The sequence below is a fragment of the Aeromonas enterica genome, assembly GCF_054052465.1.
In genome coordinates, this window is the sequence record NZ_JBSTYL010000007.1 from 57672 (window position 1) to 112552 (window position 54881).

The 54881-nt window shown below is 61.7% G+C and carries 54 protein-coding genes, 4 tRNA genes and 1 riboswitch (2 of these 59 cut by a window edge); of the genes, 24 read left to right on the plus strand and 34 right to left on the minus strand.

Annotated features, from left to right (window positions below; translation table 11 throughout):
* Window positions 1-1072, minus strand: partial view of a putative bifunctional diguanylate cyclase/phosphodiesterase gene (locus ACW5XD_RS09780; RefSeq protein ID WP_456494737.1) — the 5' portion only. The gene continues 902 nt to the left of window position 1, outside the view; the window shows 1072 of its 1974 coding nt (coding positions 1-1072); its start codon is at window positions 1070-1072; the stop codon falls past the left edge of the window.
* 171 nt (window positions 1073-1243) lie between these two features.
* Here ACW5XD_RS09780 and ACW5XD_RS09785 point away from each other — a divergent pair, with 171 nt between their 5' ends.
* Window positions 1244-1738, plus strand: a complete 495-nt coding sequence (locus tag ACW5XD_RS09785; protein ID WP_264305078.1) for a hypothetical protein — start codon at window positions 1244-1246, stop codon at window positions 1736-1738.
* Between the two features lie 197 nt (window positions 1739-1935).
* Here ACW5XD_RS09785 and ACW5XD_RS09790 read toward each other — a convergent pair whose 3' ends face one another.
* From ACW5XD_RS09790 to rsgA, 5 genes are read right to left on the minus strand one after another with little or no spacing between them, the layout of a single operon-like run.
* A complete protein-coding gene (locus ACW5XD_RS09790; protein ID WP_456494738.1) occupies window positions 1936-2334 on the minus strand; it encodes a hypothetical protein in 399 nt (132 codons plus the stop codon).
* Between the two features lie 2 nt (window positions 2335-2336).
* A complete protein-coding gene (locus tag ACW5XD_RS09795) occupies window positions 2337-2600 on the minus strand; it encodes a DUF2960 domain-containing protein (RefSeq protein ID WP_043556263.1) in 264 nt (87 codons plus the stop codon).
* Between the two features lie 4 nt (window positions 2601-2604).
* Complete coding sequence (locus tag ACW5XD_RS09800) at window positions 2605-2856, minus strand: VF530 family protein (protein ID WP_456494739.1); 252 nt, start codon at window positions 2854-2856, stop codon at window positions 2605-2607.
* Window positions 2853-3725 (minus strand): archaetidylserine decarboxylase, encoded by an 873-nt coding sequence (asd, locus tag ACW5XD_RS09805; RefSeq protein ID WP_456494740.1) that lies wholly within the window; start codon window positions 3723-3725, stop codon window positions 2853-2855. Before asd ends, ACW5XD_RS09800 begins: the two co-directional genes overlap by 4 nt.
* A 30-nt stretch (window positions 3726-3755) precedes the next feature.
* Window positions 3756-4790 (minus strand): small ribosomal subunit biogenesis GTPase RsgA, encoded by a 1035-nt coding sequence (gene rsgA / locus ACW5XD_RS09810; protein WP_456494741.1) that lies wholly within the window; start codon window positions 4788-4790, stop codon window positions 3756-3758.
* A gap of 91 nt (window positions 4791-4881) precedes the next feature.
* Here rsgA and orn point away from each other — a divergent pair, with 91 nt between their 5' ends.
* The 5 genes from orn (at window position 4882) to ACW5XD_RS09835 (ending at window position 6016) form a co-directional block, all read left to right on the plus strand.
* Complete coding sequence (gene orn / locus ACW5XD_RS09815; protein WP_456494742.1) at window positions 4882-5427, plus strand: oligoribonuclease; 546 nt, start codon at window positions 4882-4884, stop codon at window positions 5425-5427.
* A 189-nt stretch (window positions 5428-5616) separates the two neighbouring features.
* Window positions 5617-5692: transfer RNA gene (locus tag ACW5XD_RS09820), tRNA-Gly, on the plus strand.
* A 36-nt stretch (window positions 5693-5728) separates the two neighbouring features.
* Window positions 5729-5804, plus strand: a tRNA-Gly gene (locus tag ACW5XD_RS09825).
* Between the two features lie 35 nt (window positions 5805-5839).
* A tRNA-Gly gene (locus ACW5XD_RS09830) sits at window positions 5840-5915 on the plus strand.
* Between the two features lie 25 nt (window positions 5916-5940).
* Window positions 5941-6016, plus strand: a tRNA-Gly gene (locus ACW5XD_RS09835).
* 447 nt (window positions 6017-6463) lie between these two features.
* Here the strand turns inward: ACW5XD_RS09835 and ACW5XD_RS09840 are convergent.
* From ACW5XD_RS09840 to ettA, 4 genes are all read right to left on the minus strand, one after another.
* Window positions 6464-6673: a cold-shock protein gene (locus ACW5XD_RS09840; protein ID WP_005327092.1), complete on the minus strand. Its 210-nt coding sequence runs from the start codon at window positions 6671-6673 to the stop codon at window positions 6464-6466.
* Between the two features lie 461 nt (window positions 6674-7134).
* On the minus strand, window positions 7135-8478 hold the full coding sequence (locus ACW5XD_RS09845; RefSeq protein ID WP_456494743.1) for an NCS2 family permease: 1344 nt from the start codon (window positions 8476-8478) through the stop codon (window positions 7135-7137).
* Between the two features lie 271 nt (window positions 8479-8749).
* The gene (locus tag ACW5XD_RS09850; protein ID WP_456494744.1) at window positions 8750-9085 is read right to left on the minus strand and encodes a hypothetical protein; all 336 of its coding nucleotides are present in this window, start codon (window positions 9083-9085) and stop codon (window positions 8750-8752) included.
* 94 nt (window positions 9086-9179) lie between these two features.
* Window positions 9180-10847 carry an energy-dependent translational throttle protein EttA gene (gene ettA / locus ACW5XD_RS09855; RefSeq protein ID WP_098980637.1) on the minus strand — a complete coding sequence of 556 codons (1668 nt, stop codon included), beginning with the start codon at window positions 10845-10847 and terminating at the stop codon, window positions 9180-9182.
* A gap of 242 nt (window positions 10848-11089) precedes the next feature.
* On the opposite strand from ettA, the gene ACW5XD_RS09860 reads away from it, so the two are divergent.
* Together ACW5XD_RS09860 and ACW5XD_RS09865 are read left to right on the plus strand one after the other, a co-directional pair.
* Entirely contained in the window at window positions 11090-11665 is a 576-nt protein-coding gene (locus ACW5XD_RS09860) for a Crp/Fnr family transcriptional regulator (protein ID WP_456494745.1), read from the plus strand.
* Between the two features lie 57 nt (window positions 11666-11722).
* Entirely contained in the window at window positions 11723-12229 is a 507-nt protein-coding gene (locus tag ACW5XD_RS09865; protein WP_456494746.1) for a YgjV family protein, read from the plus strand.
* Between the two features lie 128 nt (window positions 12230-12357).
* Here the strand turns inward: ACW5XD_RS09865 and ACW5XD_RS09870 are convergent, their stop codons facing one another.
* The 3 genes from ACW5XD_RS09870 to ACW5XD_RS09880 all read right to left on the minus strand — a co-directional run bounded on the left by ACW5XD_RS09870 (window position 12358) and on the right by ACW5XD_RS09880 (window position 14655).
* Complete coding sequence (locus ACW5XD_RS09870; protein WP_456494747.1) at window positions 12358-13212, minus strand: transglycosylase SLT domain-containing protein; 855 nt, start codon at window positions 13210-13212, stop codon at window positions 12358-12360.
* A 152-nt stretch (window positions 13213-13364) separates the two neighbouring features.
* On the minus strand, window positions 13365-13553 hold the full coding sequence (locus ACW5XD_RS09875) for a hypothetical protein (protein ID WP_456494748.1): 189 nt from the start codon (window positions 13551-13553) through the stop codon (window positions 13365-13367).
* A gap of 163 nt (window positions 13554-13716) precedes the next feature.
* Window positions 13717-14655: a LysR family transcriptional regulator gene (locus tag ACW5XD_RS09880; protein ID WP_456494749.1), complete on the minus strand. Its 939-nt coding sequence runs from the start codon at window positions 14653-14655 to the stop codon at window positions 13717-13719.
* Between the two features lie 330 nt (window positions 14656-14985).
* Between ACW5XD_RS09880 and xapA the strand changes: the two genes are divergently transcribed.
* The 4 genes from xapA (at window position 14986) to ACW5XD_RS09900 (ending at window position 18934) form a co-directional block, all read left to right on the plus strand.
* Window positions 14986-15813 (plus strand): xanthosine phosphorylase, encoded by an 828-nt coding sequence (gene xapA / locus ACW5XD_RS09885; protein ID WP_456494750.1) that lies wholly within the window; start codon window positions 14986-14988, stop codon window positions 15811-15813.
* Between the two features lie 24 nt (window positions 15814-15837).
* Window positions 15838-17097 carry a NupC/NupG family nucleoside CNT transporter gene (locus ACW5XD_RS09890; RefSeq protein WP_456494751.1) on the plus strand — a complete coding sequence of 420 codons (1260 nt, stop codon included), beginning with the start codon at window positions 15838-15840 and terminating at the stop codon, window positions 17095-17097.
* Window positions 17098-17168: 71 nt separating this feature from the next.
* Window positions 17169-17960, plus strand: a complete 792-nt coding sequence (gene deoC / locus ACW5XD_RS09895; protein WP_456494752.1) for a deoxyribose-phosphate aldolase — start codon at window positions 17169-17171, stop codon at window positions 17958-17960.
* 59 nt (window positions 17961-18019) lie between these two features.
* Window positions 18020-18934, plus strand: coding sequence for a DMT family transporter (locus tag ACW5XD_RS09900; protein ID WP_456494753.1), 915 nt, complete (start codon window positions 18020-18022; stop codon window positions 18932-18934).
* A 6-nt stretch (window positions 18935-18940) separates the two neighbouring features.
* On the opposite strand, the gene ACW5XD_RS09905 is transcribed toward ACW5XD_RS09900, so the two are convergent.
* A complete protein-coding gene (locus tag ACW5XD_RS09905; RefSeq protein WP_456494754.1) occupies window positions 18941-19954 on the minus strand; it encodes an NAD-dependent epimerase in 1014 nt (337 codons plus the stop codon).
* A 332-nt stretch (window positions 19955-20286) separates the two neighbouring features.
* Here ACW5XD_RS09905 and ACW5XD_RS09910 point away from each other — a divergent pair, with 332 nt between their 5' ends.
* Complete coding sequence (locus tag ACW5XD_RS09910) at window positions 20287-20913, plus strand: YitT family protein (RefSeq protein WP_005311722.1); 627 nt, start codon at window positions 20287-20289, stop codon at window positions 20911-20913.
* Between the two features lie 72 nt (window positions 20914-20985).
* On the opposite strand, the gene ACW5XD_RS09915 is transcribed toward ACW5XD_RS09910, so the two are convergent.
* From ACW5XD_RS09915 to ACW5XD_RS09925, 3 genes are read right to left on the minus strand one after another with little or no spacing between them, the layout of a single operon-like run.
* Window positions 20986-21774 (minus strand): heme ABC transporter ATP-binding protein, encoded by a 789-nt coding sequence (locus tag ACW5XD_RS09915; RefSeq protein WP_456494755.1) that lies wholly within the window; start codon window positions 21772-21774, stop codon window positions 20986-20988.
* A 13-nt stretch (window positions 21775-21787) separates the two neighbouring features.
* The gene (locus ACW5XD_RS09920; RefSeq protein ID WP_456494756.1) at window positions 21788-22819 is read right to left on the minus strand and encodes a FecCD family ABC transporter permease; all 1032 of its coding nucleotides are present in this window, start codon (window positions 22817-22819) and stop codon (window positions 21788-21790) included.
* Window positions 22816-23655 carry a heme/hemin ABC transporter substrate-binding protein gene (locus ACW5XD_RS09925; protein ID WP_456494757.1) on the minus strand — a complete coding sequence of 280 codons (840 nt, stop codon included), beginning with the start codon at window positions 23653-23655 and terminating at the stop codon, window positions 22816-22818. Before ACW5XD_RS09925 ends, ACW5XD_RS09920 begins: the two co-directional genes overlap by 4 nt.
* 168 nt (window positions 23656-23823) lie before the next feature.
* Here ACW5XD_RS09925 and hutX point away from each other — a divergent pair, with 168 nt between their 5' ends.
* Both hutX and hutZ read left to right on the plus strand, forming a co-directional pair.
* Window positions 23824-24336: a heme utilization cystosolic carrier protein HutX gene (hutX, locus tag ACW5XD_RS09930; RefSeq protein WP_456494758.1), complete on the plus strand. Its 513-nt coding sequence runs from the start codon at window positions 23824-23826 to the stop codon at window positions 24334-24336.
* A complete protein-coding gene (gene hutZ / locus ACW5XD_RS09935; protein WP_456494759.1) occupies window positions 24333-24890 on the plus strand; it encodes a heme utilization protein HutZ in 558 nt (185 codons plus the stop codon). The genes hutX and hutZ overlap by 4 nt, the downstream gene beginning before the upstream one ends.
* A 70-nt stretch (window positions 24891-24960) precedes the next feature.
* On the opposite strand, the gene ACW5XD_RS09940 is transcribed toward hutZ, so the two are convergent.
* From ACW5XD_RS09940 to ACW5XD_RS09950, 3 genes are read right to left on the minus strand one after another with little or no spacing between them, the layout of a single operon-like run.
* Window positions 24961-25365 carry a hypothetical protein gene (locus tag ACW5XD_RS09940; protein WP_456494760.1) on the minus strand — a complete coding sequence of 135 codons (405 nt, stop codon included), beginning with the start codon at window positions 25363-25365 and terminating at the stop codon, window positions 24961-24963.
* A 39-nt stretch (window positions 25366-25404) separates the two neighbouring features.
* Window positions 25405-25956 (minus strand): cysteine hydrolase family protein, encoded by a 552-nt coding sequence (locus tag ACW5XD_RS09945; RefSeq protein ID WP_456494761.1) that lies wholly within the window; start codon window positions 25954-25956, stop codon window positions 25405-25407.
* 20 nt (window positions 25957-25976) lie between these two features.
* On the minus strand, window positions 25977-26960 hold the full coding sequence (locus ACW5XD_RS09950) for a ChaN family lipoprotein (RefSeq protein WP_456494762.1): 984 nt from the start codon (window positions 26958-26960) through the stop codon (window positions 25977-25979).
* A gap of 187 nt (window positions 26961-27147) precedes the next feature.
* Between ACW5XD_RS09950 and ACW5XD_RS09955 the strand changes: the two genes are divergently transcribed.
* Complete coding sequence (locus ACW5XD_RS09955; RefSeq protein WP_456494763.1) at window positions 27148-29241, plus strand: TonB-dependent hemoglobin/transferrin/lactoferrin family receptor; 2094 nt, start codon at window positions 27148-27150, stop codon at window positions 29239-29241.
* A 279-nt stretch (window positions 29242-29520) separates the two neighbouring features.
* Window positions 29521-30660, plus strand: coding sequence for a 3-phenylpropionate MFS transporter (locus ACW5XD_RS09960; protein ID WP_456494764.1), 1140 nt, complete (start codon window positions 29521-29523; stop codon window positions 30658-30660).
* An 83-nt stretch (window positions 30661-30743) separates the two neighbouring features.
* On the opposite strand, the gene ACW5XD_RS09965 is transcribed toward ACW5XD_RS09960, so the two are convergent.
* Window positions 30744-30953 (minus strand): helix-turn-helix domain-containing protein, encoded by a 210-nt coding sequence (locus tag ACW5XD_RS09965; RefSeq protein ID WP_011704909.1) that lies wholly within the window; start codon window positions 30951-30953, stop codon window positions 30744-30746.
* A 7-nt stretch (window positions 30954-30960) separates the two neighbouring features.
* Window positions 30961-31533 (minus strand): DUF2975 domain-containing protein, encoded by a 573-nt coding sequence (locus tag ACW5XD_RS09970; protein WP_456494765.1) that lies wholly within the window; start codon window positions 31531-31533, stop codon window positions 30961-30963.
* A gap of 219 nt (window positions 31534-31752) precedes the next feature.
* Here ACW5XD_RS09970 and ACW5XD_RS09975 point away from each other — a divergent pair, with 219 nt between their 5' ends.
* The 3 genes from ACW5XD_RS09975 to ACW5XD_RS09985 all read left to right on the plus strand — a co-directional run bounded on the left by ACW5XD_RS09975 (window position 31753) and on the right by ACW5XD_RS09985 (window position 40226).
* Window positions 31753-35253 carry a hybrid sensor histidine kinase/response regulator gene (locus ACW5XD_RS09975; RefSeq protein ID WP_456494766.1) on the plus strand — a complete coding sequence of 1167 codons (3501 nt, stop codon included), beginning with the start codon at window positions 31753-31755 and terminating at the stop codon, window positions 35251-35253.
* A 174-nt stretch (window positions 35254-35427) separates the two neighbouring features.
* Window positions 35428-35515, plus strand: a riboswitch (cyclic di-GMP riboswitch).
* Between the two features lie 111 nt (window positions 35516-35626).
* Window positions 35627-38239, plus strand: coding sequence for a glycosyl hydrolase family 18 protein (locus ACW5XD_RS09980; protein ID WP_456494767.1), 2613 nt, complete (start codon window positions 35627-35629; stop codon window positions 38237-38239).
* Between the two features lie 70 nt (window positions 38240-38309).
* Window positions 38310-40226: a glycoside hydrolase family 19 protein gene (locus ACW5XD_RS09985; protein ID WP_456494768.1), complete on the plus strand. Its 1917-nt coding sequence runs from the start codon at window positions 38310-38312 to the stop codon at window positions 40224-40226.
* Window positions 40227-40287: 61 nt separating this feature from the next.
* Here ACW5XD_RS09985 and ACW5XD_RS09990 read toward each other — a convergent pair whose 3' ends face one another.
* Window positions 40288-41088, minus strand: coding sequence for a putative RNA methyltransferase (locus ACW5XD_RS09990; RefSeq protein WP_456494769.1), 801 nt, complete (start codon window positions 41086-41088; stop codon window positions 40288-40290).
* 122 nt (window positions 41089-41210) lie between these two features.
* Window positions 41211-41849, minus strand: a complete 639-nt coding sequence (gene crp / locus ACW5XD_RS09995; RefSeq protein ID WP_042870085.1) for a cAMP-activated global transcriptional regulator CRP — start codon at window positions 41847-41849, stop codon at window positions 41211-41213.
* A 309-nt stretch (window positions 41850-42158) separates the two neighbouring features.
* Between crp and ACW5XD_RS10000 the strand changes: the two genes are divergently transcribed.
* The gene (locus tag ACW5XD_RS10000) at window positions 42159-42563 is read left to right on the plus strand and encodes an OsmC family protein (RefSeq protein ID WP_005311765.1); all 405 of its coding nucleotides are present in this window, start codon (window positions 42159-42161) and stop codon (window positions 42561-42563) included.
* A gap of 49 nt (window positions 42564-42612) precedes the next feature.
* The gene (locus ACW5XD_RS10005; protein ID WP_456494770.1) at window positions 42613-42909 is read left to right on the plus strand and encodes an MliC family protein; all 297 of its coding nucleotides are present in this window, start codon (window positions 42613-42615) and stop codon (window positions 42907-42909) included.
* A gap of 67 nt (window positions 42910-42976) precedes the next feature.
* Here the strand turns inward: ACW5XD_RS10005 and ACW5XD_RS10010 are convergent, their stop codons facing one another.
* The 9 genes from ACW5XD_RS10010 to arnB all read right to left on the minus strand — a co-directional run bounded on the left by ACW5XD_RS10010 (window position 42977) and on the right by arnB (window position 52107).
* Window positions 42977-43510, minus strand: a complete 534-nt coding sequence (locus ACW5XD_RS10010) for a DUF4136 domain-containing protein (RefSeq protein ID WP_456494771.1) — start codon at window positions 43508-43510, stop codon at window positions 42977-42979.
* A 15-nt stretch (window positions 43511-43525) separates the two neighbouring features.
* Window positions 43526-44395: a phosphoribulokinase gene (locus ACW5XD_RS10015; protein WP_456494772.1), complete on the minus strand. Its 870-nt coding sequence runs from the start codon at window positions 44393-44395 to the stop codon at window positions 43526-43528.
* Window positions 44396-44611: 216 nt separating this feature from the next.
* Complete coding sequence (gene arnF, locus ACW5XD_RS10020; RefSeq protein ID WP_456494854.1) at window positions 44612-45052, minus strand: 4-amino-4-deoxy-L-arabinose-phosphoundecaprenol flippase subunit ArnF; 441 nt, start codon at window positions 45050-45052, stop codon at window positions 44612-44614.
* The gene (locus ACW5XD_RS10025; RefSeq protein WP_456494773.1) at window positions 44995-45339 is read right to left on the minus strand and encodes an EamA family transporter; all 345 of its coding nucleotides are present in this window, start codon (window positions 45337-45339) and stop codon (window positions 44995-44997) included. The genes arnF and ACW5XD_RS10025 overlap by 58 nt, the downstream gene beginning before the upstream one ends.
* The gene (arnT, locus tag ACW5XD_RS10030) at window positions 45339-46982 is read right to left on the minus strand and encodes a lipid IV(A) 4-amino-4-deoxy-L-arabinosyltransferase (protein WP_456494774.1); all 1644 of its coding nucleotides are present in this window, start codon (window positions 46980-46982) and stop codon (window positions 45339-45341) included. Before arnT ends, ACW5XD_RS10025 begins: the two co-directional genes overlap by 1 nt.
* Window positions 46983-47103: 121 nt before the next feature.
* On the minus strand, window positions 47104-48003 hold the full coding sequence (gene arnD, locus ACW5XD_RS10035; RefSeq protein WP_456494775.1) for a 4-deoxy-4-formamido-L-arabinose-phosphoundecaprenol deformylase: 900 nt from the start codon (window positions 48001-48003) through the stop codon (window positions 47104-47106).
* Entirely contained in the window at window positions 47996-49987 is a 1992-nt protein-coding gene (arnA, locus tag ACW5XD_RS10040) for a bifunctional UDP-4-amino-4-deoxy-L-arabinose formyltransferase/UDP-glucuronic acid oxidase ArnA (RefSeq protein WP_456494776.1), read from the minus strand. The genes arnD and arnA overlap by 8 nt, the downstream gene beginning before the upstream one ends.
* On the minus strand, window positions 49987-50964 hold the full coding sequence (arnC, locus tag ACW5XD_RS10045; RefSeq protein ID WP_456494777.1) for an undecaprenyl-phosphate 4-deoxy-4-formamido-L-arabinose transferase: 978 nt from the start codon (window positions 50962-50964) through the stop codon (window positions 49987-49989). The genes arnA and arnC overlap by 1 nt, the downstream gene beginning before the upstream one ends.
* Before the next feature lie 6 nt (window positions 50965-50970).
* Window positions 50971-52107 (minus strand): UDP-4-amino-4-deoxy-L-arabinose aminotransferase, encoded by a 1137-nt coding sequence (arnB, locus tag ACW5XD_RS10050; protein WP_456494778.1) that lies wholly within the window; start codon window positions 52105-52107, stop codon window positions 50971-50973.
* A 220-nt stretch (window positions 52108-52327) separates the two neighbouring features.
* On the opposite strand from arnB, the gene ACW5XD_RS10055 reads away from it, so the two are divergent.
* A complete protein-coding gene (locus ACW5XD_RS10055; RefSeq protein ID WP_456494779.1) occupies window positions 52328-53674 on the plus strand; it encodes a UDP-glucose dehydrogenase family protein in 1347 nt (448 codons plus the stop codon).
* Between the two features lie 464 nt (window positions 53675-54138).
* Here the strand turns inward: ACW5XD_RS10055 and ACW5XD_RS10060 are convergent, their stop codons facing one another.
* Complete coding sequence (locus ACW5XD_RS10060) at window positions 54139-54381, minus strand: YheU family protein (protein ID WP_456494780.1); 243 nt, start codon at window positions 54379-54381, stop codon at window positions 54139-54141.
* An 89-nt stretch (window positions 54382-54470) separates the two neighbouring features.
* On the opposite strand from ACW5XD_RS10060, the gene ACW5XD_RS10065 reads away from it, so the two are divergent.
* On the plus strand, window positions 54471-54881 hold the 5' end (the start) of the coding sequence (locus ACW5XD_RS10065) for a membrane-associated sensor domain-containing protein (protein ID WP_456494781.1). It continues 744 nt past the right edge of the window; 411 of the gene's 1155 nt are visible here — the first part of the coding sequence; the start codon lies at window positions 54471-54473; its stop codon lies off the right edge, out of view.

The window sequence follows — 54881 nt, forward strand, 5'->3', positions numbered from 1 at the left end:
GGAACACCGGGATCTGGATCCTGTGCTCCTCGACCTGGTAGGGTACCATCAGCTCCCCTTGCAGGCGGCGGCTCCAGTCAGCGAGCGGCTCGGTCAGCTCGGGCAGCAACATGGCAAAATCGTCGGCCGCGACCCGGCACACCAGCGACTGGGGCGGGGCCAGCTGTTGCAGGCGGCGGGCCACCTGACTCAGCAGGCGATCGGCCACCCGGATGCCGAAGCGGTCGTTGATCTCGCGAAAGTGTTGCAGATCGACCAGCAGCAGGCTGGCCTTGCGGGTGCCGAGATGGCGGCTGGTCTGCAGAAAATGGGATAGCTTGAGCAGGCCGGTCAGGCTGTCGTAGTGCTGCTCCTGCTGCAGCTGGGCCTGGGTGGTGCGCAGCCCTGTGATGTCACGGCTCAAGGTGAGAATGCCGAGGGAGTTGCCCTCGTCGTCCGGCACATCGACCCGGGTGACCTCCAGGTGGCGGCCCTGGCCGCTGGCATCCACCAGACAGTATTCACCGCGCCCCATCGGCAGCTCGGTGGAGAGGCGGTGAGCGACCCGCTGGCCGAGCGCCTCGCTCGCCACCATGCCCATGAAGTCGAGAAAGGCCTGATTGCAGTCGATGAGCAGGCCCTGATGGTCCTCCAGCCGGATCGGGTCCGGAATGGCGTCCAGCAAACGGCGTTGCAGCAGTTGTTGCTGGCGAAAGGTCTGCTCCAGCTCCTTGCGCTGACCTATTTCGTTGACCATGCCAAACAGGGCCACCGGTTTGCCCTGCGTGTCGTAGAGCGGGATCTTGTGGATCTCCATCCAGCTGGTGGCATCGCCACTGTGGCAGTGCAACTGCTGATAGAGCAAGGGTTTGCCCTCCGCCAGCAGGCGTAGATCCTCTTCCCGAAAGATGTCACCCCATGGCATCTCTGCATCCGTCTTGCCGATGAGCGCTGTCGGTTGCGGCAGGCCAGCCTGCTCGGTGAACGCCCGGTTGGCAAACAGGTAGCGCCCGTCCGTATCTCGGCAGAAGATATTCATGGGTAACTGATCGATGATCTGCTGCAGCAGGGGCAGGGTGAGCAAGGAGTTCACGCAGACACTCACGGGGGAAATTTCGAGCAAATCTATGATAGCAGGCTGGTTTTGTAAAGCTCGGGTTAATGCTGATGCATTTCTGTCGATCCCTGCTGACAGCCTGTGTCGCTGACGCCATAATAGCCGCCGGTTGGCCGATGGCCGGATAATATGGATGAGAGAAGCAGCATGAAAAAGATAATGGGGGTAGCCCTGGCCCTGTTGATGGCCGGTTGTGCCAGTGACAACAATGGCGGCGAGCAGTATCGCTATAATCCGCCGGTTGCCAAGGCGACCAACAACACCCAGGAGATGCAGATCCCGGTGGATCTGGTGTGGGCCCGCGCCGAGAAGTGGTTTGGCGATCACGGCCTCAACATCGAGAACAGCCAGCGCGGCTCAGGCCTGATGACCGCCAACGTCGAGAACTCGGCCGATGGCCTGGAGTGGCTGGATTGCGGCACCATGGGTTCCAAAGTGGCGCTGGGCAACCCCAATCTGCAGATCAACCTGATCATCACCCAGAGCGGCAACAACAGCGTGGCGACCGTCAACGTCAAGGGCAACACCCAGCTCTACTTCGTCGAATCCTCCGGCGAGCGGGTGCTGGCACCCTCCATTACCCCGGTCTGCGTCTCTCGCGGCAGCCTGGAACAGAGCCTGTTCTCTACTCTGGGCAACTGATCCGCCTCTGTCAGCCGCCCGCTTGTCTGGCGGCTCACACCAAACACCCCGTTGTCTGCAACGGGGTGTTTGTTTTTGTGGCCGCGTGCCGCAAGGCGGGGAATGCAGTCATCCACTTATCCTGGCTGCCACTTGCGGCCAGCCATAAAAAAACGCCCCGGCAGGAACTGGGGCGTTGTGATGACATGGGCTGGCAATCAGAGGGCGCTGTCGCCGTGAAACAGTGCCTGCTCGCCGGATTTGAGCAGATAACCCTTCCAGGGGAAGAGCTGATAGGGGCCGCCCTGCCAGGACCAGTTGCCTTCGTCCCCTTGCCGGATCAGGCGGGTCTGTTCACCGCTTGGCAGGGTCAGTTCGGCCTGACTCTGGTCTGCGTTGAACAGCACGAAGGCGCTGCCGGTTTCGTTCACATCGAGGGATTGCAGCCGCACCGCCTGTTCGAACAGGCGTACGCACTGGTTGGTCAACGCAGACCATTGATAACCGGCGCTGGCACGACAGCCGTGGATATCCTGATCATTGCCGACCATGTGCTGGGTCGGGGTACTGCAGGCCGCCAGCAGCAGGGAGGAGGCCATCAGAGTCAGAGTGCGCATGCTTACTCCTGTTTGTCTTCGAGATTGTCCCGTTCGATGACGATGTTGGAGAAACCCAGCTCCTTGAAGTAGTTCTCCTGGTAATCCTTCACGCTCTTCTTGTCGCGGCGGCAGACCTGCGCCAGCTGGGCCTCCATGGCGTGGAAGCTGGCGAGATCCAGCCCTTCGGCGGCGGCAATGGCGTCGTAGATGCTGCGGAACTTGTCGTTCGCGTAGCCGAGCTCTTTGGTCTGCTTCTTGTAGGTGTAGGTAATCTTGAACGCCATGGCGTTATTCCTTTGATTTGGCTTGCTTGCGCTGGACATAGAGATAGAGGCTTTCGACCTTCTCCCGGGCCCAGGGAGTCTTGCGCAAGAACTTCAGACTGGACTTGATGCTGGGAGCGTCGGTGAAGCAGCGGATGTTGATCTGCTGTCCCAGCTCTTCCCAGCCATAGTGCTCGACCAGGGCGGTGACGATCGCCTCCAGGGTCAGCCCGTGCAGCGGGTTCTTTGGTTGCGAGGCGCCTGGTTGGTCACTCATGCCTTGGCCGCCAAGGTGGCAAAGGGTTGACCCATGCGGGTGGTGACGCCGTTGGCCAGATGCGGCTCGAAGCCGGCCAGCATGCCAGGTCCGAACAGGCAGACCACGGTACTGCCGAGCTTGAACAGGCCCATCTCTGCCCCTTTTTGCAATGTGATGGCCTCATCGCCGCTGTAATCCCAGCGCATCACCTCTTTCTGCTTGGTCGGCGCTATATTGCCGGCCCAGATGGTCTCGATACTCGCGACGATAGTGGCGCCAACCAGCACCAGCGCCATGGGACCATGGGGGGTGCGGAAGGTGGCGACCACCCGCTCGTTGCGGGCGAACAGGTTCGGCACCTTCTCGGCGGTGAGCGGGTTGACGGAGAAGAGATCCCCCGGCACGAACACCATGCTTTCCAGCACGCCGTCCAGCGGCATGTGGATGCGGTGGTAATCCTTGGGTGCCAGGTAGATGGTGGCAAAGTCGCCATCCTTGAACGGCGCCACCAGATCCTCATAGCCACCCAGCAGTTCACGGGCGCTGTAGTCGTGGCCCTTGGCCTGGATGATGCGACCCTGATGGATGGGGCCGAGCTGGCTGACGGTGCCGTCCACCGGCAGGGCCAGAGTCATGGCATCCTCTACCAGCGGACGTATCCCCGGCTTGAGCTCACGGGTGAAGAACTGGTTGAAGCTCTTGTAGTGGGCCGGACTCTCGTGCAGCGCCTCGCTCATGTCGACGCCGTACTGCTTGATAAACGCCTCTATCACCCTGGTGGTGAGGTTGCCGGCTTCGGCAGCCGCCAGCTTGCCCACCAGACGGGAGAGGGCGTGTTTGGGCAGACAGTATTGACCGGCAATTTTCAGGTTGTCAGTGATGCTCATGATCTTCATCGAAATAATAAGTTGAATGGGTCACAGTCGGGCCTGTTGCCGACCGTGGCGGGCTTCCTGCATGGTTTCCAGGATGCGGTGATAGTTGTGGAAGCGATCGGCGCTGATGTCGCCACGGTCGACCGCCGCACGCAGGGCGCAGCCGGGATCGTCCTTGTGGGTGCAGTCGCGGAATCGGCAACCACCCAGATAGTCGCGGAACTCGATGAAGCACCAGGTGATGCGATCGGCTTCCAGATGCCAGAGGGCGAACTCGCGGATCCCGGGGGAGTCGATGAGATCGCCACCGCTCGGGAAGTGATAGAGCCGCGCCGTGGTAGTGGTGTGCGTACCTAGCCCCGAGTTTTCGGAGATCTCGCCGGTCAGCACATCCAGCCCCGGCATCAGGGCGTTGGTGAGCGACGATTTGCCCACTCCGGACTGGCCGACGAAGATGCTGATCTTGCCTTCGAACTGGGCCTTGAGTTCATCCAGTCCTTCGCCGCTCTCGCAACTGACCAGGATCACCTGGTAGCCCAGCTTGCGATAGGGGTCGAGCTGGCTATCGATGCGGGCACGGGCCGCGGCATCGAGCATGTCGACCTTGTTCAGCACGATGAGCGGCTGGATCTCCACATCCTCGGCGGCCACCAGATAGCGGTCGACGATATTGGTGGAGAACTCGGGCATCACCGCCGAGACGATGATGATCTGGTCTATGTTGGCGGCGATGGGTTTGACCCCGTCGTAGAAGTCCGGCCGGGTCAGCACCGAGTGGCGCGGGTGTACCGCCTCTATGACCCCTGCGGTCGCGGCATTGAGGCCGGGACGCCAGACCACCTTGTCGCCGCACACCAGGCTGCTGATGCTGCTGCGACGCAGGTTGCTGCGGTGGATGGTGCCATCGATGGCTTCCACGTCCGCATGCTGACCGAAGCGGCTTATCACCACCCCTTCGATGGCCGGGCCAAACAGGGTGTCATCCACGACAGTCGTGTGATCTTTTTGCAGCCGCCGCTCGCGGTTGGCCTGGACGCGCCTTTGTTGACCCAGATTGAGTTTTGCTTTCTTTGCCACTCGATTCGCCAGTTTATGAACAGATCCAAAGCCAGTATGATACATGCAAATTGGCAAAATTCCGCCATTCCTCCCAATAGAGAGAGCAATCATGACAGTCAGCGCGCAGAACCTGGTATGGATCGACATGGAGATGACGGGTCTGGACCCCGAAGAGAACGTGGTACTGGAGATCGCTACCATCGTCACCGACAAGGATCTGAACGTGCTGGCCGAAGGGCCTGTCATCGCCATCCACCAGAGCGATGAAGAACTGGCCAAGATGGACGAGTGGAACGTCAACACCCATACCAAGAGCGGGCTGGTGGCCCGGGTCAAGGCGAGTCAGCACGATGAAGCCCGTGCCGTTGCCGAGACGCTCGCGTTTATCCGCCAGTGGGTGCCGGAGCGCACCAGCCCGCTGTGCGGCAACAGCATAGGCCAGGATCGCCGCTTCATGGTCAAGCACATGGGCGAGCTGGAAGCCTTCTTCCATTACCGCAACGTCGACGTCAGCACCATCAAGGAGCTGGTACGTCGCTGGCAGCCCGAACTGCTGGATCAGTTCAGCAAGAGTGGCTCCCATCAGGCGCTGGACGACATCCGCGAATCCATCGCCGAGCTGCGCTTCTATCGCAGCCATGTCTTCAAGATCTGAGTGCCAGGCAAGGGGTTGCCATCAATTGGTTACTAAAATCGACAGTTCGGCCAGCTTTTGAGCGAACGCGCGCAACCAGACGAAAAAGCCCTTGCAATTGGAAAGACTGCTCTTATAATTCGGCTCCCGTGCAGTAGCGCAAGCAACCAAATGCTGCACGATTAGTTTTGATGCCATTTTATGGTGTGTGCGGGAATAGCTCAGTTGGTAGAGCACGACCTTGCCAAGGTCGGGGTCGCGAGTTCGAGTCTCGTTTCCCGCTCCAAATTGTGATGATGAAACTGGTTCAATCCAGCCCGATGCGGGAATAGCTCAGTTGGTAGAGCACGACCTTGCCAAGGTCGGGGTCGCGAGTTCGAGTCTCGTTTCCCGCTCCAATCATCCTCACCAGCGCAAAACGACCATTTATGTTGCGGGAATAGCTCAGTTGGTAGAGCACGACCTTGCCAAGGTCGGGGTCGCGAGTTCGAGTCTCGTTTCCCGCTCCAAAAAATTTGAAAGTGACATTCTGTTGCGGGAATAGCTCAGTTGGTAGAGCACGACCTTGCCAAGGTCGGGGTCGCGAGTTCGAGTCTCGTTTCCCGCTCCAATCTCTCTCCTCGAAGTACACCAATCCAATATTTCAACACACTCACTGCCATATCCAGTTGGTAGAGCATGATCCGCGCCTTGCCAAGGTTGGGGTCGCGAGTTCGAGTCTTGTTTCCCGCTCCAATCCTTCTTGTCTCATCAGTTTTTTTCCTGTCACCCGTATCGGGCTGCGATGCATTCGCATATCCGCTGTTTGGCGCGTTTCTCTTGGTCTGCACGGTCCGTGGTCTGCTCCCATATCATCATGCTCCCTACTCACCTGTGAGCGGCATCTGCCGTCATGCGCCGGTGATATCAGCCGTGTGGATTAGCAGCAAAGGAGAGGCGAAACAAGGCGGTCAGACCGGGCAGGAGAGACTTGATAACCGGTGGCGTTGTGGGGCAGGGAATGGCAGGCAAAAAAATAGGAGGAGCACGTCTCCTCCTACAGGCTCACTGGCGTGGCTTAGAGCAGGGTAACGTTCTCAGCCTGAGGGCCTTTTTTGCCCTGGGTCACAGTGAACTGGACTTTTTGACCTTCAGCCAGGGTTTTGAAGCCTGTGCTCTGGATGGAGGAGAAGTGAACGAAAACGTCCGGTCCCTGGGATTGCTCGATAAAGCCAAAACCCTTGGTTTCATTGAACCATTTTACTTGGCCGGTGCGAATGTCAGACATGTGGTAAGTCCTATCTATAACAAAATGAAACTAAGCCTTGTTGGGCAGCATTTGCCTAGAAATCAGGGGTTGAAGCATGACTGACCACGTCAATTTGTCCCAGTAGCATGTAGAACAATCCCTGTCTAAAGCACAAACGATTGTACGTGAGCGCGATCCCTTGTCAATTTGGCGCTTTTCATTTTTTGAGCAAGCTAAAAATATTGTGAAGTCAGCGGCTTATTTCACTGCGTCGGGTTAAAAATATGATGCTCCCATTATGTGGTACGTAAGGGGGCCACTGCGCCTTATGCAAGCAATGTTGAAGCTGGGTGTTTTTGTTGCGGAAGACGATACAGACGCAGAGTGACCAAAGCATCAATGGCTTTGGCATTTCAAGATGTGCTTTCAACACATGGTGGGGACTGCGCCATAAAAAAATGCCCGTCGATGACGGGCATTTTTGTGTGCGAAAGTGAGGCTTAGTGGCTGTCGACCCAGACGAACTTGAGCACGAACAACAGGGCGACCACCAGCACGCAGGGGTTGATCTCGCGCCAGCGGCCTGTGCCTGCCTTCATCACGCAGTAAGAGATAAAGCCGACGGCGATCCCCTCGGTGATGGAGAAGCTGAATGGCATCATGACGGCTGTCATGAAGGCCGGTACCGCTTCGGTCAAGTCTTCCCACTTCACCCGGGTCAGCTCGGAGCACATCAGCACACCCACGTAGATGAGGGCACCGGCGGCGGCATAGGCCGGTACCATGGCGGCGACGGGGGAGAAGAAGATGGCCAGCAGGAACAGGATGCCCGCAATGATGGCGGTCAGGCCGGTGCGGCCGCCGACGGCGACGCCAGAGCTGCTCTCGATGAAGGCGGTAACAGAGGAGGTGCCCATGAAGGCGCCGCCGACCGAGCTGACGCTATCCACCAGCAGTGCCTGCTTCATGCGCGGAAAGTGGCCGCGATCATCGGCCAGCTTGGCGCGGTTGGTGACACCGATCAGGGTGCCGGAAGAGTCGAACAGGTTGACCAGCATGAAGGAGAAGATGATCCCCGCCAGGCTGATGTCGAGCGACCCCATCAGATCCAGCTGGCCGAATACCGGCGCTATGCTCGGCGGCATGGAGACGAAGCCCTTGAAGGTGACGTCGCCAAACAGCCAGCCCAGGGTGGTGGTGACCACGATGGCGATCAGCACGGCGGAGTGGACGCCGCGAGCGGAGAAGATGCAGATAAGGAAGAAGCCGAGCAGCCCCAGCAGGCAGGGCAGGGAGGTGAGGTTGCCCACGGTCACCATGGTCGCTGGGCTCGCCACTACTATGCCGGCGTTGTGCAGGCCGAGCAGGGCGATCAACAGGCCGATACCGGCGGTGATGCCGACCCGCAGGGTGAGTGGTATGTTGGCGATCAGCCAGTAGCGCACCCGCAGCAGGGTCAGGATCAACAGACCCAGCGCGCCCCAGAAGATGGTGCCCATGCCGACCTGCCAGGAGTAGCCCATGCCTGCCACCACCACGAAGGCGAAGAAGGCGTTCAGCCCCATGGCGGGGGCCAGGGCGATGGGCAGATTGGCCAGCAGGCCCATCAGGATGCTGCCGATACCGGCGATGAGGCAGGTGGTGACGAACACGGCCTGAGTGTCCATGCCGGCAGCGGAGAGGATCTGCGGGTTGACGAACACGATATAGACCATGGTCAGGAAGGTGGTGATCCCGGCGATGACCTCGGTGCGGGCGGTAGTGCCATGGCCTTGCAGGGCAAACAGGCGCTCAAGCAATCCTTGCCCGGCGGCCTGATTGGCGGCTTGGTGTTGTTGGTTCATGTTGGATTCCAATAGGTGACGTGAAATAAGCAGCAGGGGAACGGGCCATCCCATCCATGCGGGGTAAATAGCCCTGTTTCTGGTGGTTAAACAACCAGACTCATCCTGATACCGTGACAGCGCGCACATTTTTACACAGGCGACGCCGTTTACAAACCCTGGATCTGCGAAGCAGATCAATGAATAGAGCAAAAATTCAAACGTTTGCTTTTTGAGCGATAAAAAAGGTCCTCGATAGAGAACCTTTAGGGTGAAACCTTGAGGATACTGCTCAGAGGGTCTTGAAGTAACGCTCCACCAGCTGGGCCAGCACGGAATCGAGTCTCTCCTGCACCTCTCCCAGCTCTCGCCCGACACGGCGCAGAAACAGGCTGGCCTGCTCCTCGGTCAGTTTGCGTCCCTCGATGAAAAACTCCTGCTCCGGCAACTGCTTGTCGTAGCGCGGGATCAGCACCCAGCTCACCAGGTCAGGATCGATGACAGAGAAAATCTTGGCAGCGGCGACACAGAAGGTCTCGATATGCTCCTTGCCATCCGGCCCGAGGCAGCCGGGTTCTACCCGGATCTGGATGGTGAGTTTCTTCTCTGTGGGGGGCTGGGTCGTCATCTTGCTACATCCATGCATAAGGCATCCGTCTTGGATTGTAAGCCAAAAGGCAAGAGAAAGGGGAGCCTGGGCTCCCCTTGTGACGCTGTCACCCTTATTTGGTGATGCGCTTGTACTTGGCGCGGTGAGGCTGGACTGCCTCGGCGCCGTAGGTCTTCTTCTTCCACTCTTCGTATTCGGTAAAGTTGCCTTCGAAGAAGGCAATATTGCCCTCGTCCTGATAATCCAGGATGTGAGTGGCGATACGGTCGAGGAACCAGCGATCGTGGGAGATGACCATGGCACAGCCCGGGAACTCCAGCAGGGCGTTCTCGAGGGCGCGCAGGGTTTCGATATCCAGATCGTTGGTCGGTTCATCCAGCAGCAGCACGTTGCCGCCGGTCTGCAGCAGCTTGGCCAGATGCAGGCGACCACGTTCACCACCGGACAGTTCACCGACCCGCTTCTGCTGATCGGCGCCCTTGAAGTTGAAGCGGCCGATGTAGGCGCGGCTCGGGAACTCGTAGGTGCCGATGCGCAGTATATCCTGGCCGTCGGCGACCTCTTCGAACACCGTCTTCTTGTCATTCATGCTGTCGCGGAACTGATCCACCGAGGCCAGCACCACGGTATCGCCCAGGGTGATGGTGCCGGAATCCGGCTGCTCCTGACCCGACATCATGCGGAACAGGGTGGACTTACCAGCACCGTTCGGACCTATGATGCCGACAATGGCGCCCTTCGGAATGGCAAACGACAGATCGTCGATCAGCACGCGATCACCGTAGGATTTGCGCAGGTTGGCCACTTCCAGCACCTTGTCGCCGAGGCGGGGTCCGGGCGGAATGAACAGCTCGTTGGTCTCGTTGCGCTTCTGATAGTCGTTGGTGTTGAGCTCTTCGAAGCGAGCCATACGAGCCTTTGATTTGGCCTGACGACCTTTCGGGTTCTGACGAACCCACTCCAGCTCTTTCTCGATGGATTTGCGACGAGCGGCTTCGGAGCTGGCTTCCTGGGCCAGACGGGCATCTTTTTGCTCCAGCCAGGAGGAGTAGTTGCCTTCCCACGGGATACCCTCGCCGCGGTCCAGCTCCAGGATCCAGCCCGCCACGTTGTCGAGGAAGTAGCGGTCGTGGGTGATGGCCACGACTGTGCCTTCGTAGTCGTGCAGGAAGCGCTCCAGCCAGGCCACGGATTCCGCATCCAGGTGGTTGGTCGGTTCGTCCAGCAGCAGCATGTCCGGCTTTTCCAGCAGCAGACGGCAGAGGGCTACGCGGCGGCGCTCACCACCGGAGAGGTGCTGGATCTTGGCGTCCCAGGCCGGCAGACGCAGGGCATCGGCCGCGCGCTCCAGCTGGTTTTCCATGTTGTGGCCACCCTGGGCCTGGATGATGGCTTCCAGCTCGCCCTGTTCGCGGGCAAGTTTGTCAAAATCCGCATCCGGATCGGCGTAGGCCGCATAGACCTCGTCGAGACGGGCCATAGCGCGTTTGACGTCGCCGACCGCCTCTTCCACCGCTTCGCGGACTGTCTGCTCCGGATCCAGCTTCGGCTCCTGGGGCAGGTAGCCGATCTTGATGCCGGGCTGTGGACGGGCTTCCCCTTCGATCTCGGTATCTATGCCCGCCATGATGCGCAGCAGGGTGGACTTACCGGCGCCGTTCAGACCCAGTACGCCTATCTTGGCGCCCGGGAAGAAGCTCAAGGAGATGTTCTTGAGGATATGACGCTTGGGCGGCACTACCTTGCCGACCCGGTTCATGGTGTAAATAAATTGAGCCATTGGCTAATTCTCTTCCTTTTCAGTAGGTTAATGTCTTGGCACTAACGGACTGATGTCGTGGTGGGGCCAGGTCGGCACGCCGCCAACCCGGTTCCAAAAAACCTGTCGATTGTAAACCAATGGACAGGGGTGGGCAAAGGTGGCGCCCGGTTGGCGTCCCCCTTTGCCGAGGTGGTCACGTCTTGCTGCATCAGCCGTGCAATCTTGGCATCATGTGGGCTTCTTTTTGTCCCGGAGTTGTCATGACCGCATCCCCCCAGACACCCTCGCTGGCCACCTTTCTCAGCGCAATGGGATTGGACTCTACGACGAGTGACGCCCTTTGCCAGCGCTTGCCACGGTTGACCCTGAGCGCCGGTCAAGTTTTGCTGGCGCAAGGGGCACAGCAGGAGGCCGCGTTTTATGTCGAACAGGGCATAGCTCGCGCCTGTCACTACACTCGGGACGGGCAGGAGCGCTGCAAGGAGTTTTATTTTGAAGGGGAGTTCTGTCTGCTCTATGACAGCTGGCTGAGTGGCGCACCTGCTCGCTACCAGCTGGAGGCACTCACGGCCTTGCTGGTGGTGCGTGTGCCGCTTGCCCTGCTGGATGAGCCGGCATTTCAACCCCTCTGTCTGGCCCTTTTGCGCCAGCAACTGGGCTACAAGGAACGCAAGGAGGCTTTCCTGCTGCTCCACTCTCCCGAGGAGCGCTATCGGGAGCTTTGTCACATCTTCCCCCACTGGCCGGCGCGGCTCACTCAGGTACAGCTCGCCAACTACATCGGCATCAGCCCGGTCACTTTGTCACGGATCCGTCGGCGCATTAACAGAGGTTAATGCCGCTCCCTTGTCATCCCCTCATGCTGCACCATTCGAAGGTGGTTGGAAGGATGGATGATGTCGCTGTTTTTGTGGTCGCAACTGGTGGTGAGCCTGGCCTTGTTGCTGGATCTGCTGTCGTTTCAGCTGCGGGATCGCAGGGAAATACTGGCCTGCCTGGCCCTCTCCTGCGCCCTCAACGCCGGCCATTTCGCGCTGCTGGGGCAGGGGGCGGCCGCCAGCCTCTTGCTGCTGGCCAGCGTGCGTTTTCTGGTCAGCATACTGGCCACGCGGCGAGCGCTGATGTGGCTCTTTATGGGGCTGGCCTGCGCTGCCGTACTGGCAACCTATCAGGGGCCGCTGGCGCTGCTCGGCCTGTTGGGCAGCCTGCTGCAAACCCGGGCCGCCTTCTGCCTAGATGATCGCCTGCTGCGGCGCTGGATGCTGCTTGGCACCCTCTGCTGGCTGGCCAACAACCTGCTGGTGGGGTCACCGGTGGCGGCACTGATGGAGGGGCTCTTCATGGTCAGCAATCTGGTGGGCTACTACCGCCATTACGGGCGCAAAGAGTGTGTTGGCTAGTCCCAAGCTGGTCCATGTTGCCACTTTGCTGGTTGGCCCGATCAGGAACCTGATGAGGGGGCGGGATGTTGCGGATGGATCTGGGGGGCAGGCACAAAGGCCGCCATGGTGGCGGCCTCTTTGGCGCATCAGGGTTGCTTGTGGCCCGCGAAGTAGAGGACTCGCCGCACATATTGCTGGGTCTCTTGATAAGGGGGTATGCCCCCGTATTGCTCCACCGATTTCTCGCCGGCGTTGTAGGCCGCCGACATCAGGGTCCAGTTGCCGTCGAAGTGGGTGTGCAGCCACTTGAGGTAGGCCACCCCGCCCTTGATGTTTTGCTCGGGGTCGAAGGGGCGAGTGACGCCGAAGCGCTGCTGGGTCTCGGGGATGAGCTGCATCAGCCCCTGGGCGTTCTTGGGGGAGACGGCGCGGCTGTTGAGATTGGATTCGGCGATGGCGATGGCCAGCACCAGCCGCTCGTCGATGCTGTGATGCTTGGCGGCACTGCGCAGCATGATGATCAGCTTCTGCTTGGCCGGCGACTGGCGGGCCAGATAGGCATCCAGATTGAAGGGGGTATTGGGGATCTCGGCGAAGTAGCCACCATCCCCGCCGACTCGGGCGCCACACTGATCCCCCATGACGGCATTGCCAATGCGGGCGTTGTAGTAGCGACTGGCCTGCTGGTTGCCAAGACGCATGGCCATGGCGAGGTAGGCGTTGGCCATCCTGGGGTTGCGCACCGATCCCGGGCCTGTGGCGAGCAGACGGCCGATGCGGAAGTAACCTTCCGGGTTGCCCGTCGTGGCGGCGGCGCAGTAGAAGTGGATGGCCTGGGTCAGGTTGCCCTGACGCTGTGCCACCTGGCCTTTTTTCAGTGCGCTGAGCGCCTGGGGCGCCTGTCTGAAGTCCCTGCTTTGCGCCGCTGCCTGCACGGTGCCGGCCAGTAACAGCGATAAAAAAAGCAGCAAAAACAGCCTGTTTTCGCTGAAGCTCGACATGAATTCTCTCCTGTTGGGGTACAGAAGATATAGGGGAACATGGCCCGTTCCGCCATTAATCCAGTGGATCCTGTTGTTATGGTTCCACTCATCCAGAGATCAAATCGGTATGGAACTACTGGAGTTGAGCTGTCGGTTCGAGCTGGCGGCGTTCAGGCGTCGAGATGATACGCCTGCTCATCTTCCCCGGTGGTGGGGAGCTGGCGATACATCAGACAGATTTCACTCGCTACCCAGGCCGAGAGCAGGGTCAACAGGCTGATCAGGGGCAGCAGGGTATGGCTCTGTTGCAATGCATAGGCAGCGAGGGCGGCGCCCAGCAACAGCAGGGTTCGGATCATGAGGGGACTCCTTCTCATCATGGTGAGCCTGGGTGGCGCAGGTATATTCCCGTGTGGCTCCAAGCCTGGCCAGTATATCCCAGCCGGGGTGCAGCAATCGCCAGCCGGCTCACATCTCCCCATCCTAAGGGGGCGGGCGGCGGAGTGCCATCTGATTAACTCATCACTCATCGGGCGGCAGGTTCATCTGCGCGCTCATGGTATCGATGAAGTGGCGGATCACGGGCGATGCGCTCTGCTCGGCACTGTGCGGGGCATAGAGCACGCAGAGATCGGCCGGGATGGCCTGCTCCAGCCGGATGAAACGCACATGGGGCCACTTCTGGCGGCCGTAGCTGGCCGGGGCGAGCGCAATCTGCCGGCTGGTGGCCACCACAGCCATCAGGGTATTGGGTTCGACCACCTCCTGACTGAGCTGGGGGTAGAAGCCCTCTACCAGGCAGGAGTTGATGATGAGATCGGTGGAGGCCGAGTTGGCACGGCTCATCAACACGAAGCGCTCGCCCGCCAGCTCGGAGAGGGAGACCCGCTTGCGATCTCGCAGTGGATGCTCGTCCGATACCGCCAGCACCATGGGTTCGCGATAGATGCTCTCGGCCCGCAGCGGATGGATGTTGAAGGTGTCGGCGAAGCGGGCGAGACCGAGATCTATCTCCTTGCTGGCCAGCGCCTGCTTCTGCTTCTCCGGCGACAGCTCGGTGAAGGAGATCTCGAACTCGGGATGGATCCTGTGACACTGACGGATCACCTCGCCAAAGCCCGCCCAGAAGATGGAGCTGACCAGCCCGATGCGGATCTGGTTGCGCTCCATCCGTCCCGCCTGCACCACCTTGTTGAGGCCGCTCTCCAGCATGTCAAACAGCAAAGCACACTCATCCAGCAGCAGACGGCCTGTGGCGGTGAGGCTCACCTGGCGAGTGTGGCGTTCGAACAGGGCCAGCCCCAGCACGCTCTCCAGCTCCTTGATCTGGGCGCTGAGCGGAGACTTTGAAACATTGAGTTGCTCGGCGGCCCGGCTGAAGTGGCCGTGGCTGGCCACCACATGGAAGTAACGCAGCATCTTGAGGGTGACGCGATCGCGCCAGTGACTGTCGAGGGCCAAGCGACCTCCTTCGGTGGTTGATTGAGGGCCTGGTGCGATCCCCGTCAAAGATTGCGCATCGGGTTGTGCGGGCAGCGGGGCCGGTGCTTGGCGCCTGGTTGATCCGGCTCACACTCTTGCTAGCGCTTTTCTGCGGCAAGCGCGCCGACGGGTTGACAATAAGGGCCAATCAGCGCCGTTTCTGCGCGTTTGGGCACCCTCTGCCTGCTATCGCCCGTCTGATTGTGCTGAAAAACGGGATAGTTAGGCCGATTTTAGCGATTTTTATCGCCGAATACCTCCCCTAGAGTGAGCCCATCTTCTCATTTACAGCCTCAAGAGGTGCAGCTCATGCAACAAGATCCGGTACTCAACGCCGTCGCCACCATTCTCGCCCGCAAGCCGGGTTTTGCCCCCCGCGCCGCCATGATCCTGGGCTCCGGCCTCGGCGTGCTGGCCGACGGGCTGGAGGAGAAGGTCACCATCCCCTACGAGGAGCTGGACGGCTTCCCGGTCAGCACGGTGGCTGGCCACAGCTGCGAGCTGGTGCTTGGCAAGCTGCACGGGGTGGACGTGGTCTGCATGAAGGGGCGTGGCCACTACTACGAACACGAAACTATGAAGGTGATGACCACGCCTGTGCGTACCTTCCAGCACCTGGGCTGCGAGCTGCTGCTGGTGACCAACGCCGCAGGATCGCTGCGTCCGGAGCGGATCGGGGTCGGCTCCCTGGTCATCTTCAACGATCACATCAACACCATGCCGGGCACCCCCATGACGGGCGCCAACGACGAGGCCTACGGCCCGCGCTTCTTCAGCCTGGCCAATGCCTATGACAAGGAGCTGAGGGGCGAGGCGCTGGCGCTGGCCGAGCGCGAGGGGATCGCCGTCAATCAGGGGGTGTTCGTCTCCTACAGCGGCCCCTGCTTCGAGACAGCCGCCGAGATCCGCATGATGCAGATCATCGGCGGCGACGTGGTGGGCATGTCGGTGGTGCCCGAGGTGGTCAGTGCCGCCCACTGTGGTCTGCCGGTGCTGGCCATCTGCGCCATCACCAACATGGCGGAGGGGCTCGGCGACGTGCAGCTCTCCCACGAGCAGACCCTCAAGTGCGCCAAGCTTGCGGAAGCGGACTTCATCCGCCTCATCAACGCCTTCATCCAGCACCACTTCCAGTAAGCAGGAACGACCAGGAGGTCACCTATGTTTGCAGCAGGATTTCTCGGCATGGCGGCGCTGATCCTCATCGCCATTCTCACCTCGACCAACCGCAGGGCCATTCGCCTGCGCACAGTGGGGCTGGCGCTGGCCTTGCAGGTGGCCATCGGTGCCCTGGTGCTCTATGTGCCGCTGGGGCGACGGGCGCTGGAGGGCATGGCCCACGGGGTCGACGCCGTGCTGGCAAGCGGCAAGGCGGGTATCCACTTCCTGTTTGGCAACCTGGTCAACTTCTCGGTGGACGGCATTGGCTTCGTGTTTGCCCTCAACGTGTTGCCGTTGGTGGTCTTCTTCTCGGCGCTGATCGCCGTGCTCTACTACCTCGGCATCATGCAGCTGGTGATCCGCTTCATCGGCGGCGCCATGGCGCGGCTGCTCGGCACCTCCCAGACCGAATCCATGTCGGCGGTGGCCAACGTCTTCGTCGGTCAGAGCGAGGCGCCGCTGGTGGTCAAGCCCTACATGCCGAAGATGAGCGATTCCGAGTTCTTCGCCGTCATGTGCGGCGGCATGGCCTCGGTCTCCGGCACAGTGCTGGCTGGCTACGCCATGATGGGAGTGGACATGCAGTACCTGCTGGCGGCCTCCTTCATGGCGGCCCCCGGCGGGATCCTGTTTGCCAAGCTGATCATCCCCGAGACCAGTCAACCGGACTATGCCTTCGACCACAGCATCCAGTTTGATGGCAAGAAGCCGGAGAACGTGCTGGCAGCAGCCGGAGAGGGCGCCAGCAGCGGCCTCAAGCTGGCGGCGGCCATCGGCGCCATGCTGATCGCCATGATCGGGCTGGTGACCCTGATCAACACCTTGCTGGGCGGGGTCGGGGACATGATGGGCATGTCGCTTTCGCTTGAGATCATCCTGGGCTGGATCTTCTCGCCGCTCGCCTTCCTGCTCGGGGTGCCGGTGGCGGACATCGGCATCGCCGGCGCCATGATCGGCAAGAAGCTGGTGGTGAACGAGTTCGTGGCCTACAGCGATCTTGCCCCCTACCTGAAGGACGCCAGCACTGTGACGGCGGCCGGTCTGCAGGTGCTTGAGGAGAAGTCCAAGGTGATCATCAGTTTCGCCCTCTGCGGTTTCGCCAACCTGGCCTCCATGGGGATCCTGATCGGGGGCCTCGGCACCCTCTGCCCGTCCCGTACCGATTTCATCGCCCGTCACGGTCTGCGCACCGTGCTGGCAGCCACCTGTTCCAACCTGATGAGCGCCGCCATCGCCGGGGTCTTCTTCTCCCTGGTATGAGTGAGCCCCGGCCGTACGGGGCGCTGCGGCGCCCCTTTTCATCACCCATTATCGCAATTCGGAGCCTTCTCATGACCTCTTCCATTCCTCTCGATCTGACTCGGGCCGCCGTTCGCGCCATCGGACTGATGGATCTCACCAGCCTCGACCCGGATGACAACGACGAGCGTATCGTTGCGCTCTGCCAGCAGGCGCAGACCCCCTTTGGCAACACGGCTGCCGTCTGCATCTATCCCCGTTTCGTGGCGCTGGCCAAGCAAACCCTGGCGGCCCAGGGTTCCCCGCAAATCAAGGTGGCCACCGTGGTCAACTTCCCCCATGGCGACGATGAGCTCGAGGCCGTGCTGGCCGATACCCGTGCGGCCCTCATCGACGGCGCCGACGAGATTGATCTGGTGATCCCCTGGCGTGCGCTGCAGGCGGGGGACGAGACACGTGCCCGGGCGCTGGTGCGCGGTTGCAAGGCTCTGTGCGGGGCGCGGGTGCTCAAGGTGATCATCGAATCAGGCGAGTTGAAAGACCCGGCCCTGATCCGCACGGCTTCCCGGCTCGCCATCGAGGAGGGGGCCGACTTCATCAAGACTTCTACCGGCAAGGTGCCGGTCAATGCCACGCCTGAAGCCAGTCGCATCATGCTGGCGACCATCGTCGAGCTGGGGGTACAGGAGTATGTGGGGTTCAAGGCGGCGGGCGGGGTGAGAAGTGCCCGGGAGGCGGCAGACTATCTGGCCATGGCGGCCGGATGCTGTGGCGAAGCCTGGCTTGATGCCGACCATTTTCGCTTCGGCGCCTCCAGTCTGCTCGGCCAGTTGCTGGCGACCCTGGACGGCGAGAGCCCGGCCGCTGTTGGCCGCGGTTACTGAACGACAACTCCCGGCCATACCGGCGTCCTGCAGGGCTCCCGTCATTACAGGTGTATTGCATGTCCCATCCCCGTTTTCATTTCATTCATGCCCACGGCAAGGTGCTGCTGTTCACCCTGCTCATCAGCCTGTCGTTTCCCATTGGCAGCGCGCTCACCGCCGTGCTGGATCCCCTGGTGGTCACCTGGGTGCGCTACCTGCTGGCGGCGCTCACTTTCGTGACACTGCTGGCTTGCCAGCGCCGTCTCGCGCTGCCTTCACTGCGGGATCTGGGGCGCTATACCCTCATCTCGCTGCCAGCGCTCTGCTACTTCGTCGCCATGTTCGTAGCGCTGCAGGAGACCAGCGCCCTCGATGCCAGCGCGCTCTACACCACGGTACCGCTCATCAGCGCCCTGGCCAGCATGCTGATCTTCCAGCGTCGCATTGGCTGGTCGATGGCGTTTGCTTTGCTGGGAGGCATGGTGGCCGCCGCCCTCATCATCTTTCGAGGGGAACTGGGACAGGTGGCCAGCCTGAGCCTCACCCCCAGCAATCGCATCTATCTGCTCGGTTGTGTGGCCATGGCTCTCAATCCCATCCTGATCAAGCGCTACTACCGGGGGGAGTCGTTCGTCCATCTCACCTGCTGGACCCTGATCTGCGCCACCCTGCTGCTTACCCTGGTGACGGCGCCCCGGTTGCTGGCGACCGACTGGGGCCAGGTGTCGCTGCCGCTCTGGTTCGGGATGGGCTATCTGGCGCTGTTTGCCACCGCGCTCAGCTTCTTTCTGTTCCAGCAGGGCAGCGTGGTACTGCAGCCGGAGCAGGTTTCGGCCTACACCTATCTGATCCCCGTGCTGGTGCTGCTTTTCAGCAGCCTGACGGGGGAGCTGGTGGCCTGGCATCAGGTGGGCTGGGGCGTGCTCGGGGTGATGCTGACCATGGTGGTGATGGTGCGAGGATCGGTCAGGGTGCGCTCCGGCAGGCCCTGAGCGGGATCAATCGGCGACCTGGTGGTAGGCCAGATACCAGCGCACGAACTCGGCGACGCCCTGCCTGAGCGGGGTGGCGGGGCGGGTGCCCGTGAGGGAGTGCAGGGGGGCGCTGTCGGCCCAGGTGGCGTGCATGTCGCCCGCCTGCATGGGCAGCATCCGCTTGATGGCTGGTTTGTCCAACGCCTGCTCCAGCGCCTCGATGAAGTCGAGCAGCCGCACCGGCTGGCCGTTGCCTATGTTGAGGAGGCGGTAGGGGGCGGCACTTTCAGCCTGGCTGTCCTGGCTGGCGTGCCAGTGTGGATTGGCGCGCGGCGGCAGCTCGGCGACGGCGAGTATGCCGTCCACTATGTCGTCTATGTAGGTAAAGTCGCGGCTGAGCAGGCCCTGGTTGTACACATCGACGGGCTCGCCGGCCAGGATGGCGCGGGTGAACTTGGCGATGGCCATGTCGGGGCGACCCCAGGGGCCATAGACGGTGAAAAAGCGCAACCCTGTGGTGGGCAGGCCGTAGAGCGCCGAGTAGGCGTGGGCCATCAGCTCGCCGCTCTTCTTGGTGGCGGCATAGAGGGAGACCGGGTGATCCGCCGGCTGCTCGGTGGAGAAGGGCATCTGATCGCTCAGGCCATAGACGGAGCTGGAGGAGGCGTAGATCAGATGCCGGATGCCGTGCTGGCGACACCCCTCCAGCACCGTCAGCATGCCGGTGAGGTTGCTGTCGGCATAGGCAAACGGGTTCTCCAGCGAATGGCGCACCCCCGCCTGGGCACCCAGGTGGATCACCCGCTCGAACCCGCTCTCGGCAAACAGGGCTGCCATGCCGTCCCGATCCGCCAGCTCCCGCTGTTCAAAGCGAAAATGGGGGAAGGGGACCAGCCGCGCCAGTCTGGCCCGCTTCAGGCTCACCTCGTAGTAGTCGTTGAGGTTGTCCAGCCCCACCACCTGATGGCCCGCCTCGCACAGCCGCCTGACGACGTGAAAGCCGATAAAGCCGGCGGCGCCTGTCACCAGATACTTCATACGTGTTGTCCTGTGCTGATCATGGGGGCCTGTGGTCCTGAGTGAGGGCTGAAAAAGGGCTGGGCGCTTTGTACCAGAGCGCGGGTCCCGGCGCCACATTGCGGTGGCGCCATGGTGGACGAGGGCTGGCTCGTCAGGCGCGGCATGCTGCATCTTGGTGCACTGGCTGTCAATGGAGAATGACAGGCACCAAAACGGGGCATTCCCCGTGGCTATTGTGATCCTGGTCGCAAAAAATAGACTGGATCCCATAACGAAGCCCTGCGGACAGGGCTCGCGTCCGCCTCGACGGACACAAGACACTCTTTTCACTTCGCTATTGGATACAGGTTATGGACAACACCCCAGGCTCTGCGCGCTCAGCCCGTTCTGCGCATCCCCTCTATGAAGATGTACTCGCCCTGCTGACCGCAGCCGGTTTCGTTTCCCTCGGCATCTTCCTGTTTCATCAGGTTGGTTTGCTCACCGGCGGCACCGCCGGGCTGGCGCTGCTGCTGCAACAGGTGACGGGGCTGAGCTTCGGCCTGCTGTTCTTCGGCATGAACCTGCCGTTTTACGCCCTGGCCTGGCTCAGGATGGGGCCGCGCTTCACCCTCAACACCTTCGTCTCTGTGGCCGCCGTCTCCTTCATGACGGATCACCTCAACGCCGTGCTGCAGATCGGCAAGATAGAACCCGTCTATGCGGCCCTGATCGGTGGCACCCTGATCGGCATGGGGTTGCTCATCATGTTCCGCCACAAATCCAGTCTGGGTGGCTTCAACATACTGGCGCTGTTTATCCAGGACCGCTTCGGCATCCGCGCCGGCAAGCTGCAAATGGGGCTGGATTGCACCATCGTCATCGCCTCCTGCTTCGTGGTGCAGCCCTGGATCCTGGCGCTCTCCGTGGTGGCGGCCATCATCTGTAATCTGGTGTTGACACTCAATCACAAGCCGGGTCGCTATCAGATAGCCTGAGTCGAGATGTTTCATGCAAACAAAACAGAGCGCCTGATGGCGCTCTTTTGCTATCCAGGATCCTGAACCTTCTCACACCACCATGGGCAGACCCGTCTCTGGGTGGTGTATCACCTGGGCCGGGTAGTCATACAGGCGATCGATCAGGGCCGGGGTCAGCACCTCGGCCGGGGCGCCGTCAGCCATCAGCCTGCCCTGCTCCAGCATCACCAGACGGTCGGCGTAACGAGCCGCCAGATTGAGATCGTGCAGCACCACCAGTACGGCCGTGTTGCGGGCGGCCAGGGCGCGGGCCATGGTGAGCAGCTGGTGCTGGTACTTGAGGTCGAGCGCCGAGGTGGGTTCGTCCAGCAGCAGCAGCCGCGCTTGCTGGGGATCGTCCGGCGCCTGCCAGATCTGGGCCAGTATCCGGGCGAACTGCACCCGCTGCCGCTCCCCGCCGGAGAGGCCGGGATAGAGGCGGCCCGCCAGGTGCTCGACCCCGGCATGGGTCATGGCGGCCCGCACTATCTGGTCGCGCCGGCTGGCGGGCTCGCTGTGGGGCAGGCGGCCCATGGCCACCACCTCTTCGCACAGAAATGGGAAGTTGAGGGACGAGCTCTGCGGCAGCACGCCGACGCGGTGGGCCAGTTCTATGGCGGGCCAGGCTTGCCGCTCCCGGCCAAACAGGCTTATCTCCCCCTCGTGTTCCAGCTCGCCGGTCAGGCATTTGAGCAGCGAGCTCTTGCCTGCGCCATTCGGGCCGAGCAGGGCGGTGAGCGTGCCGGCTTGCAGGCTGAGGTCGAGCCTGTCCAGGATGAGGCGGCCGCCACGGGTGAGACTGAGCTGGTGACAGCGCAGCAGGGGGGTTGATGCAGGCAAGATAAACCTCCGGTTAAAGCGTCCGGCGGCCCTTGACCAGCAGCCAGATGAAGAAGGGGGCGCCCAGCAGGGCTGTGATGATACCGACCGGCAGCTCGGCCGGTGCCAGCAGGGTGCGGGCCAGCATGTCGGCGCCCAGCAGCAGGGCGGCGCCCAGCAGGGCAGAGAGCGGCAGCAGCCTGACGTGGTTGGGGCCGGCCAGCAGTCGCACCAGATGGGGCACTACCAGACCGACGAAGCCGATCATGCCCGCCACGGCGACGGCCACGCCGACTCCGGCGGCGGTGAGCAGGATCAGGCGCCTCTTGAGGGATTGCACATTGACCCCCAGATGACGGGCCTCCCCTTCCCCCAGCAAGAGGGCGTTGAGGGGATTGGCATCGCGCATGAACAACAGCAGCAGAACGATCAGGGTGGCCAGCGCCAGCGCCACGTCCACCGGCTTGCCCGCCGCCAGGGTGCCCATCTGCCACAGGCTCAGGTTGCGCAGCATCTGGTCGTCGGCGAGATAGGTGAGCAGCCCTATCACGGCACCGGACAGGGCCGTGATGGCCACCCCCGCCAGCAGCATGACGGTGACGGAGGTGCCCCCTTCCCGGGTGCCCAGCAGGTATACAAGCGTGGTGGTGAGCGCCCCGCCGAGGAAGGCGAGCAGCGGCAGCAGGCCTATGCCGAGCAGGCTCTGCCACTGCTGGCCAAGGGGGGCCAGCAGCACTATGGCCAGCGCCGCGCCCAGCGCAGCCCCGCCGGAGACCCCTATGATGCCGGGGTCGGCCAGCGGATTGCGAAACAGCCCCTGCATGACGGCGCCACAGAGGCCGAGTATGCCCCCCACGGCGATGCAGAGCAGGGTACGTGGCAGGCGGATCTCCTGCACGATCAAGAGTTTGTGGGCCGCAATCCCGCTCTCTTGCCCGGCGAACAGGGCACGCAGACTCTCGTCGAGAGAAAGGGCCATGGGGCCGGTCGCCAACGACCCGACCAGCAGCAGCGCCAGCGCGCCGCCGGTGAGCGCGAAAAGCCAGGGCAGTGGCAGGCGCATCATGAACCCAGCTTGATCCACTTGGCGATCTGGTTCGCCTGCTGCAACGAGGTGAGGCTGAGACCCCCTTGCAGGGCGTGACCGTCGATGGCGTGGATGGCGCGGTTTTTACCCGCCGGGGTGGCGGTGAGCGCGGGTACCTGGTTCAGCACGGTTTCCGGATCCTGATACTGCTGCCAGTCACGGCCGCTCACCAGCACCAGATCCGGTTGCAGCTCGATCAGGGATTCGGTGGAGACGGGCTTGTAGTCGCTCAGCTGGGCCACCGGATTGACACCGCCCGCCAGGGTGAGCAGGGCGCTGGCGGTGGTATTGCCGCCGGCTATGCTGGTGGGTTGCCCCTTGTGCAGCAGCAGGAAGACCACCTTGAGCGGCTTGTTCTGCTTCGCCTGCGCCGCCAGTTGCGCTGTCTGGGCCTGGATCTCGGCTTTCAATCGCGTGCCGGCGGCCGGGTCATTGAGCAGGCCGGCCAGGGTGTCGATGCGCTGGTTGAGGTTGGCGAGGGTCGGTGCGGTCGGCAGCACGTCCACCTCGACTCCGGCGCGGCGTAACTGCTCCAGCGCCGGCGGCGGCCCCATCTCGTCGCTGCCGATCAGCCGGGTCGGCGCCAGACTGAGGATCCCCTCGGCAGCGAGGGCGCGGTGATAACCGACTCTGGGCAGATCTTTCGGTTCCGTGCTGCTGATGTCGGTGGCGATCAGGCTCTGTTCACCGCCCAGTGCCAGAATGAGCTCTGTGGTGGCCGGGCCTATGCTGACGATACGTTCCTGTGCGGTAGCAGACAGGGAAAGGGCTGAACAGCCGAGCAGGCTGAGTGCGAGGGCAAAACGACGGCCCATGCTAACCTCCGAAGGGTGAATGAAGTTGGGTTGTCGACGAGAATATCAAGCCGGTGAAAAAAATGCACTGAGAATGAAAGCGATTATCAATTGCATTGGTTCGGGTGCTTTATTAGAGTATTCGCCATGACAGGAGAGGGATGCAGCACGCATCCCAAGGGAGAACCTATGAGCATTGCACAACGCATTCATGATCTGCTGGAACAAGACCCCAGCGCCCATCCTTCCACCATTGCCAGCCAGCTGGCGGTCAGCGAGTGGGAGGTGGTACGCCACCTGCCTGCCGAGCTGGTGACCCTGGTCCCCGGCGAGCGGGCCGAAGCCCTGTTGGCGGATCTGGCGGATTGGGGTCAGGTGACCACCATCGTCGAATCCGATGGCTCCATCTTCGAGGTGAAGGCGCCGTTTCCCAGGGGCAAGAGCGCCCGTGGCTACTACAACCTGATGGGGCGTGACGGCGAGATGCACGGTCACCTCAAGCTCGACAACGTGGTCGGCATGGCACTGGTCAGCAAGCTGTTCATGGGCAAGGAGGGGCACTCCTTCCAGTTCTTCGGCCACAGTGGCCGCTGTATTTTCAAGGTCTATCTGGGACGTGACGAGCAGCGCCAGCTGCTGCCAGCCCAGGTGGAACGCTTCATGGCCTTGCGCCACCAGTATCAAGAGGAAGTCAAAGCATGAGTGAACGTCAGGAGCGTCTGCAGAATCGCCTGCAACCGGAGATCCGCGAGTTTCGCGACGGTTGCCGCACCCTGCAGCTGGCGACGGTGGACAGTGAAGGCAACCCCAATGCCAGCTATGCCCCCTTCGTGCTGCAGGAGGATGGCTACTATGTGCTCATCTCCGAGATCGCCCGCCACGCCCGCAACCTGCAACAGGTGCCCAAGGTGTCGCTGATGCTGATCGAGGACGAAACCGGTGCCCGCGAGCTGTTTGCCCGCAAGCGTCTCACCTTCGATGCGCTGGCCGAAGTGGTGGCCCGCGACGACGTGCGCTGGGGCCAGGCGATCGCCGCGCTGGAAGGGCGCTTCGGCGACATCGTCAAGGGGCTCTCCAACCTCAAGGATTTCGTGCTGTTCCGGCTCAAGCCCGAGCAGGGGCTGTTCGTCAAGGGCTTCGGCCAGGCGTTTCGGGTCTCAGGTGACGAGCTGGTGGACTTCGTCCATCTGGTGGAAGGGCACAAGCGGGTCGACAACGGTGTCGAGCTGACCAGTCCGGCTGATGCGCCAGTCTGACGGCGGCCGCATCGCATGAAAAACGGGCAGCCCAGGCTGCCCGTTTTTTATTGCGTGTCACCCCTGAGCGCTAGTCCTGCCAGGAGGCCTTGTTGGGGAAGGCATCCCGATCGGCCTGATTGGCCGTCTCGTTGCATTCGCCCCGGATCTTCCAGGAGGTCTGGCTGAGGACGATATAGCCATCGCGGCAATACTTCCGCTCGGCCAGGGTCTGGGTCAACTGCGCATCCTGCAGGGCATCACGCCGTTCCAGCAGGCTCTTGCTGCGGTTGAGGCGACCGCCGTCATCGTCCTGCAACCGGGTGGGCAGGGTATCAAGCGGCGCGGCTTCGAAGGTGAAGCGCTTGCTCCCCTCTTCGTTGATATGGGTTCGAAACAGGGGGGCCGGGCCATCCGGCTGCTGCCCCGGCAAACCGGAGCAGGCAGTGATTGCCGGTAACAACAGCATGAATGCAACGGCAGACAGTAGACGCACACAAGACTCCAATCGGGTGATCACTTCAAGAGAGGCAGATTAACACGCCAGCTCGGGCTGGGTCGCTTTGAGCAACTCATCCGTGGTGAGCAGGGTCACGGTTCTGCCTTTGGGCAGGCTCAGATGCTGCCACATCCAGTGGTGGTGTTCGATGATCTTCTCCGCGCTCAGGTGAGGGCGATCCGCCGTGGTGTGGGCATCCGTCACCGCAAACACGTCAAACCCTTGCGCTGCAGCGCTGCGCAGCGTGGTGTCGACGCAAAAATCGGTGGCACAGCCGCTGATCAGCAGTCGGTCCACCGCCTGCTCCGCCAGCAGGAAGCCTAGCTCGGTATCGAGGAAGCTGTCACAGGCGGTCTTGCGTACCCGGCTGTCGCCGCGGCCCGGGGTGAGATCGGCGTGAAGCTGCCAGCCTGCACTGCCGGGTTCCAGTTCTGAACCCGGTTCGTCGTGTTGCACATAGATGACACGCCCCTGGTTGGCCCGCACGCTGTCTGCCAAGCGGTTGATGTTGGCGATGACCTGCGCGTCCTGATGGCGGGGGGTGGTAAACAACCCCTGTTGCATGTCGATGACCAGTAACACATCCATATGAAATCCTTAGGCAATTTTCAGGGTTGCAGCCACTGGCTGCAGTCACGGCTTCGGGATTGATGCAGTGCGCCCATATCTTGCTTCATTTCATCGGCATTTAGCCAGCGTTCTGGCAGGGGGCTGATCCGCACCCGGATGTCGGCGGTCCGCCCGGCGGGTGCCTGCGCATCGCTCTGCGGTTCTGTCTCTGGCATGACCAGCGCTACCTTGAGCGCCGGGTTGCGGCTGGCGATGCGGCTGGCGAGCCCCAGCCCCCCCTCGACGTGGAAGTTGCCGGCGATGTGCATGATGCGCTGGCCCGGGTGGCTGCGCAGGTAGTCCACCATGCTCTCGGCCATGGTGTCGTCCCAGCTGGTTTGGGCGGCGAAGCGGCGGGCATTGCCGTCGGCATCGCCGTGATGGAGCGAGGCCATGAATTTCTGGCGGTAAGGATCGTCGGTGAGCGTGAGTGCGCGGGCCAGCTGGCTGCGGCGGCTGGCGGGCAGCTTGTCCAGCCAGGCGGGCCCTTCCTGGCCGACACAGCTCACCAGCGGTTTGGGGGCGTTGGCGGCGATGACCGGCAGGTGCTGCTCCTTGGCGAACTCCACCAGCGGGCGATAGTCGCTCTGGTAGTTGGGCCAGGCGTTGCCATCGCGAATGAGGGCGGCCTCGCCGATGCGTCCGGCGAGATAGGCGTCCAGCACCGGCTGATCGGCGCGGCTGAACTGCTCCATGGAGAGCACCAGCCCACGGCCATCGGCCCGGGAGGTGTTGGCCAGCTCCGCCAGCAGGCGTGTCTGCAGCAGGTGCACGGCCGGGTGGGTATGCAGCTCGCCCACCAGCACTATGTCGGCATTCGCCACCCGATCTACCGCCTGGGTCAGCGTCAGTTCACCTTGGCTGGCATCGGTCTGGCCCGCGCTGAGCCGATAGTGGTAGAGGGTGCCGGCATCGTCATCGGGCACTGTCGTGCAGGCAGCCAGCAGCAGGGGAAGGGCGAACAGGGGCAGTAATCGAGTCATGGTATCTCACAACGAAGCAGGGCCAGATCCATACAATGGCAGCATGGCGGGCCGGAAAACAGAGGGGAATAGTGTAGAACCTAATTACGACAAAAGAAAATGAGAATGATTCCGTTTATTATTGATCTTTGTTGCGAGCTGGGTAATATGCCAGCTGCTTGATAACAGTTCTCAATAAGGATTTGTAGTGGCCCATAACAACACCCTATCGCTGGTTGCCCTTGCTGTGGCGGCCGGCCTCGCTTCCCCGGTTTCTGCGGCGGACAAGAAAGCAGATGAAGTCATGGTCGTCAGCGGCTCACGGATGGAGCAAAAACTGGAGGATGTCTCCGGCCCCATCTCGGTGATCACGGCCGAACAGATTGAAGAACAGGTGGTGAGCAACGTCGCCGACCTGTTCCGTTACGAGCCGGGTGTCACCGCCCTCGGCGGCGCCGGCGATGCCCAGACCTTCATCATCCGCGGCATGGGTGAGAACCGGGTCAAGATAGTGCGTGACGGCGTGCGCCAGAACGACGCCTACAAGAACGGCGGCGTGGGCCAGAGCTATTTCGACACCGACATGATCAAGCAGATCGAGGTGGCCAAGGGGCCTGCCTCGGCGGCTTATGGCTCCGATGCGCTGGGGGGCGTCATCGCCATCACCACCAAGGACGCCGGCGACTTCCTGAAGGGCCGCGACAGCTATCTGGACGCCACCACCGGCTATGCCTCCAGCAGCCACCAGAACATGGCCGGCTTCACCGGTGCCCTGCGCAGCGGTGAGTTCGAGAACCTGCTGCGCTACACCTGGCGTGACGGCGGTGTGACTCAGAACTACGATGGCGACAAGAACGAATTCGACATCGCCAGCCAGGCCGTGCTGCTCAAGAGCAAGTGGAACCTGAGCGAGGATCAGTTCCTCAAGCTGACCGTCGACTACTTCAGCGAAGGGCAGGATCCGGATGCCGTCGATCTCACCAAGGCCGCCTCCGTCTTCAATCAGCCGATCACCGACAAGGATACGGACAACCTCTCGCTGGTGCTGGATCACGGCATCGCCCTGAACGCGCCCTGGGCCGATCGTATCGACAGCAAGATCTATTACGCCCGCACCAAGCAGACCCTGGATCAGTACGCCTCATCCAAGTACCCGGTGCGGCCGACCAACCCCTATGTGACCAAGAACTCGCTGGACAACAACGGTTTCGAGCAGAAGAGCCTGGGCGCCCAGCTGAAGTTCAGCAAGGCGCTGGCGAGCCAGCGGCTGGCCTGGGGCCTGGAGTATGAGCACACCGACAACGAGCGGACCCGCTTCAAGGCACCGACCGTGCCGGGGGATTTCGTCGGCTACAACGAGCTGAGCTTCCCCTCCACCACCACCGAGCACGGCGCCCTGTGGGCGTTCGACGAACTGAAGTTCGGCGAGCGCTGGGTGCTGACGCCGGGTGCCCGCTACGACTACTACCGGATGAACCCGGATCAGGATCCCGCCTACACCGGCGAGAACCTCAAGCGCTTCTCCGAAGGGGAGTTCTCGCCCAAGCTGGGGCTGGTGTTCAAGGCACACGAGGCGGCCAACCTGTTTGCCCAGTACAGCCACGGCTTCAAGGCGCCTATGTATGACAACGCCTTCTCCACCCTGAACCATCAGGCGTACGGTTATCGCATCGAGCCGAACCCGGATCTCAAGCCCGAGAGCAGCGATGGCATCGATCTGGGTGTGCGTGGCAGTGCCGGCGGCTTCAGCTATGAAGTGGCCACCTTCTACAACAAGTTCGAAGACTTCATCGAGCTGGCCGGGGTCGGCACCGAGGGCCGCACCGCGCTGTATCAGTATCAGAACCTGGACAAGGCGACCACCAAGGGGGCTGAGGCCAAGGCGGACTACTGGCTGAACGATCTGGTCAACGTCTGGGGCAATCTCTCCTACATCGAGGGCAAGGATGGTGACGGCAACTACATCAACAGCCTGAGTCCGCTCAAGGGGACCCTGGGTGTTCGACTGGAGCAGCCCAACTGGAACATCAACACCGCCCTGCGCTTTGCCGACGACATGAGCAAGGTGGGCAAGGATGCCAAGGGCAACGACAACATCAAGAGTGCGGGCTGGGGCGTGGTGGACATCTATGCCCAGTTCAAGCCGGTGCAGGATCTGCAGTTCAACGTGGGCGTCTTCAACTTGTTCGACAAGGAGTACGTCAACTACGAGAGCATCACCGGCCAGAGCGCCAGTGCCAGCACCAGCCGCCAGACCGAGCCGGGCCGCAACCTGAGTGCACGGGTCAAGTACGTGTTCTGATGACATAGTGGTGTAACGAAGACGGGGCCGATAGGCCCCTTTTTCATGGTTGCCGTTTGCCTGCCAGAGACCCAAAAAAGAAACCCGCCGGAGGCGGGTGGAAGGATTGCAACACTAACCAGGAGGTGGTGTTACTCAATAGACACCGGCGTTGCGGCAATAGTTCAATTTTATTGATATTTTTCATTGTTATCTGCGCGGCTTCCCACGCGGGATCGCAGGATCCCCACCGGCAAATCGGTTATCATTTGTGCCCCTTCTTCTCGCTGTCGAGGATCTATGCCCGCCTTCTCCTGGTTAGCCCTGTTCTTTGGCGCCTTCTACTTCGTCTATGGCGCCTACCTGCCATTCTGGTCGCTCTGGCTGGAGGGCATAGGCGTGAGCGCCGAGATGATAGGTCTGCTGCTGGGGGCCGGAATGGCGATCCGCTTCGCCGGCAATCTGATGGTGATGGGACAGATCAAGGGGGCGGGGCATCTGCTGCCGGTCACCCGGCTGCTCTGCCTGCTCAGTCTGCTGGCCTTCCTCGGCTTTTACCTCAGCCACAACCTCTGGTGGCTGGTGGGGCTGACCCTGGTGGCGAACTTCATCTACCCGACCCTGATGCCGGTGGGGGAGGCGCTGGCCACCCGCATGGTGGTGCAGGCACACCTCGACTACGGCAAGGTGCGGCTGTGCGGCTCCTTTGCCTTCATCGTCGCCTCGACCCTGGTCGGGGCCCTGGTGGGCAATTTTGGCAGCGACTGGGTGCTGCATACCATGGTGGCAGGGCTGGTGCTGATGTTGCTGCTCAGCTGGCTGCCGCTGCACCCGGCGCCGCGGGACATTCAGGGGGAGCGGGCGAAAGCCTCCCTGCTCGATACCCTCAAGTCCCCCTCGGTACGCCGTTTCCTGCTGATCTCTGCCCTGCTGCAAGGGAGCCATGCCGCCTACTACGGTTTCAGCGCCATGCACTGGAAGGCCGCAGGTTACAGCGGCACCACCATCGGTTATCTGTGGGCGCTGGGGGTGGTGGCGGAGATCGGCATGTTTGCCGCCGACAAGCGCTTCCTCAACCGCTTCGGCGCCCAGACCCTGTTTCTGGTAGGGGCGATTGGTTGCGTAGTGCGCTGGATCCTGCTCGGTGCCTCCACCGAGATCCTGGTGCTGGTGGCGGGTCAGCTGCTCCATGCGGTCACCTTCTGCGTCAGCCACCTCGGCGCCGTGCGCTTCATGACCCGCCAGCTGCCGGCCGAGCAGCTGATCCCCACCCAGGCGCTCTACGCGGCGCTCGGTCTCGGCATGACGGTGGCTGCCCTGATGACCCTGTGCGGCCTGCTGTTCGAGCCGCTGGGTGGCGGCATCTTCTTCATCATGGTGCTGGTGGTGCTGCCGGTGTTCGTGCTGCGCCTGCGGGAGGGCGAGCTGAAGGCCGCCTGAGTGGCCCTATCCGGTCAGCAACCAAATGATCAGCAACGAAAAAGGGGAGCCTCGGCTCCCCTTTTTGCATGGTGACGGCTGGCTCAGGACTCCTGCTCAAAGGCCAGCAGATCCCCGGGCTGGCAGCCCAGTTCGCGGCAGATCGCCTCCAGGGTGGAGAAGCGAACCGCCTTGGCATGGCCGTTTTTCAGGATGGAGAGGTTGGCCTCGGTGATGTTGACCCGCAGGGCCAGCTCGCGGGCAGTCATTTTACGTTCGGCCAGCAGGGCATCGAGTCGGATGATGATGGGCATGGGTTCCTCACACCGTCAGTTGTTGTTCATCGGCCAGCCGCTTGGCCTCGCGCATCACCAGCGCCAGCGCCGACACGATAAGCCCGGCCAGCAGCAACTGGAAGTCCGATGAATTTATGTTGATCTTGCAGTACAGCTCGGGGCCCGGCAGGGTGAGCACTAGATCCAGCAGCGGGGTGGTGATGATTGTGGTGACGAAACTGACACAGAGCAGCAGGCCGATCAACTGGTAGCGGCGGATCTGGCTGAAGGTGAACAGCATGGCCTGCCGATAGCCGCGAAACAGCTGGAGCAGCTGCCACAGCATCAGCATGAACACCAGATCCGGCAGCAGCATCACCAGGGTGCCCAGCAGACGGGTACCCAGGCTGAGGGGGTAGTCGGCAATCGAGGGGACATGGTTGAGCACCGAACTGTCTTGCACCGCCAGTGCCTCGATCAGCTCCTGCTGCAGATAGTCGCTGCCGCCGAGCCGCTGGGACCAGACCCCCATGACCGTCATGAGCGGGGTGGCCAGCAGGGCGAACAGCAGGATCCATTCGATCAGGTTGCTCATGCGTTCGAGCTTGTTGTGTTTCATCGCTTACCTCTTGGAGTGAAAGGGTGGGCCACGCGCAGCACCGAGTTATCGTTTATCAATAAACACAGCCAGATGTTTATCGTTTTTCGATATTTATTCAACCGTTTTTTATTGAAAAACGATAAATTTTCGCTGTAATAAGAAGATGACATTTTTCGGGCGGCTCTCTAGACTGGCTGCTGCTGCGCTTGAATCTTCAACACGGACAAGAGGTTACAGATGCACCAGGGATGGTTGCTGATCGGATTGTCGCTCTCCTATCTGGGGCTGCTGTTTCTGATCGCCTACGTGGCGGACAAGAACAAACGTCGCCGTTTAAAGGGGCAGCCCCTGCTCTACAGCCTGTCGCTGGCGGTCTACTGCACCTCCTGGACCTTCTTCGGCACGGTGGGCCAGGCCAGCGAGTCGCCCTGGTCACCTGTGCCCATCTATCTGGGGCCCATGCTGGTGTTCCTGTTCGGCTGGCGCTTGCTGGCTCGCCTCATCCTGGTGGCCAAGCGCGAGCACATCACCTCCATCGCCGACTTCATCGCCGCCCGTTACGGCAAGTCCCAGCGCCTCGCCATGGTGATCGCGCTGATCGCCATCATGGGCATACTGCCGTACCTGGTGTTGCAACTGAAAGCCATCGTCACCGGGCTGGATCTGCTGATGGCCAACTCTGTGCCTGCCGGCCCCACCGGTAATACCGCCGGGCTGGCCCTCGGCGTGGCACTGCTGCTGGCCCTGTTCAGCATCCTGTTCGGCACCCGCCATCTGGACGCCACCGAGCACCACCGCGGCATGGTGGTGGCCATCGCCTTCGAATCCGTGGTCAAGCTGCTCGCCTTCATGACGGTGGGGGGCTTTGCGCTCTGGCTTATCCTCAGCAAGCCGAGCCAGGCCCGTACCCTGGTGGCCAGCGATTTTCTCGATGCGGTGGTGGCGGTGACGCCGGGCAGCCTGCTGGAGCTCGCCATCTACACCCTGGTCGCCATGTGCGCCGTCATCTGCCTGCCGCGCCAGTTTCACGTGACCGTGGTGGAGAACAACCAGGGCCAGGATCTGCACTGGGCGCGCTGGCTGTTTCCGCTCTACCTGTTCGTGATGGGGCTGTTCATCTGGCCGCTGGCGCTGGCGGGCAAGCAGTGGGTGGGGGCCGGCATGGCCTCGGATACCTATGTGATTAGCCTGCCCATGTCGCTCGGTTTCGACGGTATGGCGCTGCTGGCGTTTCTTGGCGGCACCTCGGCGGCCACCGGCATGGTGATCGTCTGCACCATCGCGCTGGCCATCATGGTCAGCAACGATCTGGTGCTGCCTGTGCTGCTGCGCCGCTTCTGGCAGCAGGGGCGCGACGAGCGGCTAGTGCGCCTGCTGCTGCAGGTGCGCCGCGGCGCCATCCTGCTGATCCTGCTAGCGGCCTGGGGGCTCTACCTCTGGCTCGGGGATCTCACCAGCCTGTCGCGCATCGGCTACCTGTCGTTCGGCGCGGTGGCCCAGTTCGCGCCGGCGCTGCTGCTCGGCCTCTACTGGCGGCACGGCAATCGCAAGGGGGTCTACCTCGGTCTCGCCCTCGGGGTCAGCCTCTGGTTCGCCACCCTGCTGGCGGAGAGCGGCCTGCTGGCCGGCTCGCCGCTGGCGGCCCTGCTGGCACCGCCGGACTGGCCGGCGTTTCGCGATCTCAGCCTGGGGGCCTGGTGCATCTTCCTGAGTCTGTTGCTCAACCTCATCGGCTATGTGGCGGGCTCCCTGCTGTCGCAGGCGGCGGTGAGCGAGCGGCTGCAGGCGGCCAACTTCGTCGGCAAGCCGAGCCGCGACACCACGGCGCTCTATCAGGCGCGGGTCTCGGTCAAGGAGCTGGAGATGCTGGCGGCCCGCTTCGTCGGCTCGAGTCGGGTCAAGCGCGCCTTCGGTCGCTTCGCCGGTGAGCGGGGCGGCACCCTGGCGCCCCAGATGCAGGCCTCCGCCGAGCTGATTGCCCACACCGAGCGGCTGCTGGCCGGGGTGTTCGGCACCTCGTCCGCCCGCCTGGTGCTGGCCTCGGCCCTGCAGGGGCGCAACATGCAGCTCGAAGAGATCGCCACCATAGTGGACGAGGCCTCAGACGTGTTTCGCTTCAACCGCGGCCTGCTGCAGGGGGCCATCGAACACATGGGGCAGGGGATCTCGGTGGTGGACCGGGAGCTCAAGCTGGTGGCCTGGAACCGGCGCTACATAGAGCTGTTTCACTACCCGCCCGGCCTCATCCAGATGGGGCGCGCCATCGAGGAGATCATCCGTTACAACGCCGAGCAGGGGCTGTGCGGTCCGGGCGATATCGAGGCCCATGTGGCGCGGCGGGTCGCCTTCATGCTGCGCGGCAGCCCCCACATCTCGGCGCGGGAGAGGCCCGATGGCCGGGTGATCGAGATGCAGGGCAACCCCATGCCGGCGGGCGGCTTCGTGATGACCTTTACTGACATCACCCCGTTTCGCGACGCCGAACGGGTGCTGCGCGAGGCCAACGAACATCTGGAGGCGCGGGTGGCCGAGCGTACCCACGAGCTCTCCGAGCTCAACCGCCAGCTGTTGCTGGTAAACCAGCAGGTGGAGCGAGCCAACCACTCCAAGAGCCGCTTCCTGGCGGCGGTGAGCCACGATCTGACCCAGCCCCTCAATGCGGCCAAGCTGTTTACCTCTTCTCTGCTGGAGATGCTGCCGCCCCGGGATGAGACGGCCCGCATCGCCCGTCACATCGACGATGCGCTGGGGGCGACCGAGGATCTCATCACGGATCTGCTCGACATCTCGCGGTTGGAGGCGGGCAAATTCAAGGCCAAGAAGCTGGATTTCGCCCTGCACGACGTGTTCGACAACCTCAAGGCGGAGTTCGGGGTGCTGGCGCAGGCAGGAGGGGTCCAGTTCTCAGTGGTGGAGAGCAGGCTCGCGGTCTACAGCGACGTGCGCCTGTTGCGGCGGGTGTTGCAAAACTTCCTCACCAATGCGTTTCGCTACAACCCGGGCGGCCGTGTGCTGCTCGGTTGCCGCCGGCTGGGGGACAAGGTGCGCATCGAGGTGTGGGACAACGGCCCCGGCATCCCGGCCGACAAGCAGGAGGCTATTTTCGACGAGTTCTCCCGCCTCGATCACTCCCGCACCGCCAAGGAGCAGGGGTTGGGGCTGGGGCTCGCCATTGCCCGCGGCATCGCTCTGGTGCTGGGCCACAACCTGACACTGCGCAGTTGGCCGGGGGCGGGATCCGTGTTTGCCATCACCCTCAACCTGGCGACCCGTCCTGTTGCAACGACGCAGGTGGCGGCTCCCGCACTGCGGGACAGCCAGCTGGAGGGGATCCGGGTGCTCTGCATCGACAACGAGAGCGACATTCTCATCGCCATGCACTCCCTGCTGGGGCGCTGGGGTTGCGAGGTCGTCTGTGCCCAGAGCCTGGTTCAGGCGGAGGATCTCATCGCTGGTGGCTTCCTGCCGCAGCTGGTGCTCTCCGATTACCACCTGGATGACGGCAAGACAGGCTTGCAGGCACTGCACATGCTGCGCCTCGCCCATGGCAACGACATCGGCGGCATCATCATCAGTGCGGATCGCAAGAGCGAGTTGCAGGCGCAGATCCGCGAGCACGGCTACGGCTACATCAGCAAGCCGGTCAAACCGCTCAAGTTACGAGCATTGATGAACAGCGTATTACGGCCAGCCAAACTTGATGATGATCACGAAACAAGTAATTCGTCTGATTTTTAATCTCGTCTCCTCAGACGGCAAGATCAGCACTTTCTGACGAGATAAGGTGCTTTTTCTTCTCGTTTGAGGCTTGTTTTCGGTAAAAAGCGGCTTGTTAATAGCCGATCCCGGGTTTGCCCTTCCTCCTTGCCCTCCCTTATAGTCAGGTCGCGATTATTTTTGTCGCAAATCAAGTTGTGCAAAAGGCAAACCGGACGAAAGTCCGGGACGCAAAGCTTCCGGTCTAAGGGTCAGCAGTACCTAAGACAGCGGGGCCACCACAGGTTGTTTCGTCCATGGGCCAAGCCATGGCGCGATGTTGTCTGCGTTACCTGTCAGGTTGGCGTTGCCTTTTTCGTTATTTATTCCAAGAACGAAATAAGGATATTCAACTATGTTAAGTCCAAAACCCTCCGTACTGGCGTTGTTGGTCGGGGGTCTGTGTGCCTCCTCCGCCTTCGCTGCCGCTCCCGGCAAACCCACCATAGGCTGGGGCGAAACCAAGTTCGCCATCGTCGAAGTGGATCAAGCCGCCACCGCCTACAACAAGCTGGTCAAGGTACACGCCGATGGCGCACCGGTCAGCGTGAGCTGGAACCTCTGGTCCGGGGATGTCGGCCAGACCGCCAAGGTGCTGCTCGATGGCAAGGAGGTGTGGTCAGGCGCAGCCTCCGCAGCCGGCACTGCCAACTTCAAGGTGACCAAGGGGGGCCGCTACCAGATGCAGGTGGCCCTGTGCAATGCCGATGGTTGCACCCTCTCGGACAAAAAAGAGATCCTGGTGGCCGACACCGACGGCAGCCACCTGGTGCCGCTCAAGGCGCCGCTGCAGGAGAACAACAAGCCTTACGCCAACAAGTCCGGCAAGGTGGTGGGGGCCTACTATGTGGAGTGGGGCGTCTATGGTCGCAAGTTCACCGTGGACAAGGTCCCGGCCCAGAACCTGACCCACATCCTCTACGGTTTTACTCCCATCTGCGGGGGCAACGGCATCAACGACAGCCTCAAAGAGATCTCCGGCAGTTTCGAGGCGCTGCAACGCTCCTGTGCCGGGCGTGAAGACTTCAAGGTCTCCATCCACGATCCCTGGGCCGCCATCCAGATGGGGCAGGGCAATCTCACCGCCTATGACGAGCCCTACAAGGGCAACTTCGGCAACCTGATGGCGCTCAAGAAGGCCTATCCGGACCTGAAAATTCTCCCCTCCATCGGTGGCTGGACCCTCTCGGACCCCTTCTTCTTCTTCGGTGACAAGGCCAAGCGTGACACCTTCGTCGCCTCGGTGAAGGAGTACCTGCAGACCTGGAAATTCTTCGACGGGGTGGATATCGACTGGGAATTCCCGGGCGGCCTGGGGGCCAACCCCAACCTGGGCAGCGCCTCCGATGGCGAGACTTATGTGCTGCTGATGAAGGAGTTGCGCGCCATGCTCGACGAGCTGAGCGCAGAGACGGGCCGCACTTACGAACTCACCTCCGCCATCAGCGCCGGCGGTGACAAGATTGCCAAGGTGGACTATCGCGCCGCCCAGCAATACATGAATCACATCTTCCTGATGAGCTACGACTTCAACGGCGCCTGGACCAATACCGGGTTGGGCCACCAGACCGCGCTCTACGAGTCGAGCTGGGATCCGAACACCAAGTACACCACCGACAAGGGGGTCAAGGCGCTGCTGGGCCAGGGCGTGGATCCAGGCAAAGTCGTGGTGGGCGCGGCCATGTATGGCCGTGGCTGGACCGGCGTCAGCGGGTATCAGGGCAACAACCCCTTCACCGGCACCGCCACAGGCCCGATTGCGGGTAGCGAAGCGGAAGGGATCTGGGAGAAGGGGGTCATCGACTACCGCGGCATCGCCAAGGGCAAGATGGCCGGTGACTGGCAGTACAGCTATGACGAAGTGGCCGAGGCGCCCTATGTGTTCAAGGCTTCCACCGGCGAGCTCATCACCTTCGATGACGAGCGTTCGGTCAAGGCCAAGGGGCAGTACGTGCTGGCCAACCAGCTCGGCGGCATGTTCGCCTGGGAAATCGACGCCGACAACGGCGACATTCTCAATGCCATGCACGAGGGGCTGGGCAACGGGGAAGGCACAACACCGCCGGTCAACAAGCCGCCGGTGGCCAACGCCGGCACAGATCTCGCGGTGACCGGGCCGGCAGAGCTGGTGCTGGATGGCTCTTCTTCCCGCGATCCGGAAGGGGCGGTGCTGAGCTACAGCTGGACCCAGATTTCCGGTCCCAAGGCGACCCTGAGCGATGCCAACCAGGCCAAGGCCAAGGTGAGCGTCGATGCGGTCAGCCAGGACGTCAATCTGGTGTTCGAACTGACGGTGACCGACGATCACAGCCTCAGTGCCAAGGATCAGGTGGTGGTGACCAACAAGGCGCCGCAGCCCAACCTGCCGCCTGTGGTGACGGTGCAGGACAAGGTCTCGGTCCAGGCCGGCAAGCAGGTGAGCATCACCGCCAGCGCCACCGATCCCAACGGCGACACTCTCAGCTATCAGTGGAGCGTGCCGGCCGGGCTCACCGCCAGCGGTCAGAACAGCAAGACCCTGGTAGTGACGGGCCCCGGCGTAACCGTGGAGACCGGTTATGACCTCACCGTCACAGTGACCGACGGCGCGCTGGATGCCCAGGGCAAGACCCGCCTCACCGTGACTCCGGTCAGCGGTGGCGGCGACTGTGGTGCCACGGATCCCGATGCGGCCAACTGGCCGGCCTGGCAGGGCGCGACCACCTACAACGGTGGCGAGAAGGTGAGCCACAACCAGCTGGTGTGGCAGGCCAAGTACTGGACCCAGGGCAATGAACCGAGCCGCACCGCCGATCAGTGGAAGCTGATAAGCCAGGTGCAGCTGGGCTGGGATGCCGGTGTCGCCTACAACGCCGGTGACCTGACCACCCATAACGGTCGCAAGTGGAAGGCTCAGTACTGGACCAAGGGCAACGAACCCGGCAAACACGACGTCTGGCAGGATGCAGGCGCCGCCAGCTGCCCCTGATGTTTGAACCTGTTCGGGGGGCGCATCATGCGTCCCCATTTTTTCCCGCGTGTATGCCAAGAGGTATGAGATGAAAAAACACCCACTAACCCTGCTGTTGGCCGGACTCTGTCTGAGTGGTCAGCTGTGGGCCGCCACCGCCTATGACATCAATCAGGGCTATGGCGGCGGCAGCCAGGTCAGTTTCAACGGCCAGATCTACGAGGCCAAATGGTATGCCAATCCGGGCCAGAGCCCGGGAGTGCAGGTCGCCAACGAGTGGGACTCTCCGTGGGCCCTGATGGGTGACGGCGAGGTGACCCCGCCCGATGGTGGCGCTGGTATCACGCCTCCGCTGGAGGGAGGCAGCGGCGCGACCGAAGGCGCGCCCGTCTACCTGAGTCAGAGCGAGCTGGACGCCAGGGAGCAGGCGCTCACCGACTTCCCGGCCATGGCGGCAGTCAAGGCCTCCATCGCCACCCGCGACAATGCCGTGGTCGAGGCGGTGGCCCCCGGCCAGCCGCTCAACCCCGCCAACGTGAAACGGGTGGAAGGGCTGCTGAGCGAGGCTCAGTTCAACTTCCTGTTCCCGCTGCGGGCCCCGGAATACACCTATCGCGGCTTTCTGCAGGCGGTGGCCAAGTTCCCGGCCTTCTGCGGCGACTACAGCGACGGGCGCAATGCCGAGGCCATCTGCCGCAAGTCGCTGGCCACCATGTTTGCCCACTTTGCCCAGGAAACCGGCGGTCACGAGAGCTGGCGACCGGAGCCAGAGTGGCGCCAGGGCCTGGTGTGGGTGCGGGAGATGGGCTGGACCGAGCAGATGCGCGGCGGCTACAACGCCGAGTGTCGGCCGGATGTTTGGCAGGGCCAGCAGTGGCCGTGCGGCAAGTTCGAGAACGGCGAGTTCAAGAGCTACTTCGGCCGTGGCGCCAAGCAGCTGTCGTACAACTACAACTACGGCCCCTTCTCCGAGGCCATGTTCGGCACAGTGCGCACCCTGCTGGACAACCCGGAGAAAGTGGCGGACACCTGGCTCAACCTCGCCAGCGCCGTGTTCTTCTTCGTCTATCCGCAGCCGCCCAAGCCCTCCATGCTGCACGTGATCGACGGCACCTGGCAGCCCAACGCCCACGACCGGCAGAACGGCCTGGTGCCGGGCTTCGGGGTGACCACCCAGATCATCAACGGCGGGGTGGAGTGCGGCGGCACGGCCGAGCACGCCCAGTCCCAGAACCGCATCACCTACTACCAGGCCCAGGCCCAGTATCTGGGTGTGCCGGTGCCGGCAGACGAGGTGCTCGGTTGCAAGAACATGAAGTACTTTGACGAGGCGGGCGCCGGTGCCCTGCCCATCTATTGGGAGAATGACTGGAGCTATGTGCCGGGCAACCCCAACGGCGGCAAGAGCTACGCCTGCAAGCTGGTGGGCTACCAGACCCGCTTCAGCGCCTTCAAGGCGCGGGACTACAGCCAGTGCGTGCAGCACTTCTTCCCCGAGGTGGTGATCGAGGACAACGGCGGTGGCACCAACCTGCCGCCGGTGGCCAATATCAGTGGCCCGAGCGAGGCGCTGGGCGGTGCGACCGTGCTGCTCTCCGGCCAGGGGTCGAGCGATCCGGAAGGCAAGGCGCTCGGCTACGCCTGGACCCTGCCCGCCGGGGCCAGCGCCTCGGATCTGAGCCAGTCCACCCTGAGTGCCACCCTGCCGGCTACCCCGGTCAGCGACACCCGCTACGGCTTCGTGCTCAAGGTGACCGACGAGAAGGGGCTCAGCCGCAGTGCGACCCACGAGATCCTGATCAAGGGTAGCGGCGGTACCACGCCGCCCGATGGCAACCCGCCCTACAAAGCAGGTACGGCCTACAAAGCGGGGGACAAGGTGAGCAACCTGGGCGGCAACTACCAGTGCAAGCCGCACCCCTACACCGGCTGGTGCGCGGGTGCTGCCTGGGCCTATGAGCCCGGCAAGGGCACTGCCTGGGGGGATGCCTGGATCAAGCTGTGACGTCTGTATTCGTTCAATAAAAAAGGCCCGTCAGGGCCTTTTTTCATGGGAGGACGCGCCATCAGAGCGGCTTTTGCCACAGGCTCAGCAGCAGATCCTGTTCCAGCTCGTCCGGTCCCTGTTGGGTAAAGGCGTGGTGCTGTTCACCGCTGGCGCGCCAGCCGAGGCGGCTGGTTTCCAGGATGAAGCTGCGCAGGGACTGATCCATGGTCATGGCGAACTGGCAACGCTCCTGGCCCAGGGGGGTGAGACCGCCGAGGGCGGGCCAGCTGAGGGGGTGTTCCATGCTCACAGGGTTGAGGCTGACCCTCAGCTGCCACTGGTGGCGCGGGCCCGGTTGCAGGTAGAGCAGGTAACCGCCCGGTGCCAGCCAGCTGACCAGCTGTTCGGTCTTGACCTTGAGATCGTTGACCAGCAGCACCTGGGCCGTACCCGGCAGGATAGGGGCGCGGGCCGGATCGGCGATGACGAACTGAGCGTCCGGCTGCGCCTTGTTGGCGGCGAAGATGGTGTTCTTGGCGATGTCGACGCCGGCAAATTGCCAGCCCGGCAGGCGCTCGGCCAGGGCGCGGCAGTAGTAGCCTTCGCCGCAACCCAGGTGGATCAGCTCGCGGGGGCCGAGCGGGGCGAGCAGGGCCGCCATGGCATCCACCAGCGGCGCCTGGTGACCCTGTTCCAGGAAGTTGCGCTTGGCGCGCATCAGGGCGCGGCTGTCACTGTCCTTGGGGTTCTTCTTGCCGGGAATGAGATCCAGATAGCCTTCCGGAGCCGGATCGAAATGGTGCTTGTTGTCGCAATAGACCCCGCGGGATGCTTCGTGAAGATGCAGGGGACTGCGGCAAAGGGGACATTGAAGATGCATACACACTCGCTTGGTTGAGGCCGGGGAAGGGCGTGCAGGATTATAGGGGAGACGATCAGAAAAGGCTGCCGTGGCAGCCTTTTTTATCCAACGGCCCTGTGCTGAGCCGTCAGGGAACCCTGTCAGCGGGTGCCAAACACCACTATGGTCTTGCCGTGGGCGGAGATCAGCTCCTGCTCTTCGAGCATCTTGAGGATCCGGCCTACGGTTTCGCGGGAGCAGCCAACGATCTGGCCTATCTCCTGACGGGTGATCTTGATCTGCATTCCATCCGGGTGGGTCATGGCATCCGGCTGTTTGGCCAGATTGAGCAGGGTCTGGGCGATCCGGCCGGTGACGTCCAGGAAGGCCAGGTTGCCGACTTTCTGACTGGTGTGCTGCAGTCGAGTCGCCATCTGACCGGAGAGACGCATCAGGATTTCCGGATTGACCTGGATCAGCTGACGGAACTTCTTGTAGGAGATCTCGGCTACTTCACAGGAGCCCTTGGCGCGCACCCAGGCGGAACGCTCCGGATTCTCGCTCTCCTCGAACATGCCCATCTCGCCCAGGAAGTCGCCCTGGTTCAGATAGGAAAGGATCATCTCCTTGCCTTCATCGTCCTTGATCAAGACGGCCACAGTGCCCTTGACGATGTAGTAGAGGGTTTCCGCTTTCTCACCCGCATGGATCAGGGTGCTCTTGGCGGGATACTTATGAATGTGGCAGTGCGACAAGAACCATTCCAGGGTGGGATCGCTTTGCGGTTTGCCAATGACCATGAGAATTCCTCTGTAGTGTCTTTTTATGGACTCGTGCGTCCGGGCAAGCTGCCAACCTTGCCATTCCTTGTATTAGTCGCAGTAGGATAAGAGCCTTTGTCTGTGCTGACAAGGCTTTGAGGGCTTTTGCCAGATCCCCTTGTTGCCTGCTGCGCTATCCCGCTCATTTTAGGGAAGATGGCGGCATCAGATGTTGATTTTGATCTAGTTCGCCTGCAAGTTCGCGAAAATGGCGGATATGTGCCGCTGCAGCTCCGTCTGGGGTATGCTATGTCAGTCAGATCTATCGTCATCAAGAGGAAATGTGAGATGAAAGCCAAGGTCAGCTGGGTGGAAGGCATGAAGTTTGTCGGCGAGAGTGAGTCCGGTCATCAGGTGACCCTGGACGGCGCCAACCCCGGCGAAGGTGCCAGCCCGATGGAGATGATCCTGCTGGCGGTGGGCGGTTGCAGCTCGATCGACGTGGTCTCCATTCTGGAGAAGGCGCGTCAATCCGTGACCGCTTGCCATGTGGAACTGGAAGGTCAGCGAGTGGAGTCGGTGCCGCGGGTATTCGAGAAGATCCACCTCAACTTCGTCGTGACCGGCAAGGGGCTGGCGGAGAAACAGGTGGCCCGCGCCGTGGATCTGTCGATGGAAAAGTACTGTTCCGTTTCCCTGATGTTGGAAAAAGCGGTAGAAATTACCCATAGTTATCAAATTCTTGAAGCCTGATAGCCGTGATTCTTCCGATTGAATAACACCATGACATAAGGAAAGTGCAATGAAAAACATGATCGTGTTACTTCCCCTGCTGGGGCTGGCGGCCTGCAGCATGCCGCAACCGACCCAGTACCAGTACAGCCAGTACCAGTGCGGGGAAGAGATGTTGGCCGTGACCTATGATGCCCAGGCCGACATGGTGCAGTTCCCCTATGCCGGCGTGTATCACAAGCTGGGCAGGGTGGAAGCGGAATCCGGTGCCAAGTATTCCGACGGTGTGACCACCTTCTGGAATCAGGAGAAGCAGGCTCTGCTCACGCAGAAAGGGGTGACCCTGCTGACCTGTCAGCGCAAGTGATCGTCATGGTGTGATCGCAACGGCCTGCTCGCGCAGGCCGTTCTGTTTTATGGGAAAGGGCGATGTATCAGCGGGTCGGCAGGGCGTTAAGCATCTGGCTGGCCAGTTGCTGGCTCAGCTGGCGGCGTGACGCCTCCGGGATGGCCACGTCGCTGGCGAGAGAGATGGCGCTGCTCCACACCGCCTGCTGGGTGCGCCGGTCGAGCAGTACTATGGCCAGGGTACCCTTGCGATCGCTGGCTTTGGCTTGCAGTCCCGGGGTCATGCCGAGGCGGGCGAAGATCTCGCCATCGCTCAGATCCTTGCTGCCGGCCACTCCGATGGCAACCCACACATCGGCCTCGTCGAGAGGGACGCTCTGCCACCCCTTGCGCCCCAGCTCCTGGTTGACCGCCTGCTGGACCGGCTCCAGCCAGCCCTCGGCACTGTCCCCCGCATACTGAAACTGCTCGGCCAGCGCGTAGCGCGGCGTTGCCCCGAACGGCCAGCTGGCTGCCGGTCGCACCACCATGGTGCCCGATTCGACGGTCGGGGCGGCGGGACCGCTACTGCAACCACCCAGCAGGGCGGCCAATACCACAGAGAGAAACGCTAACCGCATCATAAGCTCCTTGGCTCAGGTGATCTTGCCGGTTTCAAGCAGTTGCTGGATCAGCGGGCGCAGGATCAGCTCCATCGCAAAGCCCATCTTGCCGCCCGGTACCACTATGGTGTTCATCCGTGACATGAAGGCGCCATCGATCATCGACAGCAGGTAGGGAAAATCCACCTGCTTGATGCCACGGAACCGTATCACCAGCATACTCTCGTCCAGACTCGGGATCACCTTGGCACTGAAGGGGTTCGAGGTATCCACGGTCGGCACCCGCTGGAAGTTGATGTGGGTGCGTGAAAACTGCGGTGTGATGAAGTTGATGTAGTCGTCCATGGAACGGACGATGGAGTCGGTCACCGCCTCGCGCGAGTGGCCGCGTTCCGAGGTGTCGCGAATGAGCTTCTGGATCCACTCCAAGTTGACGATGGGCACAACGCCGATGAGAAAGTCCACATGGCGGGCCACGTTGTGATCCTCGGTGACCACACCGCCGTGCAGCCCTTCGTAGAACAACAGGTCGGTATCGGCCGGCAGATTCTGCCAGGGAGTGAAGGTGCCGGGCATCTGATTGAAAGGCACGGCCTCGTCGAAGCTGTGCAGATAGCGCCGGTACTGGCCGCTGCCATTTTGGCCGTACTCCTGAAAGAAGAATTCCAGCAAGCCGAAGTCGTTGGCCTCAGGGCCAAAATAGCTGATGTGGCGCCCCTGTTCGCGCGCCTTGCGGATCGCCACGTCCATTTCCGGTCGGGTGTAGCGATGAAAACTGTCCCCTTCCACGACCGCCGCTTTGTAACCCAGCTGATGAAACATGGATCGAAAGGCGTTGGTGGAGGTGGAGGTGCCGGCACCGGACGAACCGGTAACCGCAATGATGGGATGCTTGGCCGACATAGAATTCTCTCTTCCTTGGGAGTTCCGTTATAAAGGCATGTTCCGAGTGCGGTCAAGTGCGCCCTTGTCGGTGCTGTCCCGCCACGGGTTGCCAGACGTGACACTTTCCTCTGGGTAAACCGCAATGGTGGGGGACGCTGCGTCACAGGAAAAGAGCGAACGATGTCGCCCTGATTGAGATGCCGGTGGACGAGCCACCGGTTTGTGCCTGAAGGGTTAGTCGGCGTCCTGCTTGCTGGCCGGTTTTATTCCCACCAGCATGGCTCCCAGCAGGATGAAGATCACTCCCACGGCCTTGCCCGGCTCCAGCGGTTCGGTAAAGACCGGTATGTTGACCGCCAGCAGGTAGACCAGCGCATAGCTGGTGCTGAGCAGGGGATAGGCGATGTTGAGCGGAGTGGAGTGCAGTGCCGCCAGCCAGCAGAGCAGCGACAGGGCGTAGCAGCCCACCCCGGCGAGGATGACCAGCAGCGGTACCGGATGGGCCAGCATGATGGCGAGATCCATCTGCCAGGCGGGCAGCTGTATGACCCCCCACTTCATGCCGAGCTGGGCCAGGGTCACCAGCAGTATGCTGCCCAGCACATACAGATAACCCTTCACAACAGGCCTCCCAGCAACAGGGCACCCACAATGATGGCCCCCACTCCCAACCAGTTGTGATAGGTGATCTGCTCGTGAAAGAACAGCCGCGAACCTATCAGCACCAACACCAGATTGATGCTGAGCATGGGGTAGGCCATGCTCAGCGGCAGTCGTTGCAACAGATAGATCCAGAGCAGCATGCCGCAGCCGAGGGCTGCCACGCTGGCGATGAGCCAGGGCGACAACAGCTTCTGCCAATGGCTGCAGGGTTGATGCTGCCAGCGGATGACCGCCTGCTTTTGCAGCATCTGGCCGCTGCAGGTCAGCAGGCATACCAGCAACAGCAACAGCATGTCCATCACTGGATCCCGTGGTAGATCAACAGGGTCAGTCGATAGCTCACGATCGTCTCGTCAGCGGGTGGCACAGGCCCGGTATTGCCGTCGCGGCCCGTCTTCATCAGCAGGGCGACCTGGCCGTTTTTACGCGCCTTTGCCAGCCAGGCCGGGAAGTCGGCGCGCGCCACGTAACGCCCCTTGGCCTCCGGATAGCCCAGGCCGTAACTCACCTCGCCCCTGCTGTCGAACAGGGTGATTTCGCTGCGCTTGGTACTCCAGGCCAAGGAAGAGGCAAGCCCCACGTCATTGGCCAGCAGAGTGCCGGACTTCATCAGCTCGGTCTGGTTGGCCTCGATGAAACGCTCCGGCAGCTTGGAGTCGATCAGGGATTGTGGCAGCGCCCAGGGCAGGCCTACAGCCAGCACCATGGGGCAGAGTGCGCTCAGGGTCCAGCGCCGGCTGACATCTTTCAACTGGACGAAACCGAGCAGGGCCCAGCCTGCAAAGATGACCATGGCTACCGCCAGCGCGCCATGATCCTCTTCACCGTAGACGGCGTGGCTGGGGGAGAAGGCCAGCACGGCGAGCACCAGCAGGCAGACGAGGCCGAACAGGCCGTTCAGCCAGGCATTGAGCCGCAATGCCTGTACTTTCCCCTCCTTGAGTTTGTCCATGGCGCTGGCGGCCATCAGCATGGCCAGCGGGGCGAAGCAGGGCAGAATGTAGGTGATCAGCTTGCCTTTGGCGAGGCTGAAGAAGAGGAACGGCAACACCACCCAGGCCAGCAGGTAGAGAGTCTCAGGGCTTATCTTGCGATCCTGCCAGCCTTTGCGCAGGGCGCCGGGCAGCAGGGCGAGCCAGGGCAGAGTGCCGAGCAGTCCCATGGGCAGGTAGTACCAGAACGGCGCCTTGTGCTGGGCATTGTCTGCGGCGAAGCGCTGAATGTGTTCAATCCAGAAGAAGTAGTGCCAGTAGTCGGGTTCGCGCAGGTGCACGGCGATGGCCCAAGGGGCAGCCAGCAGAGCGGCACTCACCAGCGCCAGCGGGCCGAAGCGCAGCAGCTCGAGCAGGCGACGCTGATAGAGAACGTAGGGCACGATCACGATGACCGGCACTGCCAGAGCGATGAAGCCCTTGGTAAGGAAACCCATACCGCAGGCGAGGCCAAACAACAGGTAGCCGCCGATCCGGCTGCGCAGCGATCCCTCCTTGCGAATGATGTAGAAGCTGACCATGGCCGCGTTGAGCCAGAGTGTCACCATGGCATCGAGCAGGCTGTAGGTGCCAATGCCATAGACGATCAACAGCGACAGATAGATAAGGCTGGCGAGAAACGCCTTGCGCCTGCACTGCCACAGCTGCAGTGCGAACCAGAAGATCAGCGCGGCGCTGAGCCCGGTGGCGGCTGCCGACGCGAAGCGCACGGCGAAGTTGGTGTCGCCGAACAGCTGCAGGCTGATGCTGTTGAACCAGTAGCCGGCGATGGGCTTCTCGAAGTAGCGCAAGCCCAGGAAGTGAGGCACGACCCAGTCCCCCGTGCTCACCATCTCCCGGCTTATCTCGGCGTAGCGGTTCTCGTCGGGGCTCCATAGCGGCCGCTGGTCGAGCGGCAGCAGGTAAAACAAGAGAAAGAACAGGGGCAGGGCCCACTTGGTCAACTTCATGACATCCTCTGTAGCATTGTGTGGTGAGCGCAATGGGTCATCATGCCGCCCTCTGGGGCCCGATGTGCTGCGTTATGTTCATCCTGCCACTTTCTGGTGGCCTGATTTGTTGCGTCATGGTCTATGCGTCGGCCTTGCAGCCAAGCCATCCCTCTCGTCCAGGCAGGGTGCCGCGCACCAGCCGCCCGGCACCCAGCTGACTGGGGTCGGATGGTAACAGATCCCCCAGCGGAACAAAGCGGATGCAGCGCTCCCGGGCCTCACTCAGCAGCGCATCGAACTGCTCGGCCATGACGATGCCTTCCACCTCGGCGTGAATGGTGTAGACGTGAGGCGCCACCTGTGGCGGTGTGCAGAGCTTGTCCAGGATGAAAGCGTTGAACTGTGCCGCCGTTACCTCAGGGCCGACCACTTCATCGAAGGTGGGCAGATTGACCGGGATCTGCGGCGTACCAAGCTGCCCGTCCTGCAGCAGGGGTCGAAACAGGCCGCTGCCGCGACAGTCGCTGTTGTAGCGAAAGCCGAACTGTTCCTTGGCCTGGGTAGTGAGCGGGTCTGCCCGCCAGCCAGCGGCGGCGGAACAGTCCACCTCCCGTCCCAGGATCTGGTTGAGCGCATCCACCCCGAGCCGGGTCTGGCGGATCAGTTCGGCCTCGTCCCAACGTCCGGTATTGGCCTGCCAGCCGTGGTGATCCCAGGCGTGCAGCCCCACCTCGTGGCGGGCGCTGTCGGTGTCGCGCATCAGGGAACCCAGCTGCTTGCCGATGGGCTTGCCGGGCCAGGCGGTGCCGGCCAGCAGTATGTCCAGCCCATAGAGGGATGCTGCGTTGGAGCGCAGCATCTTGAGCAGGAAGCGGGGTTTGAGCAGGCGCCACAGGTGGCGCCCCATGTTGTCGGGACCGACCGAGAAGAAGAAGCTGGCCTTGACCTGATGCTGGTCGAGCAGTTGCAGCAAGCGGGGAACCCCGTCACGGGTCCCCCTGAAGGTATCAACGTCGATCCGCAGACCTACCTCAGTCATGCTCGACTCCCGTGGTGACCGCCCCTTGCAGGAAGAAGTCCAGGGTCTTGCCGATGGTTTCTTCCATTTCGATGGTCGGTTCCCAGTCGATCAGGCGGCGGGCATTCTTGATGCTCGGACGACGGTGGGAGACATCCTGATAGCCGTCCCCGTAGAAGGACTTGCTCTCCACCAGCTTGAAGCCGGCAAACGGCGGGAAGTGGTGGCGCAGCGGGTGGGCCTCGAACTTGGCGAGCAGGATCTCGGCCATTTGCTGGATGCTGGCCTCGTTGTCCGGGCTGCCGATGTTGATGATTTGGCCATCACAGCGGTTGCCCTTGTTCTCTATGATGCGGAACAGGGCTTCGATGCCGTCCTCTATGTCGGTGAAGCAGCGCTTCTGGGCGCCGCCATCCACCAGCTGGATCGGGGTACCGTCCACCAGGTTGAGGATCAGCTGGGTAATGGCGCGGGAGCTGCCGATGCGGGCGGAGTCCAGGCTGTCGAGGCGCGGGCCCATCCAGTTGAAGGGACGGAACAGGGTGAAGCTGAGCCCCTCTTTCTTGCCATAGGCCCAGATCACCCGATCCAGCAACTGCTTGGAGACGGAGTAGATCCAGCGCTGCTTGTTGATGGGGCCGACGATGAGGCGGGATTCATCTTCATCGAAGCTGTGATCGTCGCACATCCCGTACACCTCGGAGGTGGAGGGGAAGATGATGCGCTTGTTGTACTTCACGCAGTAGCGAACGATCTTGAGGTTCTCTTCAAAATCGAGCTCGAACACGCGCAGCGGGTTGCGGGTGTATTCGATGGGGGTGGCGATGGCCACCAGCGGCAGGATCACGTCGCACTTCTTGATGTGATACTCGATCCACTCGGTGTGGATGCTGATGTCCCCCTCCACGAAATGGAAGTTGGGGTGGCCGATGAAGCGCTCCAGTGCGCTGGCGCCTATATCCAACCCATAGACCTCGTAACGGCCATCTTTGAGCAGGCGCTCGGTCAGGTGGTTGCCGATGAAGCCGTTGACCCCGAGGATCAGCACCCGGATCAGCCGCTCCTTGCGCAGGGCATTGCTGGCCTTGGGGCCGAGCCGCATGCCTGCCACCAGACCCAGTTCACGGGCGAGCTGGGCGCCACGCACATAGAGGCCGCCTTCCGCCTGGCCGGCTACTATCTCCAGCACCCCTTCACCGCAGGCGATGCGCAGCGGATCCTGGCTGAGGATGGTGCCGGGCAGCTTGTCACTGGTCTGCTCGAGATGATTTGCCTTCCACACCGTCAGCTTGCGATCGCCGGCGAAGCTGAAGGCGCCCGGATAGGGCTGGGTGACGGCGCGCACCAGGTTGTAGATCGTCTGGGCTGGGTTATCCCAGTGCAGCTCGCCATCGGCCGGGGTGCGGCGGCCATAGTAGCTGGCCTTGCTCTCATCCTGCGGGGTGAGCGAGATGTCGCCGGCGCGCAGTTTCGGCAGCTCGGCCTCCAGCAAGGTTTTGGCGGCGAGGCGCACCTTGCCATGCAGGGTCAGCGCCGTGTCGGCGTCTTTTATCTCGACGGCCTGCTGGGCGACGATGTCACCGGCATCGGGCCGCGCCGTCATCTGGTGCAGCGTGATGCCGGTTTCGGTCTCGCCGTTGACCAGGCACCAGTTGATGGGCGCGCGGCCACGATAGGCGGGCAGCAGGGATCCGTGCAGGTTGAAGGCGCCGACGGTCGGGATGTCGAGGATTGCCTGCTTGAGCATGTTGCGATAGTAGAAGGAGAAGAGGGCCTGGGGCGCCAGCTCCTGGATGCGCTCGACCCAGAGCGGATGGTTGACATCCTCGGGGGAGTAGACGGGCAGATCGTGCTCGGCGCAGAGCTGGGCGACCGAGCCGAAGAAGCGGTTCTCGCCGGGATCGTCGGCGTGGGTGAAGACGGCCTGGATCTCGTAGCCTGCCTCGAGCAGAGCCTCGATGCCGGTGCAACCGATATCGTGATAAGCAAATACGACGACTTTCATTATTCAACTTCCTGTTGCGAAGGAGTGGAGGCGGTGCGCACGACCTGATGGATGAAGTAGCGGGGACGGGCACGCACATCTGTGTACATGCGGCCTATGTATTCTCCCAGCAGCCCCATGCCCAGCAGTTGCACGCCGACGAAGGTGAAGAGAATGGCAAAGAGCGTGAAGACGCCATCGGCGGCCCAGTCAGCACCCAGAATGAGGCGCATCAGGATCAGCAGGATGGAGAAGGTGAAGCCAATGCCCGCCACCACGCTGCCGACGATGCTGAGCAGCCGCAGGGGAGTGGTGGTCATGCAGGTGACCAGGTCATACATCAGGTTGATGAGGTGCATCAGGCCATATTTGGATTCGCCGTGGGCCCGTTCCGCATGGCCGACTTCGAGCTCTACGGTGCGGCGGGCAAAACTGTTGGCCAGGATGGGGATGAAGGTGCTGCGTTCCTGGCAGCAGAGCATGGCGTCTATGATGTGACGGCGGTAGGCGCGCAGCATGCAGCCGTAGTCGCTCATGTGTACGCCGGTGGCCTTTTGCACCGACTTGTTGATGAGTTTGGAAGCGGTCTTGCGAAACCAGGAGTCCTGGCGGTTGCGGCGCATGGTGCCCACCACGTCATAACCCTGCATGGCGGCCTCCACCAGGCGGGGGATCTCCTCCGGCGGGTTCTGCAGATCCGCATCCAGGGTGATCACCAGATCCCCCTTGGCGGTCTCGAAGCCGGCCATGATGGCGGCATGCTGACCATAGTTGCGATTGAGCAGCACCCCGACCAGCTTGCTGCCGGCTTTGGCGGCGGCTTCGCTGATGATCTCGGTGGAGCCGTCGTGGCTGCCGTCATCGATCAGGATCACCTCGTAATCCTGGGGCAGGAGTTCGCAGGCGGCGGTCACTCGGCCGAGCAGCACGGGCAGGCTGGCCTCCTCGTTGTAGACGGGGATGACCACCGAAACCAGCTTGATGTCAGTGTTGTTCACGTATCGTTACTCCAATATGTCGATAAGGGCTGCGACCACGCGGTCAACGTCGGCCAGCGTCATGTCCGGGAAGAGTGGCAGGGTGCACAGGCGAGATGAGTTCCACTCGGTATGAGGCAGGCTGAGGCTCGGGTAGCGTTCCCGGTAGTACTTCTGGGTATGGGCTGCCCGAAAGTGCAGACCTGTGCCAATGCCGCGCTCCTGCAGCGCCTGCATCAACTGATCCCGGTCAAGGCCGCAGCGTTCGGGGTCGACCCGCACCATGAACAGGTGCCAGGCGTGCAGATGGGCATAGGCGGGCACGGCGAGCGGCATCAGCGGCAGGCCGGCCAGTTTTTCCTGATAGCGGGCCACCAGCTCGGCCCGTCTGGCATTGAGCTCGGGCAGGCGCGCCAGCTGCACCAGGGCGATGGCGGCGTTGATGTCGGCCAGGTTGTACTTGAAGCCCGGGGTGATCACCTCCGCCTGCGGCTTGCGGCCCAGGCTCATGCGATCAAATGCATCCACCCCCAGGCCGTGGAACTTGAGCATCCGGACCTTGTCCGCCAATGCCTTGTCATCGGTCACCAGCATGCCCCCTTCGGCGCAGGTCAGGTTCTTGATGGCGTGGAAGGAGAAGATGGCGGTGCCGGTGGCGCCAATCCAGCGCTCCCGGTAGCGGGTGCCGACCGCGTGGGCGGCATCCTCGATGACCGGAATGCCGTGCTGGCGCGCCAGGTCGAGAATAGGGTCCAGGTCGACGGGGGCACCGGCGTAGTGAACCGGTATGATGGCCCGGGTCTTGGGCGTGATGAGCGGCGCGATCAGTTCGGCGCTGGTCATCAGGGTATCCCTGTCCACGTCGACGAAGACGGGCTCGGCGCCGAGCAGGGTGATGATGTTGATGGTGGAGACCCAGGTCTGGGAGGGGGTGATCACCTCATCCCCCGGACCTATCCCCAACGCCATCAGGGTGACGTGCATGCCGGCGGTGGCAGAACAGAGTGCGACCGCATGCTGGCAGCCGAATGTGTCACTGAATTGCTGTTCCAGTTCGTGATTCTTCGGCCCGGTAGTGATCCAGCCCGATTTTAGCACCTCACAGACAGCACTTATCTCGGCATCGCCGATGGCGGGCCTCGAAAATGGCAGAAAATCTTGCATAAGCGATCCAGTAATGAATATTAATCAGTGCCCATCAAGCCAGGCAGCCCTAAAAATGATGTTCAACATATCGTATATAAAAGCGGGCCTGCAATGGTCTAGAAACAGCTGGTAACAATTAACTAGTGCTGTCATCTTATGTAATGTGGTAAATATTTATAACCTCCCATATTCTTGTTTTTCCAAATTACATCATCTCTGACATTTTGGTTGTATCAATATGAACATTACTGTATTTGGAAGTGGCTACGTGGGCTTGGTCCAGGCCACAGTGCTGGCCGATGTCGGTCATCAGGTTATCTGTGTCGATGTTGATGAACAGAAGGTGGCAGCCCTGATGGACGGCCAGGTGCCGATCTATGAGCCCGGTCTTGAAGCACTGCTGCAGCGCAATATCAAGAGCGGTGCCCTGATGTTTACCACGGATGCCGTACTGGCTGTCCAACACGGTGATGTGCAGTTTCTGGCGGTGGGGACGCCGCCGGGGGAGGATGGCTCCGCCGATCTGCGCCATGTGCTGACAGTGGCCGAAACCATCGCCCTGCATCGCGATGCCCCCGTCATCATAGTCAACAAGTCGACCGTGCCGGTGGGCACCGCCGACAAGGTAATGGCCAGGGTGAATGCCATCCTGCAGCAGCGGGATGTCTCCTTTGTTTTCGATGTGGTCTCCAATCCCGAGTTCCTCAAGGAGGGCTCCGCCATCCAGGATTGTTTGCGGCCGGATCGCATCGTGGTCGGCACCAGCAACGAGGCTTCCCGCCAGTTGATGCGTGAGCTTTACGAGCCGTTCAACCGCAACCATGACCGTATCCTGTTCATGGATGTGCGCAGCGCCGAGCTGACCAAGTACGCCGCCAACTGCATGCTGGCTACCAAAATAAGCTTTATCAACGAGATGGCCGGGCTGGCCGAGCGGGTTGGCGCCGACATCGAGATGGTGCGCCAGGGCATAGGCTCGGATCAGCGTATCGGCTATCAGTTCATCTACCCTGGCTGTGGTTATGGCGGTTCCTGTTTTCCCAAGGACGTCAAAGCCTTGCTGGCCACGGCTCAGGAGCTGCAATATGACACACCGCTGATCCGGGCGGTGGAGCGGGTCAACGAGCAGCAAAAATCGCGACTCTACGAGCTCTTGTCCGGCTTCTTCAGCGCCCAGGGCAACTCACTGGCGGGCAAGACCATCGCTTTGTGGGGGCTGGCGTTCAAGCCCAATACCGATGACATGCGCGAAGCGCCGAGCCGGGCTCTGATGGAAGCGCTGTGGCAGGCTGGTGCGACCGTGCAGGCCTATGATCCCGAGGCGATGCAGGAGGCCCAGCACCTCTATGGTAACTGTGACAACTTAAGGTTGATGGGTACCAAGGAAGCAGCCCTGTTTGGTGCTGATGCCCTGGTGATATGTACCGAGTGGAACCACTTCAAGGCCCCCAATCTCACCGCCATCAAGCAGGCGTTGACCTATCCGCTGGTCGTGGATGGCCGTAACCTGTTTGATCCGGGTCGCATGAAAGAGCATGGTTTCCATTATTACGCCATTGGTCGGGGCGAATCAGTAATGAAATAACATTAAATAATGTTGTTCCGCCATCAGGCGACAGCGAAATGGCGGAAGAGTTTCTTGTAAAGAATATGTTTAAGCGGGATGTCGCTCTCATTATTTTCATTGTGGCTGTGACTTTTGTCATCACAACGTAATATATTGTGAGCTGCTTCACTTTATTGATTCCATATTATCGCTATGGCTCGGCGCTATTGTTGCCGTGATCATCAATATGTCTGTCTGTCTGTCTGTCTGTCTGCCGCCAGGGTTGATATGGCAACCTGGTTACCCGGTCACAGCTGCCTATCCGATATGTTATGAACAAAATCCGACAAAGTAGAGCCTATGCCGACCAAAATGGCCCTTCGCGACAGCGTAGGGCTATTTTATTTGGGCGAGAGCGGGGAGTCCGGCGGGAATTGTCGGGTACATACCTCGCTGACGGTGGTGGAGATGGCAAGACCCAGATTGGGATGGAAATGCCATGGCTATTCCGGTATATCGTCCAGCGGCGCACTGCTGAAGGTGTTTTTTGACACTATGTTCACACTCTCGTGCAGCTCGCTGTAGACGATCACGGCCAAGCCTTGTTGCAACTGTTGTCTGACAGTGTCGACCTTATCAGCCAGACTGACATCATACTCACCATACTCGGTGCCTTCCCGCAGTACGAAGTGCTCGAGCAGGCTGTTGAGGGTATCAGAGTCCAAGTCTTGCCAGGGGATAATCATGGGTTCATCTTCAGTTACCAGAGAGTGGATATTGTCTATCTGTTGCCAGCAAGCGCAAGGGATTTATGGGGCTGCCAGCGGGTGTGAACATGCTGTCTAATGAACAACACCGCCTCTCCACTCACTTCGATCATCACCTGTGCGAGTCACGCCGCCTTGCGCTGAGCAAGGGGTTGCGCTGGTTCTGGGCCGTCAACCAGTTGGCAACCCTGTATCTGCTGGCTCGCTTCTATGTCTATCAGGGTGCCAATCTGGTCGTGGCTCGCGTGCTGCCCTGGAGTTATGAGGTGCAGATTATCCTGATGAGCCTGCTCTGCCTGTTGTTCCCACTGTTCTGGCGCTGGCTGTCCCATCAACCCCTGACTATCTGGCAGCCTTGTCTGCGTGTTGGTGCCCTGTTGTGGGGGAGCTCCTGGGCGCTGATCGGCTATGCCATCGCCCTGATTGAGCTGAGGGGGGGATTCAGCCTGGCCTTCGATCTCATCAGCTTGCTGCTGATG

What these genes read in the sequence shown, in the direction of transcription:
- ACW5XD_RS09990 (WP_456494769.1), bottom strand. Translation starts at nt 41,088, where the DNA reads ATGCATCTTCAATGTCCCCTTTGCCGCAGTCCCCTGCATCTTCACGAA.
- crp (WP_042870085.1), bottom strand. Translation starts at nt 41,849, where the DNA reads ATGGTCATTGGCAAACCGCAAAGCGATCCCACCCTGGAATGGTTCTTG.
- ACW5XD_RS09845 (WP_456494743.1), bottom strand. Translation starts at nt 8,478, where the DNA reads ATGAACCAACAACACCAAGCCGCCAATCAGGCCGCCGGGCAAGGATTG.
- ACW5XD_RS09795 (WP_043556263.1), bottom strand. Translation starts at nt 2,600, where the DNA reads ATGGCGTTCAAGATTACCTACACCTACAAGAAGCAGACCAAAGAGCTC.
- ACW5XD_RS09860 (WP_456494745.1), top strand. Translation starts at nt 11,090, where the DNA reads ATGACCGCATCCCCCCAGACACCCTCGCTGGCCACCTTTCTCAGCGCA.
- ACW5XD_RS10015 (WP_456494772.1), bottom strand. Translation starts at nt 44,395, where the DNA reads ATGTCGGCCAAGCATCCCATCATTGCGGTTACCGGTTCGTCCGGTGCC.
- xapA (WP_456494750.1), top strand. Translation starts at nt 14,986, where the DNA reads ATGCAACAAGATCCGGTACTCAACGCCGTCGCCACCATTCTCGCCCGC.
- ACW5XD_RS09950 (WP_456494762.1), bottom strand. Translation starts at nt 26,960, where the DNA reads ATGACTCGATTACTGCCCCTGTTCGCCCTTCCCCTGCTGCTGGCTGCC.
- ACW5XD_RS09840 (WP_005327092.1), bottom strand. Translation starts at nt 6,673, where the DNA reads ATGTCTGACATTCGCACCGGCCAAGTAAAATGGTTCAATGAAACCAAG.
- ACW5XD_RS09870 (WP_456494747.1), bottom strand. Translation starts at nt 13,212, where the DNA reads ATGTCGAGCTTCAGCGAAAACAGGCTGTTTTTGCTGCTTTTTTTATCG.
- ACW5XD_RS09790 (WP_456494738.1), bottom strand. Translation starts at nt 2,334, where the DNA reads ATGCGCACTCTGACTCTGATGGCCTCCTCCCTGCTGCTGGCGGCCTGC.
- ACW5XD_RS10060 (WP_456494780.1), bottom strand. Translation starts at nt 54,381, where the DNA reads ATGATTATCCCCTGGCAAGACTTGGACTCTGATACCCTCAACAGCCTG.
- ettA (WP_098980637.1), bottom strand. Translation starts at nt 10,847, where the DNA reads ATGGCTCAATTTATTTACACCATGAACCGGGTCGGCAAGGTAGTGCCG.
- ACW5XD_RS09970 (WP_456494765.1), bottom strand. Translation starts at nt 31,533, where the DNA reads ATGAAACACAACAAGCTCGAACGCATGAGCAACCTGATCGAATGGATC.
- ACW5XD_RS10000 (WP_005311765.1), top strand. Translation starts at nt 42,159, where the DNA reads ATGAAAGCCAAGGTCAGCTGGGTGGAAGGCATGAAGTTTGTCGGCGAG.
- ACW5XD_RS09800 (WP_456494739.1), bottom strand. Translation starts at nt 2,856, where the DNA reads ATGAGTGACCAACCAGGCGCCTCGCAACCAAAGAACCCGCTGCACGGG.
- asd (WP_456494740.1), bottom strand. Translation starts at nt 3,725, where the DNA reads ATGAGCATCACTGACAACCTGAAAATTGCCGGTCAATACTGTCTGCCC.
- arnA (WP_456494776.1), bottom strand. Translation starts at nt 49,987, where the DNA reads ATGAAAGTCGTCGTATTTGCTTATCACGATATCGGTTGCACCGGCATC.
- ACW5XD_RS09985 (WP_456494768.1), top strand. Translation starts at nt 38,310, where the DNA reads ATGAAAAAACACCCACTAACCCTGCTGTTGGCCGGACTCTGTCTGAGT.
- ACW5XD_RS09875 (WP_456494748.1), bottom strand. Translation starts at nt 13,553, where the DNA reads ATGATCCGAACCCTGCTGTTGCTGGGCGCCGCCCTCGCTGCCTATGCA.
- ACW5XD_RS10055 (WP_456494779.1), top strand. Translation starts at nt 52,328, where the DNA reads ATGAACATTACTGTATTTGGAAGTGGCTACGTGGGCTTGGTCCAGGCC.
- ACW5XD_RS09900 (WP_456494753.1), top strand. Translation starts at nt 18,020, where the DNA reads ATGTCCCATCCCCGTTTTCATTTCATTCATGCCCACGGCAAGGTGCTG.
- ACW5XD_RS09905 (WP_456494754.1), bottom strand. Translation starts at nt 19,954, where the DNA reads ATGAAGTATCTGGTGACAGGCGCCGCCGGCTTTATCGGCTTTCACGTC.
- ACW5XD_RS09920 (WP_456494756.1), bottom strand. Translation starts at nt 22,819, where the DNA reads ATGATGCGCCTGCCACTGCCCTGGCTTTTCGCGCTCACCGGCGGCGCG.
- arnB (WP_456494778.1), bottom strand. Translation starts at nt 52,107, where the DNA reads ATGCAAGATTTTCTGCCATTTTCGAGGCCCGCCATCGGCGATGCCGAG.
- ACW5XD_RS09890 (WP_456494751.1), top strand. Translation starts at nt 15,838, where the DNA reads ATGTTTGCAGCAGGATTTCTCGGCATGGCGGCGCTGATCCTCATCGCC.
- ACW5XD_RS09925 (WP_456494757.1), bottom strand. Translation starts at nt 23,655, where the DNA reads ATGGGCCGTCGTTTTGCCCTCGCACTCAGCCTGCTCGGCTGTTCAGCC.
- arnT (WP_456494774.1), bottom strand. Translation starts at nt 46,982, where the DNA reads ATGAAGTTGACCAAGTGGGCCCTGCCCCTGTTCTTTCTCTTGTTTTAC.
- ACW5XD_RS09965 (WP_011704909.1), bottom strand. Translation starts at nt 30,953, where the DNA reads ATGCCCATCATCATCCGACTCGATGCCCTGCTGGCCGAACGTAAAATG.
- ACW5XD_RS09785 (WP_264305078.1), top strand. Translation starts at nt 1,244, where the DNA reads ATGAAAAAGATAATGGGGGTAGCCCTGGCCCTGTTGATGGCCGGTTGT.
- deoC (WP_456494752.1), top strand. Translation starts at nt 17,169, where the DNA reads ATGACCTCTTCCATTCCTCTCGATCTGACTCGGGCCGCCGTTCGCGCC.
- ACW5XD_RS09975 (WP_456494766.1), top strand. Translation starts at nt 31,753, where the DNA reads ATGCACCAGGGATGGTTGCTGATCGGATTGTCGCTCTCCTATCTGGGG.
- hutZ (WP_456494759.1), top strand. Translation starts at nt 24,333, where the DNA reads ATGAGTGAACGTCAGGAGCGTCTGCAGAATCGCCTGCAACCGGAGATC.
- ACW5XD_RS09960 (WP_456494764.1), top strand. Translation starts at nt 29,521, where the DNA reads ATGCCCGCCTTCTCCTGGTTAGCCCTGTTCTTTGGCGCCTTCTACTTC.
- ACW5XD_RS10005 (WP_456494770.1), top strand. Translation starts at nt 42,613, where the DNA reads ATGAAAAACATGATCGTGTTACTTCCCCTGCTGGGGCTGGCGGCCTGC.
- orn (WP_456494742.1), top strand. Translation starts at nt 4,882, where the DNA reads ATGACAGTCAGCGCGCAGAACCTGGTATGGATCGACATGGAGATGACG.
- ACW5XD_RS10025 (WP_456494773.1), bottom strand. Translation starts at nt 45,339, where the DNA reads ATGGACATGCTGTTGCTGTTGCTGGTATGCCTGCTGACCTGCAGCGGC.
- ACW5XD_RS09850 (WP_456494744.1), bottom strand. Translation starts at nt 9,085, where the DNA reads ATGACGACCCAGCCCCCCACAGAGAAGAAACTCACCATCCAGATCCGG.
- ACW5XD_RS09980 (WP_456494767.1), top strand. Translation starts at nt 35,627, where the DNA reads ATGTTAAGTCCAAAACCCTCCGTACTGGCGTTGTTGGTCGGGGGTCTG.
- ACW5XD_RS09945 (WP_456494761.1), bottom strand. Translation starts at nt 25,956, where the DNA reads ATGGATGTGTTACTGGTCATCGACATGCAACAGGGGTTGTTTACCACC.
- ACW5XD_RS09865 (WP_456494746.1), top strand. Translation starts at nt 11,723, where the DNA reads ATGATGTCGCTGTTTTTGTGGTCGCAACTGGTGGTGAGCCTGGCCTTG.
- ACW5XD_RS09910 (WP_005311722.1), top strand. Translation starts at nt 20,287, where the DNA reads ATGGACAACACCCCAGGCTCTGCGCGCTCAGCCCGTTCTGCGCATCCC.
- arnD (WP_456494775.1), bottom strand. Translation starts at nt 48,003, where the DNA reads ATGACTGAGGTAGGTCTGCGGATCGACGTTGATACCTTCAGGGGGACC.
- hutX (WP_456494758.1), top strand. Translation starts at nt 23,824, where the DNA reads ATGAGCATTGCACAACGCATTCATGATCTGCTGGAACAAGACCCCAGC.
- ACW5XD_RS10010 (WP_456494771.1), bottom strand. Translation starts at nt 43,510, where the DNA reads ATGCGGTTAGCGTTTCTCTCTGTGGTATTGGCCGCCCTGCTGGGTGGT.